Annotated in this window: 51 protein-coding genes (2 of these 51 only partly in view); 25 read left to right on the top strand and 26 right to left on the bottom strand. The window is 59.6% G+C overall.

Annotation, left to right across the window (positions count from 1 at the left end; translation table 11 throughout):
* From RO069_RS13555 to RO069_RS13535, 5 genes are all read left to right on the top strand, one after another.
* A protein-coding gene (locus RO069_RS13555) for a 3-hydroxyacyl-CoA dehydrogenase NAD-binding domain-containing protein (protein ID WP_328188228.1) crosses the window boundary here: on the top strand, window positions 1-1,987 show its 3' portion. The gene continues 107 nt to the left of window position 1, outside the view; the window shows 1,987 of its 2,094 coding nt (coding positions 108-2,094); its start codon lies off the left edge, out of view; the stop codon is at window positions 1,985-1,987.
* A 71-nt stretch (window positions 1,988-2,058) separates the two neighbouring features.
* Entirely contained in the window at window positions 2,059-3,240 is a 1,182-nt protein-coding gene (locus tag RO069_RS13550) for an acetyl-CoA C-acyltransferase (RefSeq protein ID WP_328188226.1), read from the top strand.
* A 157-nt stretch (window positions 3,241-3,397) separates the two neighbouring features.
* Window positions 3,398-4,585: an acyl-CoA dehydrogenase family protein gene (locus tag RO069_RS13545; RefSeq protein ID WP_328188224.1), complete on the top strand. Its 1,188-nt coding sequence runs from the start codon at window positions 3,398-3,400 to the stop codon at window positions 4,583-4,585.
* Between the two features lie 10 nt (window positions 4,586-4,595).
* A complete protein-coding gene (locus tag RO069_RS13540; RefSeq protein ID WP_328188223.1) occupies window positions 4,596-5,744 on the top strand; it encodes an acyl-CoA dehydrogenase family protein in 1,149 nt (382 codons plus the stop codon).
* A 58-nt stretch (window positions 5,745-5,802) separates the two neighbouring features.
* Entirely contained in the window at window positions 5,803-6,576 is a 774-nt protein-coding gene (locus RO069_RS13535) for an SDR family oxidoreductase (RefSeq protein ID WP_328188221.1), read from the top strand.
* A 374-nt stretch (window positions 6,577-6,950) separates the two neighbouring features.
* On the opposite strand, the gene RO069_RS13530 is transcribed toward RO069_RS13535, so the two are convergent.
* The gene (locus tag RO069_RS13530) at window positions 6,951-7,961 is read right to left on the bottom strand and encodes a nucleotidyl transferase AbiEii/AbiGii toxin family protein (protein WP_328188219.1); all 1,011 of its coding nucleotides are present in this window, start codon (window positions 7,959-7,961) and stop codon (window positions 6,951-6,953) included.
* Window positions 7,846-8,397, bottom strand: coding sequence for a type IV toxin-antitoxin system AbiEi family antitoxin (abiEi, locus tag RO069_RS22135; RefSeq protein WP_442915372.1), 552 nt, complete (start codon window positions 8,395-8,397; stop codon window positions 7,846-7,848). The genes RO069_RS13530 and abiEi overlap by 116 nt, the downstream gene beginning before the upstream one ends.
* A gap of 265 nt (window positions 8,398-8,662) precedes the next feature.
* Between abiEi and RO069_RS13520 the strand changes: the two genes are divergently transcribed.
* Window positions 8,663-9,208, top strand: coding sequence for a DUF6624 domain-containing protein (locus RO069_RS13520; RefSeq protein ID WP_328188215.1), 546 nt, complete (start codon window positions 8,663-8,665; stop codon window positions 9,206-9,208).
* A gap of 109 nt (window positions 9,209-9,317) precedes the next feature.
* Window positions 9,318-10,877 carry a hypothetical protein gene (locus tag RO069_RS13515; RefSeq protein ID WP_328188213.1) on the top strand — a complete coding sequence of 520 codons (1,560 nt, stop codon included), beginning with the start codon at window positions 9,318-9,320 and terminating at the stop codon, window positions 10,875-10,877.
* Between the two features lie 74 nt (window positions 10,878-10,951).
* Here RO069_RS13515 and RO069_RS13510 read toward each other — a convergent pair whose 3' ends face one another.
* Window positions 10,952-12,430 carry a WD40 repeat domain-containing protein gene (locus RO069_RS13510; protein WP_328188211.1) on the bottom strand — a complete coding sequence of 493 codons (1,479 nt, stop codon included), beginning with the start codon at window positions 12,428-12,430 and terminating at the stop codon, window positions 10,952-10,954.
* A 192-nt stretch (window positions 12,431-12,622) separates the two neighbouring features.
* On the opposite strand from RO069_RS13510, the gene RO069_RS13505 reads away from it, so the two are divergent.
* Window positions 12,623-13,024, top strand: a complete 402-nt coding sequence (locus RO069_RS13505) for a VOC family protein (RefSeq protein ID WP_328188210.1) — start codon at window positions 12,623-12,625, stop codon at window positions 13,022-13,024.
* A gap of 215 nt (window positions 13,025-13,239) precedes the next feature.
* Complete coding sequence (locus RO069_RS13500) at window positions 13,240-13,701, top strand: RDD family protein (RefSeq protein ID WP_328188208.1); 462 nt, start codon at window positions 13,240-13,242, stop codon at window positions 13,699-13,701.
* 14 nt (window positions 13,702-13,715) lie between these two features.
* Here the strand turns inward: RO069_RS13500 and RO069_RS13495 are convergent, their stop codons facing one another.
* Entirely contained in the window at window positions 13,716-14,159 is a 444-nt protein-coding gene (locus RO069_RS13495; RefSeq protein WP_328188206.1) for a DUF4124 domain-containing protein, read from the bottom strand.
* Between the two features lie 201 nt (window positions 14,160-14,360).
* Here RO069_RS13495 and RO069_RS13490 point away from each other — a divergent pair, with 201 nt between their 5' ends.
* The 4 genes from RO069_RS13490 to RO069_RS13475 all read left to right on the top strand — a co-directional run bounded on the left by RO069_RS13490 (window position 14,361) and on the right by RO069_RS13475 (window position 17,417).
* A complete protein-coding gene (locus tag RO069_RS13490) occupies window positions 14,361-15,275 on the top strand; it encodes a haloalkane dehalogenase (protein WP_328188204.1) in 915 nt (304 codons plus the stop codon).
* Window positions 15,276-15,353: 78 nt separating this feature from the next.
* Window positions 15,354-15,719 carry an MmcQ/YjbR family DNA-binding protein gene (locus RO069_RS13485; protein WP_328188202.1) on the top strand — a complete coding sequence of 122 codons (366 nt, stop codon included), beginning with the start codon at window positions 15,354-15,356 and terminating at the stop codon, window positions 15,717-15,719.
* A 16-nt stretch (window positions 15,720-15,735) separates the two neighbouring features.
* A complete protein-coding gene (locus RO069_RS13480) occupies window positions 15,736-16,068 on the top strand; it encodes an SMR family transporter (RefSeq protein ID WP_328188201.1) in 333 nt (110 codons plus the stop codon).
* Between the two features lie 128 nt (window positions 16,069-16,196).
* On the top strand, window positions 16,197-17,417 hold the full coding sequence (locus RO069_RS13475) for an esterase/lipase family protein (protein WP_328188200.1): 1,221 nt from the start codon (window positions 16,197-16,199) through the stop codon (window positions 17,415-17,417).
* A 7-nt stretch (window positions 17,418-17,424) separates the two neighbouring features.
* On the opposite strand, the gene RO069_RS13470 is transcribed toward RO069_RS13475, so the two are convergent.
* The 5 genes from RO069_RS13470 to RO069_RS13450 all read right to left on the bottom strand — a co-directional run bounded on the left by RO069_RS13470 (window position 17,425) and on the right by RO069_RS13450 (window position 20,450).
* Window positions 17,425-18,012 (bottom strand): sigma-70 family RNA polymerase sigma factor, encoded by a 588-nt coding sequence (locus RO069_RS13470; RefSeq protein ID WP_328188198.1) that lies wholly within the window; start codon window positions 18,010-18,012, stop codon window positions 17,425-17,427.
* Window positions 18,005-18,472 (bottom strand): ArsI/CadI family heavy metal resistance metalloenzyme, encoded by a 468-nt coding sequence (locus RO069_RS13465; protein ID WP_328188197.1) that lies wholly within the window; start codon window positions 18,470-18,472, stop codon window positions 18,005-18,007. Before RO069_RS13465 ends, RO069_RS13470 begins: the two co-directional genes overlap by 8 nt.
* Window positions 18,473-18,571: 99 nt before the next feature.
* Window positions 18,572-19,009, bottom strand: a complete 438-nt coding sequence (locus tag RO069_RS13460; protein ID WP_328188195.1) for a nucleoside deaminase — start codon at window positions 19,007-19,009, stop codon at window positions 18,572-18,574.
* A gap of 94 nt (window positions 19,010-19,103) precedes the next feature.
* Window positions 19,104-19,433 (bottom strand): hypothetical protein, encoded by a 330-nt coding sequence (locus RO069_RS13455; RefSeq protein WP_328188194.1) that lies wholly within the window; start codon window positions 19,431-19,433, stop codon window positions 19,104-19,106.
* Between the two features lie 255 nt (window positions 19,434-19,688).
* Window positions 19,689-20,450, bottom strand: coding sequence for a helix-turn-helix domain-containing protein (locus RO069_RS13450; protein ID WP_328188192.1), 762 nt, complete (start codon window positions 20,448-20,450; stop codon window positions 19,689-19,691).
* Window positions 20,451-20,685: 235 nt separating this feature from the next.
* On the opposite strand from RO069_RS13450, the gene RO069_RS13445 reads away from it, so the two are divergent.
* A complete protein-coding gene (locus RO069_RS13445) occupies window positions 20,686-21,390 on the top strand; it encodes a PspA/IM30 family protein (RefSeq protein WP_328188190.1) in 705 nt (234 codons plus the stop codon).
* A 44-nt stretch (window positions 21,391-21,434) separates the two neighbouring features.
* Here the strand turns inward: RO069_RS13445 and RO069_RS13440 are convergent, their stop codons facing one another.
* Entirely contained in the window at window positions 21,435-21,716 is a 282-nt protein-coding gene (locus RO069_RS13440) for a YebG family protein (protein WP_328188188.1), read from the bottom strand.
* 139 nt (window positions 21,717-21,855) lie between these two features.
* Between RO069_RS13440 and RO069_RS13435 the strand changes: the two genes are divergently transcribed.
* From RO069_RS13435 to RO069_RS13410, 6 genes are all read left to right on the top strand, one after another.
* The gene (locus RO069_RS13435; RefSeq protein WP_328188186.1) at window positions 21,856-23,085 is read left to right on the top strand and encodes an ISL3 family transposase; all 1,230 of its coding nucleotides are present in this window, start codon (window positions 21,856-21,858) and stop codon (window positions 23,083-23,085) included.
* Between the two features lie 203 nt (window positions 23,086-23,288).
* Window positions 23,289-24,308, top strand: a complete 1,020-nt coding sequence (locus tag RO069_RS13430; protein ID WP_328188185.1) for an AraC family transcriptional regulator — start codon at window positions 23,289-23,291, stop codon at window positions 24,306-24,308.
* Between the two features lie 32 nt (window positions 24,309-24,340).
* Complete coding sequence (locus tag RO069_RS13425; protein ID WP_328188183.1) at window positions 24,341-25,654, top strand: amidohydrolase; 1,314 nt, start codon at window positions 24,341-24,343, stop codon at window positions 25,652-25,654.
* 298 nt (window positions 25,655-25,952) lie between these two features.
* Window positions 25,953-26,654, top strand: a complete 702-nt coding sequence (locus RO069_RS13420) for a hypothetical protein (protein ID WP_328188181.1) — start codon at window positions 25,953-25,955, stop codon at window positions 26,652-26,654.
* Between the two features lie 63 nt (window positions 26,655-26,717).
* Window positions 26,718-27,326 (top strand): MSMEG_1061 family FMN-dependent PPOX-type flavoprotein, encoded by a 609-nt coding sequence (locus RO069_RS13415; protein WP_328188179.1) that lies wholly within the window; start codon window positions 26,718-26,720, stop codon window positions 27,324-27,326.
* Window positions 27,327-27,534: 208 nt separating this feature from the next.
* On the top strand, window positions 27,535-27,990 hold the full coding sequence (locus RO069_RS13410; RefSeq protein ID WP_328188178.1) for a hypothetical protein: 456 nt from the start codon (window positions 27,535-27,537) through the stop codon (window positions 27,988-27,990).
* Window positions 27,991-28,190: 200 nt separating this feature from the next.
* Here RO069_RS13410 and RO069_RS13405 read toward each other — a convergent pair whose 3' ends face one another.
* The 4 genes from RO069_RS13405 to RO069_RS13390 all read right to left on the bottom strand — a co-directional run bounded on the left by RO069_RS13405 (window position 28,191) and on the right by RO069_RS13390 (window position 37,037).
* A complete protein-coding gene (locus RO069_RS13405; protein ID WP_328188177.1) occupies window positions 28,191-31,124 on the bottom strand; it encodes a transglutaminase domain-containing protein in 2,934 nt (977 codons plus the stop codon).
* A 16-nt stretch (window positions 31,125-31,140) separates the two neighbouring features.
* On the bottom strand, window positions 31,141-35,679 hold the full coding sequence (locus RO069_RS13400) for a putative Ig domain-containing protein (protein WP_328188176.1): 4,539 nt from the start codon (window positions 35,677-35,679) through the stop codon (window positions 31,141-31,143).
* Between the two features lie 63 nt (window positions 35,680-35,742).
* Entirely contained in the window at window positions 35,743-36,456 is a 714-nt protein-coding gene (locus RO069_RS13395) for a hypothetical protein (protein ID WP_328188175.1), read from the bottom strand.
* Window positions 36,457-36,626: 170 nt separating this feature from the next.
* Window positions 36,627-37,037: a GFA family protein gene (locus tag RO069_RS13390; protein ID WP_328188174.1), complete on the bottom strand. Its 411-nt coding sequence runs from the start codon at window positions 37,035-37,037 to the stop codon at window positions 36,627-36,629.
* A gap of 201 nt (window positions 37,038-37,238) precedes the next feature.
* Here RO069_RS13390 and RO069_RS13385 point away from each other — a divergent pair, with 201 nt between their 5' ends.
* A complete protein-coding gene (locus RO069_RS13385) occupies window positions 37,239-38,948 on the top strand; it encodes a methyl-accepting chemotaxis protein (RefSeq protein WP_328188172.1) in 1,710 nt (569 codons plus the stop codon).
* 28 nt (window positions 38,949-38,976) lie between these two features.
* Here RO069_RS13385 and RO069_RS13380 read toward each other — a convergent pair whose 3' ends face one another.
* From RO069_RS13380 to RO069_RS13360, 5 genes are all read right to left on the bottom strand, one after another.
* The gene (locus RO069_RS13380; RefSeq protein WP_328188170.1) at window positions 38,977-39,645 is read right to left on the bottom strand and encodes a hypothetical protein; all 669 of its coding nucleotides are present in this window, start codon (window positions 39,643-39,645) and stop codon (window positions 38,977-38,979) included.
* Window positions 39,646-39,731: 86 nt separating this feature from the next.
* Entirely contained in the window at window positions 39,732-40,112 is a 381-nt protein-coding gene (locus tag RO069_RS13375; RefSeq protein WP_328188168.1) for a hypothetical protein, read from the bottom strand.
* 45 nt (window positions 40,113-40,157) lie between these two features.
* Window positions 40,158-41,138 carry a hypothetical protein gene (locus RO069_RS13370; protein WP_328188167.1) on the bottom strand — a complete coding sequence of 327 codons (981 nt, stop codon included), beginning with the start codon at window positions 41,136-41,138 and terminating at the stop codon, window positions 40,158-40,160.
* A gap of 21 nt (window positions 41,139-41,159) precedes the next feature.
* Complete coding sequence (locus RO069_RS13365) at window positions 41,160-45,611, bottom strand: PAAR domain-containing protein (protein ID WP_328188166.1); 4,452 nt, start codon at window positions 45,609-45,611, stop codon at window positions 41,160-41,162.
* A 168-nt stretch (window positions 45,612-45,779) separates the two neighbouring features.
* Window positions 45,780-46,364, bottom strand: coding sequence for a gamma-glutamylcyclotransferase (locus RO069_RS13360; RefSeq protein ID WP_328188165.1), 585 nt, complete (start codon window positions 46,362-46,364; stop codon window positions 45,780-45,782).
* Window positions 46,365-46,510: 146 nt separating this feature from the next.
* Between RO069_RS13360 and RO069_RS13355 the strand changes: the two genes are divergently transcribed.
* Window positions 46,511-47,440: a DNA-3-methyladenine glycosylase family protein gene (locus RO069_RS13355; protein ID WP_328188163.1), complete on the top strand. Its 930-nt coding sequence runs from the start codon at window positions 46,511-46,513 to the stop codon at window positions 47,438-47,440.
* A gap of 25 nt (window positions 47,441-47,465) precedes the next feature.
* The gene (locus RO069_RS13350; protein WP_328188161.1) at window positions 47,466-47,966 is read left to right on the top strand and encodes a methylated-DNA--[protein]-cysteine S-methyltransferase; all 501 of its coding nucleotides are present in this window, start codon (window positions 47,466-47,468) and stop codon (window positions 47,964-47,966) included.
* A gap of 10 nt (window positions 47,967-47,976) precedes the next feature.
* Here the strand turns inward: RO069_RS13350 and dkgB are convergent, their stop codons facing one another.
* On the bottom strand, window positions 47,977-48,786 hold the full coding sequence (gene dkgB, locus RO069_RS13345; protein WP_328188160.1) for a 2,5-didehydrogluconate reductase DkgB: 810 nt from the start codon (window positions 48,784-48,786) through the stop codon (window positions 47,977-47,979).
* A 325-nt stretch (window positions 48,787-49,111) separates the two neighbouring features.
* On the opposite strand from dkgB, the gene RO069_RS13340 reads away from it, so the two are divergent.
* Window positions 49,112-49,630 (top strand): hypothetical protein, encoded by a 519-nt coding sequence (locus RO069_RS13340; protein ID WP_328188159.1) that lies wholly within the window; start codon window positions 49,112-49,114, stop codon window positions 49,628-49,630.
* Between the two features lie 69 nt (window positions 49,631-49,699).
* On the opposite strand, the gene RO069_RS13335 is transcribed toward RO069_RS13340, so the two are convergent.
* The 3 genes from RO069_RS13335 to RO069_RS13325 all read right to left on the bottom strand — a co-directional run bounded on the left by RO069_RS13335 (window position 49,700) and on the right by RO069_RS13325 (window position 53,244).
* A complete protein-coding gene (locus tag RO069_RS13335; RefSeq protein WP_328188157.1) occupies window positions 49,700-50,917 on the bottom strand; it encodes a multidrug effflux MFS transporter in 1,218 nt (405 codons plus the stop codon).
* A 66-nt stretch (window positions 50,918-50,983) separates the two neighbouring features.
* Entirely contained in the window at window positions 50,984-52,012 is a 1,029-nt protein-coding gene (locus tag RO069_RS13330; RefSeq protein WP_328188156.1) for a sodium:calcium antiporter, read from the bottom strand.
* A 68-nt stretch (window positions 52,013-52,080) separates the two neighbouring features.
* Window positions 52,081-53,244 carry an MFS transporter gene (locus RO069_RS13325; protein WP_328188154.1) on the bottom strand — a complete coding sequence of 388 codons (1,164 nt, stop codon included), beginning with the start codon at window positions 53,242-53,244 and terminating at the stop codon, window positions 52,081-52,083.
* A 205-nt stretch (window positions 53,245-53,449) separates the two neighbouring features.
* Here RO069_RS13325 and RO069_RS13320 point away from each other — a divergent pair, with 205 nt between their 5' ends.
* Entirely contained in the window at window positions 53,450-54,457 is a 1,008-nt protein-coding gene (locus RO069_RS13320; RefSeq protein ID WP_328188153.1) for an alpha/beta fold hydrolase, read from the top strand.
* A 23-nt stretch (window positions 54,458-54,480) separates the two neighbouring features.
* Here RO069_RS13320 and RO069_RS13315 read toward each other — a convergent pair whose 3' ends face one another.
* The 3 genes from RO069_RS13315 to RO069_RS13305 form a co-directional block, all read right to left on the bottom strand.
* On the bottom strand, window positions 54,481-55,062 hold the full coding sequence (locus tag RO069_RS13315; protein WP_328188151.1) for an exopolysaccharide biosynthesis protein: 582 nt from the start codon (window positions 55,060-55,062) through the stop codon (window positions 54,481-54,483).
* 75 nt (window positions 55,063-55,137) lie between these two features.
* Window positions 55,138-56,553, bottom strand: a complete 1,416-nt coding sequence (locus RO069_RS13310) for an efflux transporter outer membrane subunit (RefSeq protein ID WP_328188150.1) — start codon at window positions 56,551-56,553, stop codon at window positions 55,138-55,140.
* Window positions 56,554-56,561: 8 nt separating this feature from the next.
* Window positions 56,562-57,671, bottom strand: the 3' portion of a protein-coding gene (locus tag RO069_RS13305; RefSeq protein WP_328188149.1) for a MacB family efflux pump subunit. 825 nt of this gene lie beyond the right edge of the window; the window shows 1,110 of its 1,935 coding nt (coding positions 826-1,935); its start codon lies beyond the right edge, outside the window — the gene reads right to left on this strand; it ends in the stop codon at window positions 56,562-56,564.

The raw sequence follows: 57,671 nt of genomic DNA, 5'->3' as shown, positions 1-57,671 counted from the left end.
CATCAGGAAGGCCGAGCAGGACAGCGCCATCGAGGCCATCATCATCACCGGTTCCGACCGGGCCTTCTCCGGCGGCGCCGACATTACCGAGTTCGGTACCCCCGCCGTCATGCAGGAGCCGATCCTCACCACCGCCATCCACTATGTGGAGACCGCGAAGAAGCCGGTCATCGCCGCCATCAGCGGCAACTGCATGGGCGGCGGCCTGGAACTGGCCCTGGGCTGTAACTACCGCGTGTCCACCCCGGACGCCACCCTGGCCCTGCCGGAAGTGAAGCTAGGTATCCTGCCCGGTGCCGGCGGCACCCAGCGACTGCCCCGGGTGATCGGTGTTGAGCACGCCCTGAACATGATCGTGTCTGGCTCCGTGGTCCCCGCCAAACAGTTCCAGGGCACGCCGCTGCTGGACGAGGTGGTGGAAGGTGACCTGATGGAAGCCGCCCTGGCCTTCGCCCGCAAGGTGGTGGCCGAGAAGATGCCGCTGAAGAAAGTCCGCGACCTGAAGGTGAAGCACCCGAATCCGGAAGGCTTCTTCATGTTCGCCCGCAACACCATCGGCGCCATGGCCAAGAACTACCCGGCCCCGCTGAAGTGCCTGGAAGCGGTGGAAGCTTCGGTGAAAAAGCCCTTCGATGAAGGCATGAAGGTGGAGCGTGAAGGCATCAAGCAGCTGATGCAGACACCGGAATCCGCCGCCCTGCGTCATGCCTTTTTCGCCGAGCGCAAGACCAGCAAGATCTCCGATGTGCCCTCCGACACTCCGACCCGCGACATCAATCAGGTGGGCGTGATCGGCGCCGGCACCATGGGTACCGGCATCTCCATCAACTTCCTCAACGCCGGCATTCCGGTGACCATCGTCGAGATGAAACAGGAAGGCCTGGACCGTGGCGTGGAAGCCATCCGCAAGGTCTACGAAGGTCAGGTCAAGAAAGGCCGCATGACCGAGGACAAGGCCAAGGCGAAGATGGACCTGCTGACCCCGTCCCTGAGCTATGACGACCTGAAGGACGTGGACCTCGTGATCGAGGCCGTGTTCGAGGAAATGGGCGTCAAGGAGCAGGTATTCACCAAGCTGGATGAGATCTGCAAGCCCGGCGCCATCCTGGCCTCCAACACCTCCACCTTGGACGTGAACAAGATCGCCAGCTTTACCAAGCGCCCGGAAGACGTGATCGGCCTGCACTTCTTCAGCCCCGCCAACATCATGAAGCTGCTGGAAGTGATCCGTGGCGACAAGACCGCCAAGGATGTGCTGGCCACCGCCATGAAACTGGCCAAGACCATCAAGAAGACCGCCGTGGTCTCCGGTGTCTGCGACGGCTTTATCGGCAACCGCATGATCAACCAGTACTCCCGCGAGGCCCTGACCATGCTGGAGGAAGGCGCCAGCGTGCAGCAGATCGACAAGGCCATCGAGAAGTTCGGCTTCGCCATGGGCCCGCTGCGCATGGCCGACCTGGCCGGCGGCGACATCGGCTGGGCCATCCGCAAGCGCCTGTACGCGGAAAACCCCGGCATGAAGAAGAACCTGATCGCCGACCGCCTGTGCGAAATGGGCCGTTTCGGCCAGAAGACCGGTGCCGGTTTCTACAAGTACGAGCCGGGCAACCGCAAGGCCCTGCACGACCCGGAAGTGGACAAGGTGGTGGACGAGTGCCGTGCCGAAATGGGCATCACCCCGCGCAAGATCAGCAACCAGGAAATCGTCCAGCGTTGCGTCTACGCCCTGGTGAATGAAGGTGCCCGTATCCTCGAGGAAGGCATCGCCCAGCGCGCCTCCGATATCGACATGGTGTACCTGACCGGCTACGGCTTCCCGGTCTTCCGTGGCGGCCCCATGCACTACGCCGAGCAGGTGGGCCTGGCCAACGTGGTCCGCGACATGGAAGCTTTCGACGCCAACCCCAACACCCAGAAAGGCTTCTGGGAACCGGCCGACCTGCTGGCGAAGTGCGCTGCGGAAGGCAAAGGGTTTGACCAGTAAGGCGAGCGTCCCCGGAATCAACGAATTGACCGCCGGGGCCCTCGCGGGCTTCGGCACACAGGAGAAAGATTATGTCCAATGATGTTGTCATCGTATCCACCGCCCGCACGCCCCTGGCCAAGTCCTGGCGCGGCGGCCTGAACATGACCCACGGCGCCACCCTGGCCGGCCATGCCATCCAGCATGCCGTTGAGCGTTCCAAGGTGGACCCGAACGAAATCGAAGACGTGCTGATGGGCTGTGCCCTGCCGGAAGGCTCCACCGGTAACGATGTGGCCCGCATGGGCGCCATCCGTGCCGGCCTGCCGGTATCCGTGGCCGGCGCTACCATCAACCGGTTCTGCTCTTCCGGCCTGCAGGCCATTGCCATGGCCGCCCAACATATCGCCGTGGACAGGGTGCCGGTGATGGTCGCCGGTGGTGTCGAGTCCATCTCCACCGTCCAGGCCACCGTCAACCAGAACTACCTGGCCGAGCCCTGGCTGATGCAGAACAAGCCGGAGCTGTACTGGTCCATGCTGCAGACCGCCGAAACCGTGGCGGATCGTTACAAGATCAGGAAAGAGGACATGGACGAGTACGGCGTACGCAGCCAGACCCTGGCGGCCAAGGCCCGTGAGGAAGGCAAGTTCGACGACGAGATCGTGCCCATCACCACCACCGCCGGTGTCGCCGACAAGAAGACCGGACAGCTGTCCAGCCAGGAAGTGACCGTGTCCCAGGACGAGGGCATCCGTCCGGATACCAACCTGGAAGGCGTCAGCAAGATCAGCTCCGCCATGGAAGGCGGCGTGGTCACCGCCGGTAACGCCAGCCAGTTCTCCGACGGTGCCTCCGCCTGCGTACTGATGGACGGCAAGCTGGCCGAACAGCGCGGCGTGCAGCCCCTGGGCATTTTCCGCGGCTTTGCCGTGGCCGGTTGCGAGCCGGACGAAATGGGCATCGGCCCGGTCTACGCGGTACCCAAGCTGCTCAAGCGTGCCGGCCTGACCGTGGACGACATCGGCCTGTGGGAACTGAACGAAGCCTTCGCCGTGCAGGTGCTGTACTGCCAGCGTGAACTGGGCATCCCCATGGATCGCCTGAACGTGAACGGCGGCGCTATCGCCGTGGGTCACCCCTACGGCACTACCGGCTCACGTCTGGTCGGTCATGCCCTGATCGAAGGCAAACGTCGCGGCGTAAAATACGTCGTGGTCACCATGTGTGTCGGCACCGGCATGGGTGCGGCAGGCCTGTTCGAAGTGGCCTGACCACCAGTGTCCCGGGCGGTTAATTCCCGCGGTAGGTCCGCGAATTAACCGCACGGGACACTCGGTTCGTCCGATTGGACGATTGCGAATCCGACCCCGGGCCCCTGAGAATGCGCAGGGGCCCTTGTCGTAACAGAAGCGAAAGCGAGTATAAGCCATGGACCTGAATTACACCCCGGAACAGGAAGCCTTCCGCCAGGAAGTGCGCCAGTTCCTGAAAGACAAGCTGCCCGCCGACATCCAGGAGCGGGTGCAGAAGCGACTGCGGCCCAACAAGGACATGATCCAGCGCTGGCAGAAGATCCTGTACCAGCAGGGCTGGGGTGCCTCCACCTGGCCCGAGGAGTTCGGCGGCCCGGGCTGGACCGAGGTTGAACAGCTGATTTTCGAGGAAGAATGTGCCCTGGCCGGTGCCCCGCGCCAGCTGGACTTCGGCCTGCGCATGGTGGCGCCGGTGATCATGAAGTTCGGCAACCAGGAACAGAAGGACCGCCACCTGCCGGGCATCATAAGCGGCGACGTCTGGTGGTCCCAGGGCTATTCCGAGCCCGGCTCCGGTTCCGACCTGGCCTCCCTGCGTACCACCGCCGAGCGGGACGGTGACCACTACATCGTCAACGGCCAGAAAACCTGGACTACCCTGGGCCAGCACGGCGACTGGATCTTCTGCCTGGTGCGCACCAACAAGGAAGTGAAATCCCAGGAAGGCATCTCCTTCCTGCTGATCGACATGAAGAGCCCGGGCATCGACGTCAAACCCATCATCATGCTGGACGACGAGCATGAGGTGAACGACGTGTTCTTCGACAACGTCAGGGTGCCGGTGGAAAACCGCATCGGCGAGGAGGACAAGGGCTGGACCTACGCCAAGTACCTGCTGGGCCACGAGCGTACCGGCCTGGCCAACGTCGGCCAGTGGAAAGCCATGATGCGCCGCCTCAAGGAAATCGCCCGCGAGGAGCAGGACGACGGCAGGCCGATCATCGAGAACGCCCGCTTCCGTGACCGTCTGGCGCAACTGGATGCCGAGCTGCGTGCCCTGGAAATCACTGTACTGCGGGTGCTGACTGCCTCCAACGGCCCGGGTCCCGAGGCCTCCATCCTCAAGATCCGTGGCACCGAAATCGGCCAGCGCATGTTCGAACTGGCCATGGAAGCCACCGGCCAGGACGCCATCGCCCATATCCCGGATGCCCTGGAGCCAGACTACGACGGCCCGCTGGTGGGCAGCATGAATGCCGTGCCCGGTGCCGGCGACTACTTCAACATGCGCAAGCTGTCGATCTTCGGCGGATCCAACGAGATCCAGCGCAACATCATTTCCAAGCTGGTTCTGGGCCTGTAAGGAGCGGATCATGAATTTTGAACTGACTGAAGAGCAGCAGATGCTGCAGGACTCGCTGCGCCGCTTCCTGGCCAACGAGTACACCGTTGAGAAACGCCGTGAGATCGTCAAGTCCGGCAAGGGAACCGACGAAACCATCTGGAACGCCCTGGCGGAAATGGGCCTGCTGGCGTTCACCTTCCCCGAGGACTACGACGGCCTCGGCGGCAACGGCATCGACACCATGCTGGTGATGGAATCCTTCGGCCGCGCCCTGGTCACCGAGCCCTACCTGGCCACCGTGGTACTGGCCGGTGGACTGGTGCGCGACGCCGGCTCCGACGCCCAGAAGCAGGCCATCCTGCCGGCCATCGCCAGTGGCCAGAAGCTGATGGCCCTGGCCGCCTACGAGCATGGCGCCCGCTACAATCTGGCCAACGTGAAGACCGTGGCCAAGGGTGACGGCAGCGATTACGTGCTCAACGGCAGCAAGACCGCCGTCATCCACGGTGGCCAGGCCAACCAGCTGATCGTCTCCGCCCGCACCAGCGGCGATGTCCGCGATGAGAGCGGCATCACCCTGTTCCTGGTGGACGCCGATGCCAGCGGCGTGACCGTCACCGACTTCGCCACCCACGACGGTTTCCGCACCGCCGAGGTGAGCCTGAAGGACGTGAAGGTCTCCGCCGATACCATCGTGGGCGAGGCTGACAAGGGCTTCCCGGCCCTGGAAAAGGCCATCGACCAAGGCATCGCCGCCGTCTGCGCGGAAGCCGTGGGCACCATGGACGCCATGACCGAGGCCACCTTGGAGTACACCCAGACCCGCAAGCAGTTCGGGGTACCCATCGCCAAGTTCCAGGTTCTGCAGCATCGCATGGCGGACATGTTCATCCACGCCCAGCAGGGCCGCTCCATGGCCATCCTGGCGGCGGACTACGCCGACTCCGATGACCGGGATGCGCGCCGCGAGGCCATCTCCCAGGCCAAGCTGCTGATCGGCCAGGGCGCCCGGGAAGTGGGCCAGGCCGGCGTCCAGCTGCACGGCGGCATGGGCGTAACCGACGAGATGTTCTCCGCCCACCTGTTCAAGCGGCTGACCCTGATCAACCTGCTGTTCGGGGACGCGGACTACCATCTGGGCCAGGTCAGCGACAACCTGCTGGACAAGACCGCCTAACATCCAATAGCGGTGCCCGGCCCCGGGTCGGGCACAGGACAACAACAGGAGTCCCCCAATGAGCGTAAAACAACTCTTCGACATGACCGGCAAGGTTGCCCTGGTGACCGGCGGCTCCCGCGGCCTGGGCCTGCAGATGGCCGAAGCCCTGGGCGAAATGGGCGCTAAGGTGATCATCAGTGCCCGCAAGCAGCACGAGCTGGATGAAGCCGAAACACATCTGAAGGACATGGGCATTGAGGTGAAAACCATCACCGCCGACATGTCCAACCGTGAGGCCATCGCCTCATTCGTGGACGAGGCCGTTGGCGCCTTCGGCGATATCGACGTGCTGATCAACAACGCCGGCGCCACTTGGGGCGCCCCGGCGGAAGACTACCCGGACGAAGCCTGGGACAAGGTGATGAACCTGAACGTGGACGCCATGTTCTTCCTCACCCGGGAAGTGGCCAAGCGCTGCATGATCCCCCGCAAATCCGGCAAGGTCATCAACATCGCCTCCATCGCCGGCCTGTCCGGCAACCCCGGCGACATGAAGACCATCGCCTACAACACCTCCAAGGGCGCCAACGTCAACTTTACCCGCGCCCTGGCGGCGGAGTGGGGCCACTACAACATCAACGTGAACTCCATCTGCCCCGGCTTCTTCCCATCGAAGATGTCCCAGGGCCTGCTGGACGCCATGGGCGAGAAGATGCTGGAACGCATCCCCCTAAACCGCTTCGGCGGCGAGGAAGACATGAAAGGCCTCACCGTACTGCTGGCCAGCGAAGCCGGTCGCCACATCACCGGCCAGAACATCGCCATCGACGGCGGCACCACCAGCTCTTAAAGAAACCCCCTTCTCGGTTGCACTGGACGCCAGTGCCAGTCCTTGGCCCGACCGCCTTTGGTGGTTCGGGCTTTTTTGTGCTTGGTGCTTGTTTACGGTTGGCGACACAGACTGGGAGTCGGGGTGGTATGCCGTTTTCTAAATGGCATATTGGAAATACGAAATATGGAACGCTCGCGATTACGAGGTCACTTTGTTCGGTTTCGCTAACCCGTTGACTGAACGGCCGTTTACCTTCGATAGAACCCGATGGTTCTCGGAGTTATCTAGCGTTCTCGTTTTTCGCAATAATACCAAACGCAGCCTAATACGCTGTTAGGACAGTGTCTCAAAAGGACTGACAACGGGCTGTCGGGACAGCTATAGGTGGCTCCCTACATCGGAAACTGTGGACCTGCGCCAGCGGGTTGGCCTTTGTCTACTTGTTTCTGCGCCTGGCGCACCTTTTCCGTCACGGTATTGACCAGATAGGGCCAGAACCCCTCCTGCTGAATGGTTCTTTGAAGGCGTTCAGGCGGGATGAATCGCGACATTTCGAACTGGAACTGGCTTTTCTGTTGATCGTCCTCTGCCAGCAACTGCAGGCGTTCGTCCGCCAGCTGAAGAAAAGCCTGCGGATCTTCACCGTGGTCCGCCAGTTTCGCCTCAATCAGTTCAAACGCCGGTTCAATACCCCCTTGCGTCAGCCACGCAATATCCCAGAGGTCACGATACTTCAGCCGCCCTGGCCGCATGGCAAAGGCCACCAGTTTATCGGCGAAGATTTCCTCACGACTTTGGGTGTTGATGATCAGGGATTCAGTACCAAGATTGATGCCGTAGTGATTCCGGAGCGTTCGGGGTTCGATCTGGTAGCTGGGCACCGAGCAGATATCCAGGTGGATCTTCTGGGCTGGCATGTTCCGACGATCCGGCGCCGTGTTCACCTTGAGCTTCCAGGTATCCACGTTACCCTGCTTTTCAGCCCTGGGTTCGGTCACGGTGATGGGTACTTCATACTTCTCTTGCAGGCGGCCCTCAAGGGTGTCCTTGAACTTGTCCAGGTCAGCCTTGGAAAAGTCCGCCCCTCCGGTAAAGTCGAGATCTTCACTCAACCGGTTCGAGCCATAGCACGCTCGCAGACAGGTATCGCCAATAAAGGTCAGCTGCTGCAACAGATCAGCCTGGCTCAGCTCTCGGAGAATATCGTGGTGCAGGATTTCCTTCTCCACTACGGCTCGAAGGGCCCTCAACTCCTGCTGATTGCGGAGCGCTTCGTCTACGAGAGCGTCAAACACTGCCATCGGTTGTCTCCTGTACCAAGTCGAGGGTAGAGCGGTTAAATCGGTGCATGTCGTCCAGGGCCAGCTCATTATCCGCTCTGTAAAGGTGGCGATCGGAATCATAGTGGAGATGCCCTACCACGTCGGACATACGACGCTCCGTATGGATGAACTCTATCGTGCCATACCGGCCGCAGTTCACTTTGGCAGATCGCCCGGTGCTTACCACGGTAATCCAGGACATCGGCATCTGGGAGATAAGGCCCGCTTCACTCAGTGCCGTCTCCAGGCTGATGTAATTGAAATGCCGGGCACGCAGTAGGGCCGCAGCGTGGAAAAGGATGAGGCCGCTTTGGTCTGGGGCACCGGGGTATTGGTAGATACCCTGGCATACCCTTTCAAGCAGTCCTCGCCGCTCGGCGCGGTGGAGCAGGGCACGGTACGCGCCTTGACTCAGATCTGGAACCAACGAGCGGAAAGCGGCAGCAGGATAAAGCCGGCCGCCGGATTCTGTTTGGGAGGAGATAAGCCATCGCTCGAGACGCTGTAGGGGTTGCATGGTCTTGATCCGCGCTTTGTTATGGATAGTATAACAAAACGCTGACTATGCTGCATTGGCAATCAGTTCTGGTCAGCGCTTTAACCGACCCTGATCATCAATCACCTGTACTCTTGTCGGCGGATGGTGAGACTAATGGAGGAAAAACTGGGAAGATGGACTGCATAAGAACAGAAGGGCGTGAAAAGCATTGCGGATGACGTCTTTCTTGAGTCCTGTAGCGAGTGACTGCTCTAGAGTTGCCGTGTTAACCGGGAAGGACCCTATGAATCATAACTTTGCGGATGAGTTGGTCACTATGATGGCAGAAGACCAGCGGTTGTTGCAGCAACTGTTCGATTCCGGAGAGCTACCGTCGGAGTCTTATCATCCCCGGATGAAAGCCCTGCATGTGAACAATGCTTCCCGCCTGAAAACGATCATTGGCAGGTATGGCTGGCCCGGCATTTCGTTAGTCGGGGACGATGGGGCCAAAGCGGCATGGCTGATCGCCCAGCATTCTGTTTCAGAACCCGGGTTCATGGCTGAGTGTGTCAGCCTGCTAGAGGGTGCCGTTGCGAGAGAGGATGTGGCTGGCTGGCAGCTAGCCTTCCTTCAGGATCGGGTGCATACCTTGTCTGGCAAACCTCAGTACTACGGCACCCAGTTTGATGTTGATGAAAACAGCTGGCCGACACCGTTTCCCATTGAAGATGTTGCTACGGTTAATGAACGCCGTGCGCGTCTCGGGCTGAACACCCTTGAGGAGCGTCAGCAACAGATGACTGAGCGGGAGCGGAGGCGTCGTGCCAATATTGAGAAACCCGGCTAACCAAACGCGGCATCCTGCCGCCCTGCTCTCCACTCCGGTGGAGCAAGGTCGCCTGAGAGCTCTGCGTTAAATGGGTCAGACACATGAATCGAGCAAAGGACATGTAGTCATGAAAAGGATGGTCTTCGCCCTTCTGTTATTGCCTTTCCTCGCCGCCTGCTCCAATTCCGAAAAGGAAGCCCGCACTCTGCTCAATCAGGCGATACAGGATTGGGACCGTGGAGAGCTTGAGCAGGCGCTGGGTACACTGGATCGTATCGAGACGCAGTACCTGGATACGGCGGCCGCTACCGAGGCTATCAAGGAACGGGCCGCACGGCTGGACGAGTACCGTGCCAGTTCCAGCTCTGAGTACAATCGCGAGATCAACCAGGGCATTGTTTCCACGGATGTATTCCGGCAGGTGGAGGCTTACAACGACCGCGCCGGGCATTACCCGGAACGGTTGGATGGCGAAAACGGCGCCTATCAGGGCCGCTTCGGCGACTTTGTTGATCAGTGTACTTACCAGAGCCCCCTGCCAGATTACGGCTATCAGCTCGACTGCACCAGGGCCGACCAGGCCTATAGGGTGGACCGGCAGCAACGAATGAGGCAGGCCGCAGAAACGCACCGGGCTCGGCGGTCCGATAGCGACAACGCTCCTACCATTGTCACAGCCGCAGACCTGACTGCCGCCGAGAGCACCTGGGGGGAACACCTGAACCCGACCGGCGATGTGCCGGAAACCGGCTTCCAGGCGTTCTACATCAACACGGGCGAGCCACACAAGGTGATCGCCTCTGAGGCCCTGGAGGACATCGCCATCAGTTATCCCTGGGATGACTTCCACGGGATTGAATCCAGGGATTTCGGTGGCTATTGGGTCGGCAACCTGGCCCTCGAAACCCCGGAGGTGAGGCGGATAGCCGTCAGTCAGAGCCACTCGAAAACCCGCATCCTGATCAACGGCCGGGTGCTGTACGAGGGCGGCTCGGACCAGTCGATTCTGTATCGCTTTGAGCCCGGGACACACAAGATTGAAACAGAATACGTCAACAACTGGCATACCACGGAATTAAGCGTGGATATCAGCCCAGTGGTTGCCTACCTGGAGACGGATGAGATAAAAGCGCAGCTGGAGGCCCAACTTCCCTCAGACTACCAGGTCTACTACGCGGGCGTTTACGAAAGCTCCGCAAGGACCCTGATGACCGAGCTCAACCTGGAAAAAACCGACCGGCCCGTCCTGCTGGTGCTGAGTTCCTACAGTCCGGTGAAGTGGTCCCTGTCGAATCCCTACGATGTTGATGTTCGCGCTATCGTCTATGGCTCGTTCAAGCCCGGCTCCACACTGGGCGGAGACCTTTCAGACTCGGTGTTGCGATTGCCCGCGAAATCACGGATCGGATCCTATGAGGCCAACCCTCAATGCCGATGTGTGGCAGGGCGTTTTCACTGCGAGGGCACCGGAATGATGCCCACCGTCGCGGCCCTGAAGGGTTTAACGGAACAACCGCTGACCGGTTTCGCTGGCGAGTATTCCGCCGCCTCTCTGAAGCTGCCTGAAATCAGCGTTGATGACGCCTATCTGGAGGAACTGAAAACCACGATGAGCAACCTGGAAGCGGAGCGGGCGAAGTGCACATCAGATAACGATCCGGATTTTGAGACGATGTTTGATCAGTAGGCTTGATACCGTGGCCCCCTGAGAAGCCGGGCGCTTCCTGGCTATGCGGGCGTGCCCAACCCTCTGTGAGCCGGTTATTTGGAACCGGGATGTTCCAGTCTGCTCTCCAGGTCCTTCAGGCCCGGTACCCCCAGATCATCAAGCTCTTCGTTAATCGCAATGGCCCGTTCCAGGTTGCGCGCCAGTGTCGCCTGCAGGTCGTCCGACAGGGCGTCAAGCGGATAGGTTTGCAGGTAAGCGCAGCCTTTTTCGGCACACCAGGCCTTCATGCCCCAGGCGTCGTGAATGACTGCACCCGCCGATGGCAGCCCTTCCCGGATCAGGAGGATCGACGCTTCGGCGGCAATCAGGTCTTCCTGGTGTTCCCTGGCTCGACCGAGGATCGCCTCAAGAATCACCGAGAAATTACCACCACTGCCCTCGCCGGATTCCCGGATCATGTCCACGAAATACCGGAGACGGTCCGGGTCCGATGACCTGATCTGCTCGATAAACCCGTCGTTGTGGTAGTAGCCGGCCTTGATGGTGAGGTTGTTGTCGAGTATGAACCGGTCGAAATCCGATACATTCGGACGCTGCCACTCGGTGCCGTCAAAAGGGGAATCGGCCCCCGTTTCCGGGCGCTCAAGGCCTAGCACCAAAGTCATGCCAAGTGCATTTCCGACCACAAGACGGTTGCCATCTTCGGTAAACAACAGACTCTCGAATAACTTCAGGTTCCCGTCGATCTGGTGGCTTGCGACGAGGCTCCCGTCTCGGGTTCGATAGAATCGGATCTGGCTGGTTCGGGTGACGATGGCCAATAGTTGCAAATCCGGACTGACGGCGAGGGGGAAATCCAATTGCCAGCGCTGGTCGTCCATGGCCAGGGTCAAACTTTGCCCCAGGGCGCCATCGTCGGTTCGGACAAAGGTAACTCGGTCTTTGCCGTGCACAACGGCCAGATGGTGATCGCCGGGCAGCATCTTCAGGTTTTCTATCTCATCGCCATCGGTAAAATCGTCGAGTCGCCAGACCGGTTTGCCTGTGGCCGCATCGAAGGCGGTGAGATTCTGTTCATCCGCCACAAAGAAGCGCCTGGCGCTCTGCTGTATGACCTGATAATCGCTGGAATCATTCAGATCGTTTTCAGCCAGTTGATCCCCTGTCTGAACGTCAAAAATATGGTACTGATCACCACTCAGGGCCACCACGGTTGAATCACTCTCGTCGAAGGCCAGCGCCTCCACATACATGAGATTTTCCTGGCACCACAGCAGTTTGCCGGTATCCATATCCCACAGATGCACACCGCCCCAGGAGCCATGCCCACTGGCCACGAAGTTGCCATTGTGAGATACCGCCAACGCCTTGATGTCGTGATGGGTGCCTGCGTGGAAGTTGTGCATGACTTCCAGCGTCGCCGGGTCCCAGACTTTGGTGTGGTGGTCGCCTCCGCCGCTGACGACGTACCCGCGCGGGTGACTGACCATGACGTCGGCGCCATTGAGGGTATAGCGCCCATCCTGGTAAAGGTGCGTTGGTCCTTCTGCTGTGTCCGTTATCCTTAACATGAGTATGGCCTCACCCGGGTTGGGGGTATGAAGAATGAGCATACATATCAGAATGCTGCAGCCCTTGCCATCATCGGAAGGCCAGAGTGAGAATCTTACACCGGGTCATGGTAGAGAGTGACCAGATCCAACTTCGCCGTTATAACCCATCGTCTGGCGCCACCCCACGCCTGGCTCAAATGGAGACGCCAAATGACTACCGCCCGCCCCTTCCTCATGTTTCAGCAAGGCAATGCCCAGGCCGCACTGGAGCTGTATTTCGACACCTTCCCCGATTCCCGCATGGTGCACGTGGAACACTGGGAGCCGGGTGAGCCCGGCCCCGCTGGCACGATCAAGGTGGCCACCTTTACCCTTTGCGGTCGTGAGTACCTGTGTTCGGACAGCCCGATGACCCATGACTTTGACTTCACGCCATCCATATCCATCTATGTGGATATGGATTCACTGGCGGAGCTGGAGCGGGTGTTTGGCATCCTGTCAGAGGGTGGCGAGGTTCTGATGCCATTGGATGACTATGGCTTCAGCCAGCGATTCGGCTGGGTCAATGACCGGTTTGGTGTGTCCTGGCAACTGAACCTTCCGGCCGGGTGATGCCAGGTAAAGGCCAGAGCCGTTGATCCAGGTCATGCCCGCCTGGTATGTCGCAAACTAAACATGTGAAGATCGTTCGATACGGCCCCAGACCGCTCTGTTAACCTCAAACAATGGTTCGGGATTCGAATGCACTGTGGCGCCCGGAACCGACTTCGCAGACAACCGGATCCGCCTTGATACTCAGGGCGCCCCTATCACCGCAGGAGTACGAGATGTCAGCAGATGAACTGGAATATGTAGGATTCTGGGCCAGGGTCGGCGCATCGCTGATTGATACGCTCCTGATCGGCATCATCATATGGCCGTTCCTGATCTGGTTCTATGGTGATGCCTACTGGACGGGCGGAAGCTTTATCAAGGGCCCGGTGGATTTCCTGGTGTCCTGGGTACTCCCCGCCATTGCGGTGATCCTGTTCTGGATGGCAAGGCAGGCCACACCGGGTAAAATGGCACTCGCCATGAAAATCGTGGATGCGGGAACCGGCCAGGCTCCAAGCACCGGCCAACTGATCGGGCGTTACTTTGCATACTATCTGTCAGCAATACCGCTTTGCCTCGGGTTCCTGTGGGTGGCCTTCGATAATCGCAAGCAGGGGTGGCACGATAAACTGGCGGGAACGGTGGTGGTACGGAAGAAAAACCGTGGTCCGGCGCCAGTGACGTTCAATAGTTAGTGACGACTGCCGAATCAGCCACCACACTCATTTTCGACCCGGGCGCGGAATTCGCGGCGCAACCGCTCGTTTTCCTCATCATCCACGAAGACGCGTTCGCCCTCATTGTTGACCCGGTAAATGCGGGACACGCTCTTCAGGTATTTCAGGCGCCCCCGCAAGGCGTCGCACCGGGCTTCACGCTCGGCTGACAGGGCCTCTGCCCGGGCCTCCCTCTCGTTGCGCTCGGTGCGCTCCTGCTGGCTCTGCTCCAGGAATTCGTTCATCCGCTGCTGGCGCTCACGGGCTGCTGCATCCGGCTCTGCGGGGGTTGTGTCCAGGTCAACTTCATCGGAGGTTGCGTTCGCCGGTGGACGGTCACCAAAGTGAGTCTGACCGTTCTCGTCGACCCATCGGTAGGTACCAGCCAGGGCAAGGGGAGTGGCAAGAAGGCAAAGCAGTAGCAGGAGATTTCTCATCGGTCATCTATCCTTGACGTTATCGATCCTTTCACAGGGATTCTACCCCGACTGGTTTCTGTCTGATAGGGCTACAGTAAAGGTTTATTTATCCGAAACATAAGTGTTGAAATGCAATACGCCTTACGCTTAAAAATGACGTACGCAGAATCACCCGCACCAAGCCTGTCTTTTCAAACAACAACATAAGAGGACCGTTCAATGAAAGCCTTGCGAACCCCCGATAGCCGTTTCCAGAACCTCGCCGGTTTCGATTACCAGCCCCACTACCTGAACGTGGACGACTTCGAAGGCGGCGAATTGCGCATGCACTACCTGGACGAAGGTCCCCGGGACGGCCCGATCGTCCTGCTGATGCATGGCGAACCGTCCTGGTGTTACCTGTACCGCAGGATGATCCCGATCATCACTGCCGCCGGCTACCGGATCATCGCGCCGGACCTGATCGGTTTTGGCCGTTCCGACAAGCCGGCTGACCGCAAGGATTACACCTATGCCCGCCACATGGGCTGGATGCAGTCCTTCCTGGATCAACTGGACCTGCGGGCTATCCATCTGGTCTGCCAGGACTGGGGCGGCCTGCTGGGCCTTCGACTGGTGGCAGAGAATCCCGACCGCTTCGCCTCGGTGGTCGCCGCCAATACCTTCCTGCCCACCGGTGACCGGGACCCGGGCCCGGCGTTCGAGAAATGGCGACGCTTCTCCCAGGAGACACCGGAGTTCCACATCGCCGGTGTCATCAAGGGCGGTACGGTGACTCCGTTGTCCCAGGACGTGATCGACGCCTACAACGCCCCGTTCCCGGATGAGACCTACAAGGAAGGCGCCCGCCAGTTTCCCATGCTGGTACCGGCCACGCCGGACGACCCCGCCGCCGAGCCCAACCGGCAGGCCTGGAAGGTACTCAATCAGTGGCGGAAGCCTTTCCTGACTGCGTTCAGTGATTCAGATCCCGTGACCCGGGGTGCGGACAGGTATTTCCAGAAAGCCATCCCCGGAGCCCAGGGACAGGATCACGTTACGATCAAGCAGGGTGGCCACTTCCTGCAGGAGGACCAGGGCGAAACCCTGGCTGAAGTCGTGGTGAGTTTCCTCAACAAACAGGGGGCGCAGTAGCCTTCCCGCCGCCACGGCCAGATGGTTAACTTTCACAAATGGGCCGGATGCCCGCAGGCCCGGAACAGGGAACACCCCATGACTTATGACGAATTCAACGACTATTGCCGCGCCCTTCCCGCCACCACCCATGTCGTGCAATGGGGCAATTCCGACGTCTGGAAAGTCGGCGGCAAGGTGTTTGCCATCGGCGGCTGGCAGAAGGACGAGCAGCCAGCATTCACCTTCAAGACCTGCGACCTGGACTTCGAGATCCTGAAGGACCAGCCGGGCTTCCGGCCCGCACCTTACCTGGCGTCGCGGGGCATGATGTGGATTCAACAGTACGGGGCCACTGACACCGGCGACGATGACCTGCGATACTACCTGCGTGAATCCCACCGCCTGGTTTCACTGGGGCTGACCAAGAAGAAGCAGCGGGAACTGGGACTTAATACGCCGTAACAGGAGAAAGTATCCCGTGAAGAACTGGCTGTTCCTGGGCGCCGCGATTGTGGCCGAAGTGGTTGCCACATCCAGCCTCAAGGCCAGCGTCGGCTTTACACGCTTCTGGCCCAGTGTGATTGTCGTGATCGGCTATGCCGTGGCCTTCTACTTTCTGGCATTGACCCTCAAGGCCATTCCGGTGGGTATTGCCTATGCCATATGGGCGGGTCTGGGCATCGTACTGATCACCCTGATTGGCTGGCTGGTGTTCGGCCAGAAACTGGACCCGGCCGGATTGCTTGGCATGGGACTGATTGTTGCGGGTGTGGTGGTGATCAACCTGTTTTCGAAAGGGAACGTGCATTAGCAACGCACTCACACCCTACTCAGTGAGAATTCCGGGAACTCCCGACGAATCCCGTGCTATTGTGAACTCACATTCTCTGCCCGTTCACGTTTCCGGCCAGAGCCACCCGGCCCCCAGGACGCATTGCCGTGAGTGCACACCATGGACATGACGGCCCCGCTGACGCCCCGACTACCCAGGCGGCATCGGACCTAATCGGCACCAGCCGCCTGGTTTTTGCCGGTTTTGATGGCGTAACCGATGTTGTAGAAGGCATGCACCGTAATATTTCCGGACTGGCACCGCTTGTGGGGACCTCCCGCGCCGGGCCCACGCGGGGTATTACCGGCCTGGTCTACCGCAACATCCGCCGGGTCTCCACGCTGGTTGGCTGGGGGCTGGATACAGGCCTGGACCGGTTGTCACCACTGCTGCCCGTTCAGGAACCTTCCCCGCAACGGGAGGCGGCCCGCTCGGTGGTCAATGGCGTACTGGGTGATTATCTGGTGCGGTCGGGCAACCCACTGGCCATTCCCACCCGCTTTCGGTCCGATGGACGGCCTGTCGACCTGGAGCGCGGGGCACTGGAGTCGCGCTTTCCGGAGCCATCGAGCCGACTGCTGATCCTGGTCCATGGCCTCTGCATGAACGACCGCCAGTGGCAGCGACAGGAACACGATCATGGTGTGGCGCTCGCACACGATCTTGGCTACACCCCCCTGTACCTGCATTACAACAGCGGTCTCCGGGTGACGGAAAACGGCCGGGACTTCGCCGGCCTGCTGGAGGATCTGGTCAGCCAATGGCCCGTCCCGGTTGAGGAACTGGTTATCCTGGGACACAGCATGGGCGGGCTGGTATCCCGCAGCGCCTGCCGATGGGGGCAGGAGTACGGGCACCACTGGCCGACGCGTCTGAAGAAGATCATTTTCCTTGGCACTCCGCACCATGGAGCGACACTGGAACGCCTGGGCTCCGGCCTGGATTACCTGCTGGGCATCAGCCCCTACAGCGCTCCCATCAGTCGAATTGGCAAGATTCGAAGCGCGGGTATCCGGGACCTTCGCGAGGGCAACATTGGTGATACGGCGTATGACAGGAATGGAGCACCCGAACGCTTTCTGCCCGGAACCCAATATTACACCGTAGCTGCGACAACCCAGTCGTCCCCCGTGGCTTTCTCCACTCTGGAACGGGGTGATGGCCTGGTTCCCCTTAAGAGTGCCCTGGGTCAGCACCGGGACAATGCTCTTTGCCTGCCAATCCCGCCAGAACGGCAGGCCATCTTCCATGGCCTGAACCACTTTGACCTGCTGAACAACCGGCAGGTCTACGAGCGCCTGTTACATTGGCTCGGCTGCAGCCAGTAGAAGCAGACTACTGGCGCCGATGGTAGTCCAGCACTTCTCCCGTCCGGGCCACCTCCACGTGACAGCAATCCAGGACCTTTTCCCGAAGCATCGCCCTGCCACGGCTGACGCGACTTTTGGCGGCGGAAGGCGACAACCCGGTATCCCGGGCCCATTCCGCCACACTCCGACCCTCGATGGCCGTGGCCAGCAACGCCTCCCGGTACTTCTCGGGCAGTTCGTTGATAAACGGCTTCAGGCACAGCGCCAGGGTCTGCTCCGGAGGCAGTGAAAAGGGCGCCCCGGCCTCCAGGTTTTCAGGGACCTCCGCCGTGGGGCGTTCACGGCGATGATGGTCAATCAGGGTGTTGCGGGCGACCCGATAGAGCCAGGCGGAGAGGTTGGCGGGCCGCTCCCCCTGATCAAGCGCCCGGGTAGCCTTCACGAACACCTCGTGCAGCAGGTCTTCCGCCAGGGACGGCTCATGGACATTGGCGCGAAGAAAGCCCAGCAAGCCTTTGCGCAAGGCGCGATAGGCACCATCCACTTCCGCCTCAGGCCGATGGGCCGTCCCGCTATCGAAGCTGTCCTTTGCCAGCGCGGTTTGCCTACCCACAACAGGCGTTTCCCATTCCATGATCTGACGTCCTTTCCTTTGCATTCGATGTTCCTGCCCCAGGGCTATCCGACAAAGCGGGTGCTGCCCCGAAATGGCGTATCTCTCCCATGGTGACAAAATGCTCCCAGGGCAGGCCCTGCGGATCCATCAGCCAGTGCTTGTTGCTCTTTGCATAACAGCACTGGGTCGTGCCTTCATCAAGGATGGCCGTGTCCGCCTCCCGGGCACGCTCCCGCAACTGCCCAAGCTCTTCGTCATCATCCATCTGGAATCCGAAATGATCCAGTCCCGACGAGGCACCGCGGGTTGAAATGGCGAAGTTGATGCGGGGATCATCCAGCATCCATTTGGCGTAGTCGCCCTCCTGTCGACTGGGCGCCTGGCCGAACAGGGTGGAGTAGAATCGGATATTCGGTTCCAGGTCCTGAACCGACAGGTGAACGTGAAAGCGTTTCATCAGGTATCTCCGTCTCTGGTTGTGCGTTTGTGATATCGCTATACCTAAGACGCAGCTTTACCCGAATGGTCGCAAAGTTTTTTCGGAGGCCTCCTTACCTCACACCCCGATATCCTCATGCCACAGCTCCGGCTTGTCCCGGATAAAGCGCTCCATCATCTCGATGCAGGCCTTGTCGTCGAGTATTTCCAGGTCAACGCCCCGGCTTCGGAGCAGATCCTCCTCACCCCGGAAGGTTCTGTTCTCGCCGATGACGACGTGGGGAATGCCATACAACAGGATGGCGCCGGAGCACATGGCGCAAGGTGACAGCGTGGTATAGAGGGTCGAGCGGGCGTAGACGTCGGCGGGATGACGCCCGGCATTTTCCAGGGCATCCATTTCGCCATGGCGGATGGCACTGCCGTACTGAACCCGCTGGTTACGGCCGGAACCCAGCACCTTGCCATCGCACACCAGCACGGAGCCGATGGGAATGCCCCCTTCCGCCAGGCCCTTCTCGGCCTCTGCCATTGCCAGTTCCATAAACCGGTCCATAATGCCTCCGTAACGGACGGGGTTTATATCGAACATAGCACAGGACGCCCGCTTTCGGGTGCCCCTTACGGGCGTACCGCGCGGGCTCCCGGGATCAACGGGCTACGTGGCTGAGCCCCGCACTCTCACTGTAGGCATACAGACGCCCCTGATGGATGGCATCGGCCAGGTCGTCCACCAGGGCGTTCAGGTTCGGTGGACGGGTCCAGGGTTTGCCGTGGACCAGTTGCCAGGCGTCATAGAGGGCGTAGTTGAACGGGTCGCGGCGGGTGTTGCGGGCGATGCGCCGCAGGGTTTCCAGGGCGTAGGCGCGATCATGGGGAAAGGCTTCCGAGCCGGATTGGGCACCGTACCTGGGCAGGCAGGTGAGTTCGTAAACCTGGTTAAGAATATCGTGGACCAGAACCGGATCCTTGCTGATCATCCCTGACTCCTTTCATCGTTGCGTCAATGCCTTTGACTGCCTGGCTCGATGTGGTTTTGTTTGACATGGCCCTTTCCTGGGCCGGATGACGCTATTCGACCACGGGACTGGTTGTTTTTCAAGCGCTTCTTACCGTATATCCTGAGACGATCGTAATTCCCTATCCTTCCAGGCGCAGCGGGAGGCACGCGCCAGGGACAACCTGATACGTGCCAGCGAACAACTGATCAAAAGGTAGTATGGCTGTCTGGAGGCTTACTTCTTGCCGGGATAGGGCTTGCGCGCCTCGGGGCGGCGATACTTGGCAAATACCTCCATTTCCCATGGGCGCATGGCCACCACCAGGCTGACCCCGAACCGCTGTCCCAGGGGGAGCGCCTGGTCTTCCTGGTGACAGTGCAGGAACTCCTGGGCCAGGCGCCGCATTTTCTGGTGAACCGAGTCCGTGGAGTGGGTGGAGAGCATGCCGTTCAGGAACAGTCGGAACTCGCCCGGACCGTTGAAATCACAGTTGAAGAAATCCGGCTGCACCTTGGTTTCGATAAAGCGCTGGAGCGGACCATTCTTGATCCAGGAAAAGTCATGACCCACCAGCGGCTTGGTGCGGTTACCCGGCAACAGCTCCAGCAAGCCCATGCGGTCAAGCCGCGCCACGTAGCCAATAACTTCCGTCTCGGTGAGATCGTAGTTGGCGTGTATCTCGGACACCTGCCAGCGGTTCAGGCTGCACATGGCCACCAGCACCAGCCGGTCGTCGGAGACCAGTTCCTGCTCCTGTTCCAGGGTCAGTTGCTGGATCCTTGGTTCCGGCTTTAATTCCCGCACCAGCTCGCTGATTTCCAGGCCCATCAGGCCGCAGACCTGATCCAGGCGCCGAAGTGAAAACTGCCGTTCGGCAAACAGCCGCTTCACGCTGGCCTCGGACAGGTCCAGGGCCTCCGCCACCTGGGCGTAGGTCAGCCCGTGTTCCTTCAAACGTCGTTTCAGCACTTCCACAATGGCGGCGGTTTGTGCCATTGGGCGATCCTCCTGCCTTCTTTTATCCCAAAAGTACCATTATCCGATACTGCCAGCCCAACAGGGCGCGACTTTTTCGATTTTGCTCGTCTGCCCTGGAAAGCCCCGGCACAGTGAAGCCATCGTCAGGCATCAATAACAAGACGTGAGGAAACGACGATGGAAAACGAACTGAAGAGCAGTTCCGCCTCCCGGATATTCTTCGTCAACGTGTCATTCGCCTCGGAATAACGCCATGAGCCTATGGACCAAAGTCAACACGCTGCTCCGGACATCCACCGAGGAACCCGTTGCCAAACGGGTGGACGCCGATGCCGTCCGCATCTTCGAGCAGGAACTGCGGGACGCCGAGCAGGCCATGGGCCGCTCCAGGCGACAACTGGCCTGCCTGATGGCGGAGAAGAAGTTCCTGCAACGGGACAACGACTCACTCCAGTTGGGCATTCGCCAGCGGGAAGACCAGGCGGCGGAGGCCCTGACAAAGGGTCATCAGGACCTGGCCGTCGAGCTGGCTGCCATCATCGCCGAGGACGAGAACCTGCTGACCCGGCAACAACAGCACCTGGACCGCCTCCAGCAACAGGAGACCCGGCTGCGCCGCCAGCTCAGGGACATTGCCCGGGCCCGGCGCCACTACCAGTCGGAGCTGCGAACTGCCCGCGCCACCCGGTCCGAAGGGCGGGTCACCGTGGAGCTCCGGGGCTACCGGGACGGGATGAGCGACCAACTGGCGTCCATGGACCAGTCCATCGCCCGCATCCGCGCCCGGCAGGAACACCTCCACGCCATGGACGATGCCCTGACGGAACCGGACCATAACCTTGGTAACCAATCCCTGGACGACAGGCTTCGCGCCGCCGGCATCGACACCGGCGACCAGCGTGCCTCGCGGGTACTGGAACGCATCCGGTCCCGTGGAGAACCGGGACTGGTCAGTTAATCAGTTAAGGCTCGGAGCACTCACACTCCGCCCTCCTGTGAACCCTACTCCTCCGTGGATTCCGACTCGTTGAGCAGATGAGGTTTCTTCAGGGCCTTCTGGAACAGGTCCTTGTTCTCGGCAATAGCCAGGGCACACCGGTCCGCCGTCTCCTCGTCCAGTCCTTCCACCTTACGGGTCAGGAATTCGCGGATTTCCTCGGACAACTCCAGCACCTTGTCCCGGGCATCCGCCTCGGACTTGTTGGAGAACAGCAGGGTTTCCGGATGCTTCAATGCCATGTCCAGCCCATCCTTATCGGAGAAGTAGACTGCTTGTACCGCCATGGTAGTGCCTCGCAGTGTTGGTCGTTAAAATACTGGTCAAACGTGGGTCTTCACTTCTTTTGGTGGGTAACCCTTTATTTCCCTGCCGTTTTTGGTCACTGTTACTTCATCCGATTAACCAGATGGATGGTGACCAACGTTGGATCAGTGCACCCTCTACGAACAGATACTGGGGCTCTCCTCGCCCTGGTTTGTCTCAGGCGTCGAACTGGATAAGGGCCAGGGAGAAGTGGTAGTCCAGGTCGATCTGGACCGAAGTGCTGTGCTTCTCTGCCCTCGCTGTGGCCACTCCTGTCCTGGCTACGACTCCCGGGAACGTCGCTGGCGTCACCTCGATACCTGTCAGTTCCGAACGCAGGTGGTTGCTCACGTCCCTCGTGTACAGTGTCCGGAGCATGGCTGCCTGACGATCGCTGTGCCCTGGGCTGAGCAGAACAGCCGGTACACGCTGCTGTTTGAAGCCTTCGTCATTAGCTGGCTCAGGGCAGCCTCGATCTCTGCGGTCAGCAAGCAGCTGCGCCTGAGTTGGACTGCTATCGACAACATCATGGAACGGGCTGTGCGTCGGGGCCTGGCCAACGCGCCCGACCGCGATACAACACGGCTGGCTGTTGACGAGACTGCATTTCGTAAGGGGCACGATTACGTGACGATCGTTTCCAATGCCCAGGGCCAGGTTCTGGCGGTGGAAGACGGCCGGTCCTCAGACAGCCTCGGTCGCTTTTATGACAGCCTGGAGGCGCCTCGTAAGCAGTCGATCATCTCGATATCCATGGATATGAGTCCGGCGTATCAGAAAGCGACGTTTGCCCACATCGAGAAAGCCCACCGGAAGATCGCCTTCGATCACTTCCATGTTGCACAGATGCTGACCCGGACGCTGGATGCCACTCGCAAGGCTGACATGGCGCGGGCGGATCACTCGATGCGTCAGGAGATCCACCGAAGCCGATACACCTGGTTACGCCATCGCAAGAGCCTTGAGGGGCAGCAGATTCAGCAAATCCGGGCCTTGTCGGAGGCTCTCAAAGACACCGGCCTGGTGTGGTACCTCAAAGAAAAGGCACGGGACATCTGGCAGGGCTATCGTGTCAAAGGCGCCCGTGCGGCCTGGCAGGAATGGATTCACATGGCCCGGCAGACAGAAGTTCGGGCTTTGGCCTCAGCGGCCAACCAGATCGAAACCAAGCTGTTTGGCATTCTCAATGCCATGCGATTTAGGGCCTCCAATGGACTAGCGGAGGCTATCAACGGCCAGGTTCGAACTTTGAAAGTCAGGGCCAGAGGATTTCGGAGCAAGGACAGATTTAAACGGGCAATCCTGTTCCATTATGGCGGGCTTCCTATGGCTCCTGACCCACACGGATAAGTGAAGAGCCTCAAACGTACAGTATATTTGCCGGCACCTCAAGGTGAAGGTTCCAGTGAATGCGAGGTACCCGGTGCCGATTTGGCGCCGATTGCACTTGTGCGGGCGAGACCCAAGCCTGTAATTTCGATGGACAGGATCACAGGTAAAGGGCTCACCTGTGACCAAGGTCCGATCCTCCATGACAAGACAACAATAACGCCATGCCGCAAACCAATCCCGTTGCGTCGATGTCCACCGAACACTACCTGACCACCCTCAAGGGGCTGGGCCGGGTGGTTGAAACCCCGGTGCTGGAGCAGGCCCTGGCGCGGTTGCCGAGGTTGTCCGGCCCTTCCGCCAATACCCGGATTCCCCTGCACCACCTGCTGGAACTCCACGAAGGCATCAGTGACCGCTGCGCCGATCCGCTGCTGCTGGTGCGGGCCTACCAGACCCTTAACTATGAGCCCCGGTTCCTGGCGCGGACCTTCCTGGCCGGGGCCATAAGCCCGGGGGATGCCCTCTCACTGGTCAGCCGTTACGCCAAGGTGGGCTCCGATCTGTGCTCCATCGAGCTGATGGCCGGACAGCAGACCGCCACCCTGCGGGTCCTGCCCGCCCCTGGCTTCTCCGGTGCCCGGGAGCCGCTGGATGCGATCACTTACGGCTTCGCAAGGATACTTCCGTCCCTGGGCATACCCAGTATGGATGTCATCAGGCTGGACCATGTGCCATCAGGGCCGGTGCAGGCCCACTACCGGCAACTGTTTCCGGCCAACCTGGTGTTCGGGTGCCAGGAAAGGACCATCGAATTTCCGGCGGAGTATCTTTCCCGCCCGCTGGACTGGCACGCCATCCCCGCCGAGAAACTGGCCCGTCGTGAACGGCGGCTGAACCAGTTGCAGGAACAGCCCCAATGGCGGGAGTCGGTTGCCACTCTCCTGCCCCTGCTGTACCGGCTCGGTGAAGCCAATATCGACGAGTGCGCCCGTTTGCTGGCGGTAAGCCGCCGGTCCCTGCAGCGCCGCATCCGGGCGGAGGGCTACAGCTTCCGGGAGCTGCTGGACGAGAACCGTCGCAAGCTTGCCGCCAATTACCTGCTGCGGGGGTATTCCAACGACAGGACGGCGTCGCTGCTGGGTTACCGCCAGCCAGCCCAGTTCTATCGAAGCTTCCGTGAATGGTACCGCTGTTCCCCCTCGGAGTATCGGGAGACTATCCAGACGGGCCTCTACCAATAATCCCCAAACGAAAACACAACAAGGAGAACACCATGCGACACCTCTTGCTGGGTACCACCCTGGCCTGCACCGCCTTTGCCTCCCCCACCCTCCTGGCCGACCAGTCACTGACCGACCAGGTTATTGACGGTGCCGCCGGCGTGCACGAGAAAGCCATCGAATGGCGGCACGATATCCACCAGCATCCGGAGTTGGGCAACCAGGAACACCGCACCGCCGAACTGATTGCCGAGCACCTGCGTAGCCTGGGCATGGAGGTTGAGACCGACGTCGGCACCACCGGCGTGGTAGGTGTGCTCAAGGGCGGCAAACCGGGACCGGTGGTCGGCCTGCGGGCCGACATGGACGCCCTGCCGGTGAAGGAAGCCACCGGTCTGCCCTACGCCTCCGACGTGATCCAGGAATACCAGGGCAAGGAAACACCGGTGATGCACGCCTGTGGCCACGATGCCCATGTCGCCATCCTGATGGCCGTGGCGGAGAACCTCGCCAGCGTGCAGGACCAGTTGCCGGGCACCGTGAAGTTCATCTTCCAGCCCGCCGAGGAAGGCCCCAGCGACTATGTCTATCAGGGTAAGCGTCACTTTGGTGGTCGCCTGCTAGTGGAGGAAGGCGTCCTGAAGAACCCGGATGTGGACGCTATCTTCGGGCTCCACGTCACTTCCAAGGCGCCCACCGGCATCATCAGCTACCGTAGCGGCCCCACCATGGCCAGCAGTTCCGACCTGTACATCACCGTCAACGGTGAACAGACCCACGGCGCCCAGCCCTGGGATGGCGTGGATCCCATTGTCGCCAGCGCCCAGATCATCAACGGCCTGCAGACCGTGGTCAGTCGCCGCACCAACATCATGCCGGCCCCGGCAGTGGTGACCATCGGTACCATTGAAGGTGGCTCCCGCCACAACATCATCCCCGGGTCCGTGGAGATGAGCGGCACCATCCGCACCTTTGATGACGAGGTGCAGGCCCATGTGAACGAACAGATCACAAAGACAGCGGAACATATCGCGATGGCCTCCGGCGCGGAAGCCGAGGTCAATATCGTTAACAACTACGCCACCACCGTGAACAACCCGGCCCTGACCGAACAGATGCTGCCGACTCTGAAGAAGGTGGCTCCCAGCCGGGTCTTTGAAGCCCCGTTGGTCACCGGCTCCGAGGACTTCTCCTACTACGCGAAGGAAGTGCCCGGGCTGTACTTCTTCCTGGGGGTCACTCCCATGGAGAAGATGAAGGGCGCCGCACCCAACCATTCGCCGGAATTCTTCGTGGATGACAAGGCGCTGGTGACCGGCATCCAGGCACTTTCCGCACTGGCCACCGACTATCTGGCCAATCAGTAAATCCGAAACCATGCCCGGTCCCTGAACGTAAGGGGCCGGGCCCCTACTAGGCTGCCGTTCCCCCCGCCAATCCAGCGATTCCGTCCCGAACCTTCGTTTTCAGCCTTGGCCTGGCCATGAGCGGATGGTAATGTTGACCGGACTTGCAGGAAGCAACCAACGGTCACGCCAGAATGGACTCCGGCCCGAAAGCTCCGCCGATTTCCCCTTCCCGTCGCTGTTTACCGTGCGTCCTGCACAATGAAGTAGGGTTCCGTTCCCATGGCGGACCCAGGGACCGAAACGAAAGGAAACTCCGATGAAAAAGCTGTTGCCCTCCCTTGCCCTCATCCTGCTGATGAGCACCCAGGCCCTGGCGATTGAACGCAAGCCGCTGGCAGACGTCCCCACTGATCAACTGACCGAAGATACGCAAGTCATGCCCAAGGGGGCCGGCGACGATCATGCCGCGGTGGTGTGGTGGATTCCCACCGAATTCTGGCAGGCCATCCTGTCCCGGGACACCTTCTCCAGCGAAGCGGACAAGCAGGCCACCATCGATGCCGTCAGCGGTGTCTCCATCCTGGCGGTGGTGCAGGCGGACATTACCCAGATGGGGGCGTTCAAGTTCTACCCCAAGCAGGAAATCGAAGACACCATGCGGGTGACCTTCACGCCGGAAGGGGATGACCCCGTCGTCCTGAAGCCCATGAAGGAACTGGACCCCGACCTGGAAATGATGCTGAGCGCCTTCCGCCCGATCCTGGCCGGCGCCATCGGCAACCTGGGAAGCAATCTCCAGTTCTTCGTCTATGACGACAAGCAAGCGGACTCCGACCGGCTGCTGGATCCCTACAGCACCGGCACCCTGGCCGTCGACCTGACCAAGCGCAACGGCGACGCGATGGAGGGCACCATCGAGCTGCCCCTCAACTCCCTGTTCGTCCCCCGCAAATGCCCCAACGGCAGGGATGCGCATATTTCCTGGGATTACTGCCCCTGGTCCGGGGAGAGGCTCTGATTCCTCTTCACCGGGGCCACTGAAATCCAGGCGGCCCTCAAACGCTATTCGGAAGTTATAACGATGAACCTTTCCAGTGTTGATCAAGTACGCGAGATCCTGGGCGAACCGGGCCCCATGGCCGCAGGCAAGATCTACGATCACCTGAACGAGCGCATGGTGCATTTTACCCGGCTTTCGCCGCTGGTTATGGTCTCCACCGTTGATGGCGATGGCTTCCCCACCATATCGCCCAAAGGGGACGACCCAGGCTTTGTGCACGTGGAGGACGCCGGGCACCTATTGGTCCCCGAACGCAAGGGCAACAAACTTGCCTTTTCGTTCCAGAATATTCTTGAGGGTTCGAAGGTGGGATTGCTGTTTATGGTGCCGGGTACCACCGAGGTGCTGAGAGTCCATGGCACCCCGACGCTGGTGCACGACAACAGCCTGAACCAGCAACTGACGTCCAAGACCCAACAGGCCTTACTGGTGATGCGCCTACAGGTAGTGAACGCCTACTTTCATTGCGGCAAGGCGCTGATTCGTAGTGGCATCTGGAATCCGGACACCCCCAGGCAGCGGGTGAAAGTGTCTTTCGGGCAGGAGATTGCGGAGAACCGGAGTCTTACCGAGATAGAAGCAGAGCAAATTGATGAGGGGGTTCGGGAGCGGTACCAGACAGATATCTGATGCCGCTCCCAATGTTCAAATCCAGCCTAATTTGCCTGCCAAAATCATCAACCCAAAAAAGATCGTGGCAATGACAACAACCGTCATTTGAGACTGGATGAAGTCAAATCCCTCAGACTCTCCTTTCTTTGAGAACCACAGTTTCTGCTCATCTTAGTATCGGTCCATCAGGGCCTGGTCAAGCCACCTCAAAAGTATCGGCCACCTGATGTTAGAACCAACCCTTTTCCATAGCCATGAGGATCAGGGCAAGAACCAGACCACCGCCGAACCCCCATCGTATTTGGATCCAGAATTGCTTATCCCGGTTGTCACTATTATTACTGATCCATGGCTTCCTCTTTCTGGCGCCTTTAAAACTCATTTGCTAAGTCTCCCGGATTGCTGCCACCTCTGTCGGGGCAGATCTGCGTTGGCAGGCACTGAAAATATTATCATTCGTGATCAACTAATTGCCTTCCAAATGCCGCCTACGATTGATACCCCCACCAAAATCAGTATTGTTTGCTGCAAGATAAATGACAAAGGCGCGTCCCTGAAACGCACTGAATTTTCTGACCAGGGCGTAAATCGCCCTGTAATCAGCGAACTGACAATCAAAAGCCACAAGCCTGTAGCAACGGTTCCCGCAGCAAGAAAGAGCAAAGTCATAGGTGACTACTAAAAAACCAGGATAGCGCAGCTAACAGGAAGTAACCGATGATTCCAGCGTAGAAATTCGCACGGCCATCACAACGATAGACCATCCGGCTTCCAAAAAATATTCGACCACTTACCAGGCCCCATAGGCCAGCAGCCAAGAACGCTATCGATATATAGAATACAACCTGCTTCATTCGTCTAGCCTTGCAAAAGCCGTTTGATCTATTCACATATTGGGTTATTACTATTTATTGCCCCGGATATCGCACCTGCAGCCAGAAAAGCAATATAGCTCAAGAGAAAGAACGCACCTAAACCGCCGAACAGAAATCCGAGAGCAAATACTCCAAGTGCCAGTCCTACATAAAGCTCTGCTGCCCCGCTGTTCTCGCACTGGGTTCCACTTAAATCAGAAGTAATGTCCAGGAAACGGTCAGCAATCAATGCAAGTGATATTGCTGTGGATAAGATTACAATGATTGGTGCCGCAATAAAAACACCCGCTAGGCCCAAACCGAGGCCGATTGCAAATAGCCAATTCGACTGCTCAGAGGTCAAGAATCCACCACTAGTTCCCCCACTAATCTTATAAGCCCCAACCCCATGCTCGGGATCAATAATGGAGTAACCGCTGCCCTCCCAGCCATTCACATTGATCGGCTGTTCATGGACGGTCACCTCAAAGCCCCGCTGGAGGGCGGTCTGGATCTCTGACCGGGCCTCGGAATCGATGGTGAGCAGGGAAAGACTGGCGGCGTTATCCTGCGTCAGGATGTAGACCTTCTGGCCCTGAGCCACGGCGAGTGTCAGAGCCTTGGCGGTAGACACGCCCTCCGCCGATTCTTCCTCAGTGGAGAACAGGCGCTCCGGAATCAGGTGCTCATAGGCGCTGCTGCGCATGCCAGAGCTGCGGTTGAAGGCTACCCAGTCTTCGTAGCAGTTGTCTACGGATTCCGTATTGGATGAGACCTGGTCCACATCCATCACCACCCCACTGAAAAGCACATTCCGGGGCATACCAAACAGGTAGGACACGTTCATCTCGGTGGAGAAGGTGCCGTAACTTGGGCTGCGATGATAGACAATATCGGTGGCGTGCGCGGCAAGCTTGTCCATGGCGTAGGTCTCCGCCAGGTAACCCTGGATGCCGGCCTGCAGGATGCCGCCCACCAGGTCATGCTTGGTTAGGCCCTGGTAGTCTTCCGCATCCAGTTGATCTTTAACCTGCTCCAGTTTCTGCTGCAGCGTCTCCAGCTGTTCCGGGCTGATACCCTGCATATCGATGCCCACCGCCTGGTACTTGCCCGCGACCAGGTTGTTTTCGCTGAAGCGCCACCCGTGTTGCGGTGAGTCATACCCCAAGCGCACCATCAACGCCTGGCCCAGGGTCACGGTTGGGGTGCTGTCGATGACCTCGCCATCAACCGTGAGTTCGCCAATCATCCGAATGGTGTTGGCGGGAAGCTGGCTCGGCAGATCCTCCACTGACTGCGGGTTCTCAGGCAGGTAGCTCGCCAAAGTCTGCTCGTCGGCCTCAGTGGCCGGACGGAAGCTGATTGCGATGGACTTGCCCACCAGTTCCGGCGTCAGCTTATCGAGCTCGGCGGCGACACCGGCCCATTGCACCGGCATGCCAAAGCTGCCACCCGTGGTTGATCCCACCTGCAGTTTGAAACGGTAGTAAAGCGATTCCGGCAGGTTGGGAACAACAGCGCTGACATCAACACGCTCGTAGGGAAGCGTAACGTCTTCAATATGGGCCGTTTCATCAGGAACGATCTGCTGTGTGCCCAACACATCCCCCAGGGTGGCGTTGCTATCCTGGGCATCGATATAGGCTTCCACCTGGGTTTGGTAGTCATCCAGCCGGGACTGGACCATGCCGGCATCCAGGCCCTGAACCCAGCCTTCCGCCTCATTGACGGTCGCCGACGCCTGCAGGTCCGACAGGAAGCCCTGTGCGTCCAGGGGGACCGCCGTCTCAATGTCCATTCCCTCGTCAAAGGTATGCTGCTTGAAACTGGGGTCCAGGGCAATCCACTGCCCGTTAATCCAGGCTTCAACCCAGACGTGCTCGAACTCCACTTCCTCGGCAGCACCACCATAGGAGAGCTTCTGCTGAGGAATCCCACCCTGGCTCAGGATGTTTGTGGCGGCATTCAGATTGGTGACACCTCCGACCCAGTTCTGGACGGCTTCTGCCGGCATGGCGACGGTACCGTATCGATACCGGGCGGGAATGCCAGCTTCCCGATACGCCGAGATCAAGGAGCTGGAGATGTCAAAGGCGTTGCCCTGCTGACTTTCAAGCGTGTATTCGGCACCCTGCATCAGGCCGTAGCTGGGGATAAATCGGATCGAATCCTTGATCGACTGATAGATGGCCAGAGGATCTGTACCTGTATCACTCAGAAGCTGCTGGACCTGATCCCCGGCAGTGGTGGCTGCGTCGGTTTCCAGGTAGGCCGTCATTGACCAGTTGGGCGTACCGCTGACGTCCAGTAAACCGTTTATCTGGGACTGATTGGTATACAGCGGGCGGGGCGGGGGCGTAACAAAATCCAGATCGTTGCTATAGCTCTGCTGGGGGTCGCGCACTTTATCGCCCACCAGTCCCTTCAGTTCCTCAAGGTAATTCTCCAGCGCTGCATAGTCCGCGTGGTCCTCAAGAGACCAGCTTTTCAGGTGATCCAGGGTGGCGTTGATTGCTTCAACATGCTCAAGGTAGTTCTGCTCGAAGTCGTCATGCCTCTGACGAACCTGATCCGACAGCTGGGCACGATCAATGGCCGCTGCTTCGAACGACAGTTGCTCACGGACCATCAGGTCCCGTTCGCTGAACGTGTCTCTCATCGCCTCCAGGCGTTCGAGCTGACGCTCCACCCGCTGGCGGCTGTCGCTGATTTTTTGATCAAGGCCGTTCAGGGTCTCGCTGATCCTGACAACCTGCTCGTGCATCGATTCCAGTGTCTGCCCCAGCGGATTGATATATTCCAACGTGTTCCTGGGCACCTGGTTCTTACGCTCGAATTCGCTGAAGGCGGCCTGCACGGCCGGCGAATAGAACGTGAACGAGAAGAAGAAAAGCACCAGGGCACTGGCGATTCGCTTGAAGCGCTGCGAGAACATGGCGTCGGTCGTAAATTCGCAATACATGGTTTCTCTCCCTGAATTAGCCTTGGCCACCACATGCACCGGACTGCGCGGAGCACTGGATTCGGTTCAGTTTCCTGGGGGCCGCCAATACCCGGATATCCCAGCTTTCCTGCGCTGTTTGGCCGTACTGGTCCGTCAGTAACAACGTGACTTGCTTGGTACAATCGCCCTCTTCCGGCACCCACGTGATCGTCGGTATGCCGTTTTCCTCTGCCATTGTCATGCCCGCCGGAGCGTCCATCAGGCTGACGTCGGCGGTGTAGCCCTCGGCGTCTACTGCCAGCACCCGGTACTGATAGGTCTTGCCGATTTCCGCCGTGGACGTCGGGGTATTGTGCAAACGTGGCGGGGGTAAATCGCCGGTCACCTGGACGGTGAACGACTGGCCAACGGATCCTCCCCGACCATCGCGCACCAGCACCGCGACAGTGTGGCCGCCCACCTGGGACTGATCAGGAGTCCAACTGACCATGCCGGACTCAGTGATGGACATGCCTGCGGGCCCTGTGATCAATTCCCAACTCAACGGATCGCCGTCCGGATCCGTTGCCGTCGCCGCATACTGCCAAGCCACATCAGGACGCGCGGAGGTCACCGGCTCGCTGTCGATGGTGGGCGCCTGGTTTTCCTCGGTCACTTCAACCATGAAGCCCTGGGTTGTGAATGCTCCCTCGGGATCCTCGACTCGTACGACCACCTGGTGGCTTCCTTGCTGACTTGTTCCCGGCGTCCAGGTAATCAGACCACCGACTGGATCAATACTCATACCCGCTGGCGCTGTCTCCAGGGAATATCCCAGGGGCTCGCCCTCGGGGTCCGTCGCTACGACCTGGTACTGATAAGCCTCTTCAAGTGTGGCCACCGTCAGCGGAGCACTGGTAATCGACGGTGCTGCGTTGTCCACACTCAGGTTCAGGGTAAAGGACTGGGATACAGCGCCGCCCTTGCCATCGGTCACCTCGATAGTCACGGGGAAGCTGCCCTCAAGATCCTCTGCAGGAGACCAACTGACCAGACCACTACCACTTATGGCCATCCCCGGGGGATTGCTGGTCAGGTGGTAGGACAATGCATCACCGTCCGGATCGCTGGCGACCACCTGGTATGACCAGGTCTGGCCTGATCGGGCCGATCCTGTCGGCAAACTGGTGATCAACGGATTGCGGTTGCCGGAGTTCACACTCAGGGTATAGCTTTGAGTAACCGACGCCCCTTCCTCATCAGTAACCCGAACGGCAACGTTGAAGTTACCTGCCTGGTCGTCTGGCGGGGTCCAGCTAATAAGGCCTGCGGCGGTCATCGACATACCGGTCGGCCCCGCAACCAGGGAATATTCCAGAGGATTTTCACCGTCATCGGTTGCTACGACCTGATACTGGTACGGCTCGCCTGCCGTAGCGACCTGGGATGGCGTTGAGGTAATGGTTGGCGGAAGATTGCCTTCGGCCACGACCACGGTGAATACCTGCTCAGTCGTCGCGCCAGCGTCATCTTCGGCCAGCAACCTCACTCCGTGGCTGCCTACCTGTTCAGGTGTCGGCGTCCACTGCAGCAATCCGCTTGCACTATCCAGGCTCATACCCGCTGGTCCCTCGGCAAGCGTCAGTGAGACCAAGTCTTCATTATCCGGGTCCGTGAGCTGAACACGGTACAGGTAGGGCTGTTCCGGAACGGCGTTCACCGACGGTTCGGACACAATACGCGGTGGCAAGTTAACGCTAACCACCTGCAGAGCGAAGGTCACTTCGTCGTAAAGTCCGGCACTATCGGTCACCCGTACCCGTATCTGATGGGGACCCACCTGGGTGGATACCGGCAACCAGGCAATCTCACCGGTCTGCGAGTCCATCTGCATGTTGTCGGGCGCTTCTGTGAGGGAGAACGTCAGCGTGTCATCCGCGTTGTCATCGGCAGCAACTATCGCAACGCTGTAACTCTGGTCCTCCTTGGCGTCTGGCAACACCTGGGTAGTGATCTTCGGCGCAAACGCTTCCCCAGCGACATCAACCGTGAACTGCTGGGAGGTTGAGCCGCCGCGGTCATCCGAAACCACCACCGTTACTTCATGCTGCCCTTCCTGGCCGGTCTGGGGAGTCCAACGTATTTCGCCGCTTTCAGGCCCTATTTCCATGCCATCCGGAAAGGTCCCAAGCGCATAGGTCAGAGGGTCACCGGCGTTCTGGTCAGTGGCCTGGACGTCGTAACCATACTCATGGCCAACCATTGCCTGTGTCAGCGGCTCACTGGCAATGCTGGGCAGGTAGTTCTGTTCCGCTGTCACTACCTCAAAAGACTGGATATCGGATTCGCCCTCGCTGTCGGTAACACGCAGTGTGACGCTCCAGGCTCCAGCCTGACCGCTTTCAGGCGTCCAGGTGATTACTCCAGAACCGGGATCCACGGACATGTCCGCAGGGCTGCTTTCCAGTGCCCAGGTGAGCTGGTCCCCGGAATCAGGGTCCACAGCGTTGGGCTCATATCGATAGGTCTCCAGTTCCGTCGCTTCCGTGGGCGGCGCACTGACGATGGACGGGGCCTGGTTCACGTTAGCAACCAGTACAGTGAAGACCTGCTCAGCGAACTCTCCCTGGCTGTCGGACACCCGGACAATCACCGTCTGTTCACCCGCATGCACGTTCAGCGGCACCCACTCGATAGCCCCGGTGGTGCTATCAATCGTCATGCCCTGGGGCGCTACCTGCAGGCTATACTCAATGCGATCCCTGCGATCGGGGTCACTGGCTTCCACGGAGTATTCGTAGGGAACACCTTCCGTCGCCTCAGTGACCGGGACTGATTCAATCACCGGTGCCCGGTTGGATTCATTGACGCGACGGGCCCGGGGTGTCACCGCCACTTCGCGGGAGCGGCAAGTGGGACGGCCATCGGTACCCAGTTCGCTCACCACGTAGTAATAGGTGTTATCCAGCTCAAGCCCCATATCCAGATAGGTGGAGTAACGGTTGTCCGTCGTGGCCACCTGTGTGTAGGGGCCACCCTGCTGGTCGCTACGGTGAATGGCATAACGATGCGCTCCGGAATCCGTCCACGTGAGCTGCACCTTGGTGAAGTTCGCTCTCGCCGCCACATCGGTCAGGCAGTTACATGCGGTATCCGCCGCATCCCGGATGCTCACTTGCGACACCATGGTATCGGTGAGGTCCGGCTGGCCACTGCTAGGAAATGCGTTGGTTGTGTTATCCGTCACTCGCAGGCGAACCAGGTGATCGCCGGTTCCAAGACCATCCAATTGGCTGGTTACGTCTACAAGCTCACCGCTGGCATCATCGAAGGAAAGATCGTTGTCCAGATCCCATTCCCAGGCGGTGATCCGGTCCTCCGGTTGACCTTCCTCACTGAGACCGTCATCCGGATTGGCGGAACGGGACCCATCCAGGAACCAGGGCTGGTTCTGTGGACAGAAAAGATAGGGGCCACCGGCATTCGCCGTAGGCTCAAGGGGCGGCGTGTCGACGTTGACGACTACCGTTGCCTCTTCAACCAGGGGCGTATCACCGTCATCCGTGACCTTCAACGTCACGGGATACTCACCCAGCTCAGGGAAGGACGTTTGCACCACTGGCCCTTCAGCGTCGAAGGCACCGTCGTCATTCAGGTCCCATTGCCAGCGAACGATGGTGCGATCATCTTTCTGGTGGAACGATCCGGCCCCATCCAGCGTAACCTGTTCGCCAGCGACAGCGGGATTCGGCGTGGCCTGGACAACGGCAACCAGGTCGCCTGTTGGCCGCTGCCCCAGGATTTCCTCAACCTTGATGTCCAGGAGCGCGCGGGTAAAGGATTCTGCGTTCAAGCCACCGGAGCGCAGTACATTCAGATCCCAGGCCGCCCCCCCATTTTCCATGGCGAGATCAACGTAGTGTGGAATAGTCCGCCCGGACCCGCCGCTGGCATAGGCACCCTCACAGGTCGTAAAGCCTCCACTTCCGTCAGCGATATAGCCCGTTCCAAGGCTATCCATGCCCAATGCCCGGGAGCCATCACCACAATAGATACGGGCGTTTACGACCGCATTCAGCAGCGCCCGCTGATCACCCAGCTTGTCCCGAACCGTTTCATAGGTAATGGAGCCTCGGGTATTGTCCCTGTCTTCATCAGTGGCCAGAATAATGTTGACTGCCGCCCCGTTTCGACGGGGATACTCATCCAGGGCGTACTCAATGCCTCGCCACCCGTCTTCGGTTCCACCGCTGGTTACCAGCCTATTGGACGCTTCCGCCATTTGCTGCGCGCTCCCGAGAGGGGAACCGTCCATGGTCAACATTCTGGGAACCACGCTAGAGCTCCCATAGCCGACCAGACCGTATTGGTTGGGTTGCGCCTCGCTCCCAATGCCATACTGCTTCAGGTTCTCTTCCAGCAACGGCACCATGTCACCAAGCCAACGCTGCTCGCCAGACATCGACCCCGATTCATCGATCACTACAATGACATCGGCTGCCACGGGCGCCTGCTGCGCACTGGCATGGGGTACGGACAGAAAACCGGTAGAAACGAGGCCGCCCAGCAGGGCAGCAAGGAAGTTCCTTTTCATGACAATCCCTTTGGTAATGCGGTTTCAGCAATCAGCGTATAAGTGGAACGGGGCTGACCGTTCTCAACAGCGAGCGGTCCTTGGCAAAGACGCTCGACGGCGCCATACCAGGGTCAGAAGCCCCAGGGAGAGAATGGAAAGAGAGGTGGGCCCAGATACTGGAACCGAGCCGCCGGTAATCGTCAGATCACCCCAGAAGTACAGGGACGACTGCTCATCAAAGCCTGCCCCCATCTCCGGGTCGGAATGGGAGAGATAAAAGTCAGCGTCCGGTTCCTGCTCGCCAATAACCAACGACAGGAGGGCTTCCTCACCCGCTTGCAGTTCGAAATCCCATCCCAGGGCAAGTGATGCGTCTTCCGGGTTGGATTCAGGAATGTAGTTCGTATTAGCCAGTTCACCGGCCAACATATTGTCGTAGATAGTTCCGAATACCAGGCCGGGTTCGTCAATCTGCCAGCTTTGACCGTTACCAGGCGTCCCCTGTGCCTCGCCATACTCGTTGAAAAACGTATTATGGCCAGCGGCAAACTCGTGGTTGAAAAAGGCAATCAGGGAATGGGTGCCCGGTGACGAGAACTGGAACTCAAGGGTTCCAAGACCGGTCAGGTTGTCGAAGCTTCCGGATCCTGGCATCGGGTCGCCGGCAAAGAAATCGTAGACTGCCCCATCAACATTGAAAGCCCAGTCATTCAAACGAATCTCGCCCGCCCAGGAAGGGATAGACAAGCTTGTGAGAACGAACAACGCGACCGTACGTCTAAAGAAGGGGAACATCCTGTACTCCTGTCATCCATGTATGATCTTTGGACAGGATGCTACCAATCAACAAAAAGTAATTAAATGTTAATGTTTGTAACCGTGAAACCCGTCACATTGAAGCGGGAGACCAGAGTAGCCGTTGGTACGAAAAGGGCTTCAGTACACCTCTTTCACAAATCACTGGCCTAATTGCCAGGACGCCCCGCCTCCCACTGCGGCAAATCATCAACTATAGGCCACCAACTAGCCTTCGAGCCCACAAAGGCATGACCTGAAAGTGTCAGCGGCGGCTTCCCATCCAGCGTCCCGGCACGGACCCGCACCACATTCGGAAGGCTCTCCAGCCGGCTGATAATTGGCGACCCACACCGGCTGCAGAATACCCTCTGCTTGCCCGGGGAGGATTCATAGGCCGTGAGCAGATCTTCACCCTGAATAATCGAAAACTGCTCGGTAGACACAGGAATGTTGGTGACCAGAGCGGCACCCTGAGCCTTGCGGCACTGCTGGCAGTGGCAAATCTGCACCGGTTCCAAATCACCATTGATTTCGTACTGGATGCCCCCGCAAAGGCAGCTACCTGTGTAATGATCCATATTTACGATTCCCTTTTTTTCAATCGGTTAGCCAATCGTGCCAAAGAGGCTACCAGGCCACAACAGCCAAAAGACCATCGCCTCAGGTTACATATAGAAACGGATAAAGGCCCCGGTCAGGACTAGACTCTTTGTTTCGCTTCCATAAGAACAAGTGTCGCCTTGCCGGCGACCCGTTTTCCCCATACAAGGTAATGAGTCATGTCGTCCGAGTCGACCACCACTTCCACGGCGCCCGTTGCTTCGGAACCTTTCAGCGGAGCGGGCCCGAACCTCAGTTGGGACCACCTGATCTGGGCGGGCCTGCAGGTGATCACCGCCATCGTCCTGTTCACCCAGGCAGAGGGCTGGTTCCGCTGGCTCGCCGTCGCCCTGGGCGCGGCCGGTATTGCCATGCTGCTTGTCCAGTTCAGCCGCAGTGCCGGTGGTGGGCGCCAGGCATTGGTCACCGTGCTTAAAGGCATCAACGAGGATCAGGGCGACCTGTCCCGCGAAGTGCCAGTTGGCCAGGGCACGGATAAAACCGCCGACCAGTTCAACCAGTTTGTCGAGCGCCTGCGCCAGACCCTGGAGGATCTTCGTACCCAGACCATCAAGGTCACCCTATCCGCCGCCCACAGCCGCAAGCTGGCGGAAGAGACCGCGAAGGATGCCACCCGGCAGGAATCCTATTCCGAGACCATCTTCAGTTCCAGTGAGGAGTCCTCCTCCGCTATCGACGAACTGGCGCGGCGCACCACCACCATCGCCGAGATGAACTCCCGCAACCTGGAGATCGGACGAGAGTCGGCCACCGAACTGACGGAAGCCGCCCGGCTGATCACCCAGGTCAGCGAGATGATGGGCGAGTTCCAGGGCACGGTGGGTGAGCTGCAGGGAACCTCCAGCAGTATCCAGACCATCCTGCGCACGGTGCAGGAATTTTCCGAGCAGACCAATATGCTGGCTCTCAACGCCGCCATCGAGGCTGCCCGGGCCGGCGAACAGGGCCGGGGGTTCGCGGTGGTAGCCGATGAAGTCCGTACCCTGGCCGTCAAGGTCGGCGGCGCGGCGGACCAGATCAACGACCTGGTCGCCAAGATGGGCAAGGTGGTCGAGCGCACCTCCAGCGAAACCGAGGCCATGATGGACCAGGCTGGCCGGGTTCAGCACTCGGTTGGTTCCTCGTCCGAGCACTTCGAGAGAATGATTGGCGACTTCGAGAGTTCCCACAATGACCTGCTGCAGATCAGCTCGGCGGTGGAGGAACTGTCGGTGGTCAACCGGGACGTACACGGCCGCAGCACGGAAATCCGCGAGCTGGGCCAACGCATCCGCGAGAGCATGCAGCACTCCGATGACCGCACCAGCGAGCTGGTGGACGCCGCGGATGAAACCCTCCACAGGCTATGCCAGTTCCGTATCGGCCGCGGGCGGCTGGAGGAAACCCTGGAAAAAGTGGAAGCCCGCCGCGATCGGATCCAGGCGGAGATCGCGAAGCTGGTGGCCGATGGCGTCAACATGTTCGACCGCAACCACCAGCCCATTGCCAACACCAACCCGCAGAAATTCGATGTCAGCTATGCACGGGCCTTCCAAAAAGCCTGCCAGTACCTGATTGACGAGTGGGCGAAGGAAAGCGACGGTGCGCTCTACTGTCTGCCCCTGGACAGCAAGGGCTACGTGGCCATCCACCGCAGCGAACTGTCCCACGAGCCCACCGGCGACCCGGACGTGGACCTGCAGAAGAGCCGACACATGCGATTCTTCCAGAGCCGGGATATTCCCCATATGGGGCGCTTCAAGCTGCAGAGCTACATCCGTGACACCGGGGAAGTCATGTTCAACCTGTCAGTGCCCATTGAGCCGGACGGGCGCTATTGGGGTGGGCTGTTTATTGGGTTGCCGGCTTCTGTGCTTGGGATTGAGTGAAAGTGGACTCCCTCACCGGCTAGCTAAGTCACGCTTTCATCGTATCCTGCTCGGCGAACTCCTCGCTAACCTGCGAGAAGATCTCCGTAATAAGCCGTTGTGGCGATGCCTTTTGTAGCTCCCTTACACGGGCGCTCTGCTTAACCCAGTCTTTGCTGGGCCTGCCCCACTGACTTTTGGGCAGCGGCTCCGACCATTCCGCCATCTGCTCCGGTACGGCGCGGTGGGTCAGGGTCCTGATCTTCCTGGCCTCCCACTCCACCAACCGGTTGGGTATGGTCCAGAAGGTCATCACATGGTACAGGTACCAGCCGGCGAAATAGAAGATGCCGGCCTCGCCGTCCCGGTACTGCTGATGCAGACGTGCGCGGGCGTTGCGGAATACATGAACCCCTTCCCAGGGCGGGTCGGGCGGGTCGTCCGGGCCCTGGAGGTCCAGCGGGTCCTGTATTTCCTTGAGGGTGTGCACCTCGTATTCCATATAGGCCCGGATCGCCTCCCAGTTGCTGATGGCCTGGGCCAGGCCGTAGGTCTCGTACTCCAGGGTGTACTTATCGACGGTGTCCGGGCGGTAGAACCCGAAGCCAAAGCCGTACTGGCGCTGCACGCCGTACTCCGTCACGCCCCGGGCCTCGGTGACCCAGGCCACCATATCTTCCCAGGGCAGCACGATGGGCTCCTTCTCCCCTTTGGCCACAAAGCAGGCTTCCCGGCGCTGACGGTGGAAGCGGGTGGGGACCTTGCAGATCAGGTGGCCATGGGCCTGCCAGCGGGGCAGGTACGCTAGAAATAATCCTCCAAGTCCACCAGCAACAGCGATCCACCAGCCGTATCAAACAGATCCACGAGTACTGCAACAGCTTGGGTGGCGCCGTAGCCTTGAAGCAACGTTAAGCCTGCGGCAATGAGGGGGGCAATAAAGGCCACCATAATGAACACACCAAACGGTATGCCTAAAGTTGCCTGCCAACTAAAAGCCGACGGCACCCCGGTACCAAATTCCAGGTAGGCATCGTTCACCTCGCCGATGGCGTGGACATGGTCCACGGGGGGTAAACCGGTGGGCAAGGGCCTTGGCGAAAGAAACATCAACTTCCCCCTGGGGAACGGCTCCGTCCGGCCCGCCCGGGGCGGGATTTCCTTTGCATCATTGTGGTTGCTCATAGGCTATCGAGAATCACTACAGGCATGCCACCGGATAGGGTGGCACTACACCTCACCCCGATAGGACATAACTTCTTCAAACTGCTCGCGTTTCTTCTGCTTGAACGTTTCATCGTCCATATCACGCCAATAGCGCTCCGGGCGATTTGTTTTCTGGTCGTATTCGGCCGTTACCGGGTCCAGGTGTCGATACTCCTCAAGGGCCGGGATATCGGGGAGCGGCTTGGTGACATCCATGTAGTTCTGTAGGAACTGCCAGTAGGCATAGCACATGACAGGGTGCTTCTGGGGTGCAAGAGCGTCACCAACGAACGCCTCAAGATCCTTCTCGCGATGGAAGAATTCGAAGCGATAGAGTGCCCCATGCCGGTCCCCGGATATCCCGATCCAGGGAGTAAACGCCGTAAAAGGCTCTTCGATGATCTCGGGTTTGCCCCGCTTGACGAACGGAATTCTTCTTGGATACTTCCAGATCTTGACCATTCCAGTACGTCGGTTGATTTCCCATTCCGGGCCTCTTCCGGATCGGATGAAGAACTTGGGGAAAGCCGTAATCAATATATCAGTACCTTTCCATACTAGAAAAGGCACACCAACGATTATAAAAAAGAACTCAATCACCTCTCGAAGGGGAGCCGAACCCCCATCTTGAAAAAAGAAGTAAACCATGAATTCGTTCAATATAAACATTGGAACCATAGCATAAAATCCAACCTTAGCAATTATATTGACAAAATTAACAATTGAACTAAACACTGAAAGTCTGGCAAACCTCAAGCAGGACTGATCGAAACAACCCTCATACCCAATATCATCTGAAATATCGCCTTCTTTCTCGTACCTTCTCAAAGTTTTAGGGGTATTCTTTGTAAATATAGTAGGTGGAACAATATCTTTCGCATCACCCCAATCAAGTCGTTGCCTGGATATCTTCCTAACTGTAGAAAGATCTCCACCTGAATCATTACCAAGCTCAGGCGGAGAGCGGTATGCGCTCTCTGAATAAAATTCATCCTTGACAATCATAATTTGCCCCAAACTTATAACCTACACACTTTTGTAATACCAGAAATCTTGATCTTCATTATCAAAATCCACGACAGAATGCTTCTCCACATCATCCTTAAACTCAAGACTATCCTCAGGCTTAGGCGCTGGAAAAACCAGGTCTCGGTCAACCTCCAAAGACTTTGCCACTATCTGGAGCTTTACATCCCAGCCGAACGAAACCCGAAAACGCCTCGGATCATACCCATCAACATGATCCTCAATATAGTTATCAGGCAGCTTCACATATATCTTCAGGCCATCCAAATTGCGCTCTCTACCAACCACAAAAGGCATTTCATGAACAAGCTTCTCGAGAGACACAAACTTGGAAAAATCTTCTTCATATACCTGATGGTTTATCGATACAGATGAAATATAAGATTTTTCGTTAACATCGGCCCTCAACCGTGCCTCTGCCTTAATCATCGTGTTATGAGCATCACCGAGTATCGATATGACAGGACTGCCAATTCTAAGAACGGCATTAGCAGAATACAGATCTCTATGCAGTTGGCCTCTCGTGGCAACATCGTCAGAGAGGTCTTCCAGGTATACCGTGGGGCTGCTGATCAGGCTCACCAAACGATAGTATGCTTCATTAGCATCCTTGAGGTGGCTAAGGGATTCAATGTTTCCACGCGCCCCCCTGCCTCTTCCTGTAGAAAGACTATTGCCACCTTTACCAAATGGGCCATGCCTCATCCAGATTTCCAGTGGATTATCGCTATTACGCCATATCAACCAGGCCCCGGCACCGATAAAAGCCAAGGCAAGAACAGCCCAACCTATCGGCCCCAATATCAGCAGCCCACCTTTACCAGCAATTCCGGCTATGCCCATAAGCAGGGTACCGGTGCCCAGTAACCCATGACCTATCGCTACCGCCGTATTACCCATTTGGTAGGCATGAGCAGCGTCTGAAAAGCAGATACCCGCAGCCAGGAAACTTGCGAAAATCCCGAGAACGCCGCTAACCAATAAAGGCCCTCCAAAAAGATGCTTTGCCAGAAGACCTATCCTACCTCCGATTTCATACATTAAACCGGTAGCCAGAGGATGAACGATTCGGGATGCCAAACCTGCATTGTAGCCAAGTCTTGCCGCAACTGTTGCACCAGTTAATATTATGTCAAAGGTTGCACTAATACTTCCCGCCCTTGCCCTAATAGTGCCACGTTGACGCTGCATTTCATTATATCCAGATGCAACAGCCTTAACGTTTAAGCCCTCGATCAAAAGAACAGCAATTGGGAAAACAGGTCCATTAAGTGCACGGTATCCAGGATTCTTCATTTTTCTGACTTTGTTATCCAGGGACTCACCATCCGAGTTCACGGCATCAATGCCACCCTCAGCATTTCTGGCCGCACGTTCCATGTCAGTGACCTCTGAGGAACTATAAGGCATCTGAGAAGCATTCACCTGGACTTCTGCAAACTGATAGCTATTTTCCTTAGTCAGGTACTGTGTCTGCGCACGGGAGATCGCTTCGGCTCGCTTTATAAACTCTTTCGTCCTTGGCACCACAAGTACATTGACGTCTATCGCGTTCTTACTCTGAATATTTTTCTTTTCTGCTCTATTCTTATTAGTTGATGCAACAACATCATCCCCGACATTTATATCGCCGTAAAACCTCTTACCAAGCTCCTCTTTATATTCTTCCGAAAACCCAACTATTAGATAATCACTCTCCAATGCCTTGGACAAACGCATCATATGCATTTGCCCCATATTCTCTGGCAGAGAAGCTCGCAACGAAGCAAGGGGCTTGGAATATATCCGCATATTCGTCGTGATCGCCTCTCTTTCCAGGGAAGCAACTTCCTGGCGAATACTATTTTCCTGAAGATCAAGCTCAGTCCGGAGTTTTCTTAGGCGGTCCTGCTCCTGCTCTATTTCTGATTGAGCCACGTCATTCAATCTTTGGGCTTCTTTTAAGTTTCTTCGCTCCTCAGCCAGTTTAGCTATCAGGTCCTGTTTTTTGTTCTCTAGCTCCTCAAGTTGCCGCTTTGCTTTCGTAAGACTTGGTTTTTGAAGTCCTGCCTTTTCGGTTGCTTCATATATTTGCCCCCAAATGCTTCCATGAATGGTCATCAGGGCTTGGGCCCCTGCACGCAGACTGGTAGTGATAACGGTTTCCATCGCTTTCCGTTTCGCAAGAGCCACTACCTGCAATCCATCCAGGGTTCTTAAGGATGAGAGGTCGGGAAGATCAGCATTCTCCAGTGAGGCGAGTTCCGGTCCCCGAAAACGACCGGTCCCCGGGCGATAGTTGGCGCCTTCTTGCTCTTCGTACGGATTTTCCAGATCGATGTCTTCGTTCAAGGGGAACAAGGCGAAATAGAGCCCCGACATTCCTGCACCGTGCATCAGGTTGTTAAGCCACCTCTTGCCATGATTCGGGAGTTCACTGTCCTCTACAGTCGCCAGCGCATCACACTCCAGCGGATCCTTGGTTAGTTGCTGGAATAGATTACTTGCGAAATAAAATGCTCCGGCATAATCGAAACCACAGTGGGTGAACAGGTCCTCAATTGGTCGGTCTGCCACCGAGCTATTCAGTAGCATCAGCAGGTCGTTCTGCACATCTCTCAGGTACTGTATGGCCAGGCGTCTTTCTGAACTGGCAATACTTTTTGCCAGCAAGCCCTTTCCCTCGTCATCCATTTCTGAGAGGTGCTCATGCAGGGGATTGGTTTTGCCACCCACGCCTTCCGGAACAAACACCCGGTTAACCAAAATGGCCGATTTAAAGTGTTCCTGCGCTTTCGCTCTCTGTACTGCCGCCCCTGCGTACCAGGACCCCACCACGTATCTCAGTTGCAGATAGCGGATCCTGTACAAGGGATCGTCAACCCGGATAACGCCAATCTTCCTGCTTCTCAGTTCTTTCGTACTATCGCTGGATGCTTCGGGCTTCTCCCAATCAAATTCATGGGCATCCGGCGTTTCCGGATCAACCTCATTCAACGTTTTGAACAAACAACTTGAGAGCGCGGCCATTTCCGGTCGTTCGCCTTCACTTACGGGGTCGTCAGCGCCCTGATCTTCCTGTCGCTGGTGGACATCCGTCGCCGCCTTCATAGCCTCGTCAAAGTAGGCCCCGGAGGTGTCAAAGATGAACTTCTCCGGACGATCAAAACGCGACTCCTCAATAAAGTTTCGCGGACGTTGAGGCTTCAGGATTGAGGCAGCCAGGATATGGCTTTCACGACGATGGCGGTTTGACGTACTGCCATTCTCGATGTCAGGGTCTTGTAACTTTAAACGGACATGGGTAGACCGGTCTTCGCGTGCTCTTGCGTGACCCTGATAGTAGTTAATCCTCTCACCCGGCCATTGCGACTCGCTGTATGCCGCACCAATAGTCTGCCAGGCGCCATGAAGTCGCGCCGGAATCCAGATTTCCTCCAGTGGAACACCAGTGGGGTCACGATAGCCGTGCTCGAATTCCCCGTCGGAATTACGGAACGACTGCAGGGGTACATCTCGGTAACATGTCTTGCCGTCTCCCCCTACCTCTATTTCCAGCTCCCGCCACAGTTCGTCACCTTTGAACAGATACAGGTAGCCACTACGGCACAGAACATGATGGCGTGGATTTTCCTGTTGGAACGACACTCCGGATATCAATGTCGACGGTACAACCGGAAAGATCACATGCTTCTGACGTCCAGTTTGTTCTTCGACAGCAGAAACCTGATTAATCGCCGGCAGTCGGATGGGGGCTCCTGACTCTGTTTCAATTTCGAGCCAGATATTGTGTCTTTGCTGATCGGTCCAGTCCCATTTATGAAGGACTGACTCGTCGCGCTCATCCAATTGAACCTGCTTCTCAAGCCCTTCTTTCTGGATGTTGTCGGATTCATCAAAAATGCGGAAAAGGTGGCCTTTTGGGTGTTCCTTACCCATGACTTCGATGATCAGCTCTTTCTTTTCTTTTGGCTGATCAACCATTTCAGAAATTGACTGACTTTCTGTTCCTTCGACTTCCTGGCCACTGGAAACAGGAGGAGGTTCGGTATTAGGGTTGTCGAAATCTGTGGAAAGCGAGTCGTATTCAGTCTTACCTGAGGAAGCCGTTTCCTTCTCCGGATTATCAAGCCCCTCGTGCAACACCAAGGCCGATTCTTCACTAACAGATCCGGCAGAAGAGTAATCACCAACGCTGACCGTAGGGTTTCCCTCAACAATCGTGCCGGCATGGGTTGTCATGCTGCCAATACGAGTAACGGGCTGCCCCTCGATCAGGATGTTCGGAACACCCTCTAACAGGCAATCCATACAGTGCCTGCAGGCGACTTTATCTCCGACTCGCGCAACAGGAATTCCACCGACCTTGACGGAAGATGCCCCTTCCATCACACGGCCACCCACATGGGGTTTCTTTCCGTACTTATCGGGACATTGGTGATAACAGCCCAGATGGGCCATGGGCTTGCCCATAGTCACTACTCCTTGTGCCTATATTTAACATTCCATGTCGGGCCAGTTGGCAGGGATTCGCCTGTCCGACGACCTCAAGATTCTAGCATGGATTAAAAGTTTGTCTGAACCTTAACCTCATAACCACCCCCAAGCGTGACATCGCTATCAGATCCGACAAATAACCCATCAGTCAGTAAGCGTTATTTCTGAGATAATAGTCGCTACCCGCCGCGCCAACCCGGCCACATGCTCATCCATCGCCCCCAGATCTTCCAATGCCCTGGCCAGGTGCAACAGGTACTCCGAATTGGTCCCACTGGGCCCGTGGGAACGGGCAATATGCTCTGCCATCTCGTCCAGCGGTGCGGGCCCAAGGAAGGCGGCGTTGTCGGGGCCGGCAACGTACACCAGGCCTTCGGCGTGGCCGCCGTCGGCGAAGGTCATGGGGGTGAAAAAGCGCAGGTAGCCATTCTTTTCCCGGTGGTCCAGGTGCTCGAAGGTGTCCGGTGATACCCGATAGGCCATGCCCACGCAGGTTTCGCCCGGGGCCTCCACCAGGGTGGCGACGCGACCGGGGGATGCCGGGGTGCCCCGGTGGTCGTGGGAACCCTGCCAGAATCGGCGGGCCCAGCCCTGGATGCTGGCTACCCGGCGTTCCAGGTAGGGGAAGTCCACCTTGTAGATCAGCGAGCCATAGCCGAACAGCCAGACGTCATCGAGGTGGTCCAGCCGGTGGTTTTGTCGGTTCAGTGCGGTGGTATCGAGTGCCATGGTGTCTCGTGTCGGATCCCGGAAGTCGTGATGCCTACTTGCGGCCTGGTGTCCCGTCCATTCTCTTTGCCATGGCCCCATCCGTCCAGCAGGTTAATGTCCGAAAATCACCAGACATGGCCACCGGACGGCGTTATGCTTTTGCCATGACATTCTCAGATGATCTGGGTCCGTTCAACCAGGCGTTCCGTCAGGTCCATGGCCTGACGCCGCCGAGTCTGCGGCTGGGCTTTCGGCCACCACTGGCCTGGGACGCCCTGACGGCATTCCTGGTGTCCCGCTCCGACGGCCACAGCCAGGGCCTGGTGGACGGCCACTATGTGCGCACCCTGCGGGTGGGTGAGGTTACCGGCTGGCTCGCAGCGCGACCGGTGGCGGACAATGTGCTGCAGGTGCAGCTGGCCCCTTCCCTGCGCCATTGCCTGCCGGCCCTCCAGCAACCGCTGCGGCGGCTGTTCGACCTGGATGCGGACCCCGTCGCCATTGCCACCTGCCTGGAATCCGACCGCCAACTGGCCCCATTGAGTCAGCAGACCCCGGGGCTGCGGCTGCCGGGCACCCTGGACGGGTTTGAACTGGCGATGCGGGCCGTGTTGGGCCAGCAGATCTCCGTCAAGGCGGCCACCACCCTGTTCCGGCGGATCGTGGAGCGGTTCGGGGAGTCGTTGGAAACGCCGTTCGAGGGGCTGGACCGGTTACCACCCACGGCAGCGCGTATCGCCGGGCTGACCCGGGAGGACCTGCTGCCCTGCGGGCTTACCCGCCGGCGAGCGGACACCCTGCTGGCCCTGGCGCGGGAGGTCCGTGACCACTCACTGCGCCTCGACACCACCGCCGATCCGCAGGCCACCCGGCAGCAACTGCTGGCCCTGCCGGGTATCGGCCCCTGGACCACGGAATACATCGCCATGCGTGCCCTGGGCGATCCGGATGCATTTCCCCGGTCAGACCTGGGACTGCTCAAGGGTGCCGGTGTCACCAGACCAGCGGAACTGGAAGCCCGCTCGCAACACTGGCGCCCTTGGCGTGCCTACGCCGCCTTCCACCTCTGGCACAGCCTGGGTCAGGGTGGATAATCGGAGCTATCGGGAGGACATTGCCATGCCATCACTACAAGCCACCGCCTACTACACCGAGCTGGAATCTCCCATCGGCACCCTGCTGATCACCGGCGATGGAGAGGCCATTACCGGATTGCATATGGAGCAGCAGGCATCCCGGCCCGTCATCGGTGAGCACTGGCATCGTGACGACCAGCGTTTCCGGGACGCCCGGGAGCAGCTCATGGCCTACTTTGAGGGCAGGCTGCACCGGTTCGACCTGCCGCTGGCAGGGGCCGGAACCGAATTCCAGCAAACCGTCTGGAAGGCGCTGCGGGAGATTCCCTACGGAGAGACAGTAACCTATGGGCAACTGGCCGAACGTATCGGCAACCGCAAAGCCTCCCGGGCGGTGGGTCTGGCCAATGGTCGCAATCCCATCGGCATTATCGTGCCCTGTCACCGGGTGATCGGCGCCAACGGGTCACTCACCGGATACGCTGGCGGCATCGAGCGCAAACAGTGGCTACTGGCCCATGAGCGGGCGCACATGGGCCAGTAACCGGTAGCGGTCAGTCCCACTCCGGCGCGAAGTCCGGATTGGCGATACGCTCGTTGCGGTCTAGGGCGTCGATGGACCGGATCTCGTCGGATGTCAGCTCGATCTTCAGGGCATCCAGGTTCTGGGTCTGGTGCTTGGGCCGGGTGGACGAGGGAATGGGGACCACGCCCCGGGACAGGCACCAGGCAATCGCGATCTGGGCGGGGGTGGCGTGATGGGACTTTGCGATCTCCCGCAGGATGTCATCCTCCATCACCTTACCCACCGCCAGCGGCATATAGCCCGTCACGGGGATACCCAGCTTCTGGGCGTGGTCCACCACCTTGCGGTTGGCCAGGAACGGATGCACCTCCACCTGGTTGGTGAAGATCGGGGTGTCCCCCAGGATCTGCTTCGCCTGGTCCATCTGCGCACAGGTAAAGTTGGACAGGCCGATGTGGTCGGTCAGGCCTTCCCGCTGTGCATCCCTCAATGCGGTCAGGTACTCTTCCATCGGCACCTCGTCCCCCGGCGACGGCCAGTGGATCAGTGCCAGGTCCACATGGTCGGTCTTGAGCTGCTGAACACTGGTCTGGAGGCTGTTGATCAGGTCACTGCGACGGAGCCGGTCAAACCAGACCTTGGTGGTGATGAAAATCTCACGGCGGGGGATGCCGCTGGTGGTAATGCCGTCGCCGACGGCTGCCTCATTCTCATAGATCTGCGCCGTGTCAACGTGGCGATATCCCAGGGACAGGGCGCTGCGGACCGCTTCCCGGACATCGTCACCCTTCAGGCGAAACGTGCCCATACCGATGGGGGGTAATGCATCAAAAGCCATGATGTCCTCCTGTCGCTGAAACCGGTGTATTCCAAAGGTTCCCGCAGAACCGCTGGACGACTGAAACCCTTGGAACCTACGATGGGGCTGACAGAACGGTTCTGCAAGGCCAGCCTGTCAGGACACGTCGACAATCCTGGAAGATCCGTTGAACAGGGTTGTTGGGCAAGACTGCAGGAACAAACAGCAGATCCATGTATCATCGCACCAGGCAGGACAGATTGCACGGATTCGGCAGGGCGTCACGACAATCCACCCGGCACCGTGCTATCCATAACAACGGTATTCAGAACAACGGAACCCTCAGCAGGTAATGACGACAGACATGAAATCCGGACTGATCCGTGCCGTGATGGCCTGTGCCCTCACCCTGGCCGCACAGGGCTGCGCCACCAGCGAAGACGAGGAGACGGCAAAGGCTGAGGCCGCCAGCAAGGATGCGGACAAAGCCATCGCCTGTAATGTGGTCTTCCACTGCCCGGCGGACCCCACCGACGTGAAGATCTGCCGCGACCAGGATCAGCTACGGGTGCTCTGGCAGACCCCCGGCATCGATGCCTACCGCCTCACCGGCACCCTGGGCCAGACTTTCAAGGTGGACTACAGCCAGCGCCACCAGGTGATCGAGAACACCCTTGCCTGGCAGCACATGGGTATCCGCTACCGGGCCTTCCACTACCTGGATGAAAGCCGGCCGGAGACCCTGGAGGAAATCGGCATCACCCTGGAAACCCGGGGCGAGAGCCGAACCATCTCCTGTAATGGCAACGCCGTCAGCCGCATCGCCTGGTTGCATCACCCCGCCCCGGTTGAGGAAGAAACCACACCTGATACCGGGGAGTGACAGACCCTTCTTAAAGGCCGGATTCTCACCATGACAGCGAAACCGTCACCGCTCCGGATCGGGTGTTAGTCACCCGTTCCCCGTTGCTCCCGCTTCCGCCTCGCGGGCCAGTTCACGGCGCATGGCCGCCGGTGCTCCCTGCACCAGCACCACCGCCAGTGCCGAACAGACCGCCATCACCAGCACGATCGGCGTCAGGGTGTGGTCGCTGAGCAGCGTCGACACGGCGCTGACCATCCCGGAGATGGTGAACTGGGCCGCCCCCAGCAGGGCCGCCGCCGTACCACCCAGGGTGGGAAAGAACTCCAGGGTATTGGCGATGTTGTTGGGTGCAATCGCCCCCATACACCCTACCCCGATGATGATACAGGCCGCCACGGCCCACACCGGCGCCCCCGTCAGGGCACAGGCCACCAGGGCGGCGACGGCACAGGCCTGAACCATCACGGCAATCCGTAGCAACACCGCGGATGGATGACGCAGCAGCAGCTTCCGGTTCGCCAGATTGACAACGGCCATCACCGCCACGTTGGCGGCAAACAACAGGGAAAAAGTGCCGGACGACAACCCGAACCAGTCCTGGTAGATGAACGATGCGTGGGTGATAAACACCAGCATGGTACTGAAGGCCAGCGTCTGCAGGCCGATAAAGCGCATGGCCACCGGGTGACGCAGCACCATGCCGTAGTTGGTCAGCAGGGTGGACAGCGGTGTTCTGGCCCGGGGTTTGGGTGGCAGGCGACGGAACAGGAAAGTATGCAACAGAATCCCCACCAGCACCGCATAGCCCCCCAGGAAGACAAAGATCGCCGGCCAGTCACTGATGGCCAGGAACAGGGTGCCGATGGACGGAGCGGCCGCCGGTGCCACGAACATGATCAGGCCGATCAGGCCAAACAGCCGGGCGGCTTCCGCGCCCCGGAACTGGTCGCGGACGATGGCCGGCACCGACACCGCGCAGAAGGCGCCGCCAATGCCCTGCACCACCCGCCAGGCCATCATTTCCTCCAGGCTGCCCGATTGCCCCACCATCAGGGCGGCAACGGCAAACACAGTGAGACCGCTCAGCAGGATCAGTTGCCGGCCATAGCGGTCCGACAGCGGGCCGCCCACCAGTTGGGCCAGCCCCAGGGCACCCACATAAACGCTGAGGGTCAGACCCACATCCCCGTGGGGTACGCCAAGGTCACCGGAGATACCGGGAAAGGCGGGCAGGTAGGCATCCAGCGCCAGGGGGCCCAGGGCGACCGTCATACCAAGGAGCAGGGCGAGCTGGAACTGTGGCAAGGGACCTCCTACGCAGGATGGGATTCGGGTTAACTATTTCGCTAGCTAACTATACACCCCGGCCTGTCAGTAGAACATCAGTAAAACCCCGGCGATGTACAACACCAGGATGGCCATGCTTTCGGCGCCGATCCGTCCAATGCCCTCCCGCTCGCGACGGATCAGGCCCATAACCAGGATACCGGACATCAGCAGCGTCAGCGCCACCCAGAACCGGGAATCCTCACTCATGGCATGATAGATGGACCCCTTGCGGTAGGCGATGTCCGAGGCCGCCGTGAACAGGGTATCAAAGGCGTTGCCGCCGATAATGCCGCCCACCGCCAGGGTCAGGGCGCCACGGCGTACCGCTGCCACCGAGGTCACCAGTTCCGGGATCGACGTGCTGATCGCCGTCAGCAGCACCCCCACCGCCGTCAGGCCAAGGCCGGTTTCCTTCGCGATGGTTGTGGCCGAGGGCTCCAGCGTCCAGCCCGCCACGCCCAGGATGGCCATCAGAGTCAGGAATTCGCCCCAGAGGCGGGCCATGGATGGCATGGCGGTGGTGTCGTCCGGCACATCCTCGCGGGTCTCCCGGGTCTGGAAGGGGCGCCACATGGGGGATTCCGAGGTCAGTCGGACCAGGTAGATGCCATAGATATAGAAGCCGAACAGGACCGGGGTCACCGGATGCACCCCCAGAACGGTCACGTCAGGCAGCATCGGCGCCAGCATGATGACCGCCAGCAGGCAGATCAGCAGGCCGTTCTGCATCAGGTTGGGTACCGAGGCGGCGGCGTGTTCCAGGTTGGCCCGCCGGTAGACCATGTCCGCCACCGCCAGGAAGAAAGTCTGCACGGCAATGCCCCCCAGGGCGTTACTGACGGCCAGTTCCGGGTGATTGTTCCAGGCGGCGGTCACCGACAGCACCGATCCACCAAGGGAGGTGGCCGCCCCCAGCAGGACAGCCCCGGCAGCAGCCTCGCCAATACCGGTGCGGTCCGCGAGCTGGTCGACCACACGAGTGATCCGAGTGCCCGCCGCAGCGATTACGGCGGCACAGAGGCCAAAGGCAATCAGGGCCTGGGTCAGGCCCCAGGTGGCCGGATCCAACACAAACGCACTCCCTTACCTGGGTGAAAGGATCTCACATCCTGCAACGCCACCCGCATTCTGGCAACCGCTCATGCACGGCGACACAGGGGCCACAGGGAAATCAGCCCCAGTACCGGGCCAATTACCAGCAGCCAGGTCACACCGGTGCCCAGGTCCAGCCAGAAGCCGGCGGTCAGTTCGATGGCAAATACCGTCAGCAGGAAACCAACACTGTTCATGATGGCCAGGGAACTGCCCACGGATTCGCCGGGGGCGGCCTCCGCCGCCAGGGCAGAGAACTGGGGCGAGTCGGCGACCACCGCCATACCCCAGACCAGCAGGAGCACCAGGGACAGCCAGCCAGGCAGTGCCGACAGCCAGGGCCAGAACAGGCACATCAGTCCGGAGACCGCCAGCGCCACAAAGGCCACCCGGGCACTGCCGATGCGCCGACTGATCATGCCACCGACGACACAGCCAACGGTCCCGGCGGCGATAAAGGCAAAACTGGCGGCCGGTACCAGGGGCGAATCCACCGGGATATCCCCCAGACTCCGGGCCACCAGCAAGGGCGCCAGCGCCCACACCGCATAGAGTTCCCACATGTGGCCGAAGTACCCCAGGGCCGCCGCCCGGAACCGGGGCTGCCCGAACGCCCGCAGCCCCCCTCCCCAGTTGAAGCGCCCGGTGGAAGGCAGGCCGGGGCCGTCGCCAAGGATCGCAATCATCACCCCCGCCAGCACCGCCAGTACCGACGACGCCAGTACCACCGGCTGCCACTCCCAGCCCGGGCTGAGCGCCCGCATCAGGTGGGGGAACGCCGTGCCCAGGGCCAGCATGCCCACCAGCCAGCCCAGGGCAAAGCCCTTGCGATCCGGTGCCCAGCTGGCCACCAGTTTCATGCCCACGGGGTAGACACCGGCCAGGCAGAGGCCGGTTACGAACCGCCACACCATGGCGGTGTCAGGCCCCTCCGACAGGATGAACAGGCCATTGGCCATGGCACCCAGCAGGGCGCTGGTAAGGAAGATGCGACTGGCACGCCAGCGATCCGCCAGGCCAGTAACAGCGAACACCAAGGTGCCCAGGATGAACCCCAGCTGCACCGCACTGGTCAGCCGGGCCACCTCTTCCGGACCCACCGACCAGGCCGCCATCAGCTCCGGCACCACGGCATTCGGGGTAAACCAGAGGGATGTCCCCATAAACTGGGACAGTACGATGACGGTTAAGGCGGCCCGATGGCGGTTCACGATAGTGGTTCCCTCATGATGGCCTCACTATTGGCATGGCGGCTCCGGATGTCAATTTCTGTCCAGAGTCGCGATGGGTTCTGCCAAGGGAGCATGATCGGAGGTCGGGGATTACGGCGCTGAACGATATTCCGGCTAGACTGTCCGGCAGGTACCGACTCCGGATGAACCACATTACCGCCACCACCAGCCAGAAGGACCGTCTATGGCCACGAACTATCAAGTCGACGACATTCAACTGGATCACTTTACCATTGACGGCATTACCACACGGGTGGCGACACTGGGGGCCGGCCCGGCCGTGCTGCTGATCCACGGCTGGCCGGAATGCTGGTATTCCTGGCGCCAGCAAATAGTCGCCCTGGCGGAGGCCGGCTACCAGGCGGTCGCCCCGGATATGCCCGGTTTCGGCGAAACGGATCCGCTACCGACCATGGAGGACTACAACGCGCGGCGCATCGGACAGTTCCTGCTGGCACTCTGCAATCGCTTTGGCGGCACTCCGGCCACGATCATTGCCCATGACTGGGGCGCCACCAACACCTGGAATTTTGCGTTGCAGTATCCGGACGCGGTTGCGCGGCTGGTGATCCTCAGTGTCCCGTTGCGCCCCCCGACCGAGGTTCCGCCGACCGAAGCCTACAGACGCCACTTCGGTGAACGCTTCTTCTACCAGCTTTACTTCCAGGCGCCGGGTAAGGCGGAAGCCGCCTTCGACGAAAATCCCCGAGAAATCCTGGAAAAACTCTTCTGCTCTCCGGACACGCCCCGTGAGGCGCCCCGCCTCGGCAAGACCCTGGACGGTGGCGGCGGCTGGCTGGAGCGCCTGGGCAAGCCCCGGGAACAGCCAGACTGGCTGACCGACGCTGACCTGGATTACGTCGAGCAGGCCTACCGGCACAGCGGCTTTGAAGGCGGGTTGAACTACTACCGCAATATCGACCGGAACTGGGAGCTGATGGCGCCCTTCGCCGACCGGTCCATCGACTGCCCGACCCTGTTCATCGCGGGCACGCGGGACAATGTCCTGGCCCGGGCCGGCCATGGTGAGCTGGACGCCATGATGACACCCCGGATACCACGGCTCAGCATCCGGCTTCTGGAGGGTTACGGCCACTGGATCCAGCAGGAGGCGCCGGACGCCGTCAACGACGCGATTGTCGGCTTCCTGTCAGAAACAGATCCGCGAGCCAACGAGGCGGCCTTCCAGTGATCTGATCAGGTCCAGGCAACCTGCTAAAGCAGGTTGACGCCAATCAGGGTGGCAATGGCGACAGTGAACAGCAGGCCCAGCAATGCCAGCAGGCCATCAAGTGAAATCATGGCCAGCCCGAACACCGCCAACGCGAAACCGGCGGCGGTGGCGGAGAAAGGCACGATTTCCATCAGCGGCATGGCGCAGGCAATGATCACGCAAACGCCGCCCACCAGGTAGCTGCCAGGGCCGCGCACCACAGCCACCAGCCGGGGATGCAGGCGGGCGTCTATGAAGTCGGCAACCGGCTCAATAAAGCGAATGCCCTTTAGCAGCTTGTCGCTGGGCAGGTGGCGATCCATGATCCAGGCGGGCAGCCAGAAGCCCTCGTCGCGGATCAGGATCTGCACGGCGATGAACAGGATCAGCAGGCCGCTGAGGGTGGGCACGCCGGGAATGCCGCTGAGGGGAGACAGCAGCAGGATACCGACGATCATCAGGATGGGGCCAAACGAACGGCTGCCCACGGTGTCGACGATATCGCCGAAGGTCACCCGACGATGGCTGACAGCGGTCCGGCTGATCCGGTCCAGCACCTGTTGCAGGTTGGCGGGATCACTCATGGGACTGGTACTTCAAAAATCCGAACATTCATTAGAGGTTACGATACCGATACCGTCCGAACGGTGAACAGTGAATCATTGGTCATCTGCCACCGGCACTTCCGGTGCCTGCCAGCCACCGCCCAGGGCCTTGTACAGATCCACCGTGGCCAGTAGCCGTTGCAACCGCAGGCTGACGAGCTGGTCCCGGGTCTGGAACAGGGTCTGCTGGGCATCCAGCAGGGTGAGCAGGTCGTCGCTGCCTTCCCGGTACCGCAGTTCGGTCAGCTCCAGGGTGCGCTCGGCCCGGTCCCTCACCGTCTGCTGGAGGGACTCCCGGTGACGGGTGGTCTGCACCCGATCCAGGGCATCGTCGGTTTCCTGCAGGGCGGTGAGTATGGCGCCACGATAGCCTTCCACCAGCTCCACCCGCTGTGACTCGCTGATGGCCTGCTCAGCCTCCCGGCGGCCACCGTCAAACAGCGTCTGGGCCAGGGACAGGGTCCAGTTGGCGGTTTCCACCGGGTCCGCCAGGCTCAGCAGGTTGCTGCTACTGGCGCCGGCACCCAGCCCCAGGGACACCGTCGGCAGGAAGGCAGTCCGGGCCTGCTCCACATTGGCATCCGCCGCCCGCAGGCGGGCTTCCTCCCGGGCCAGGTCCGGGCGCCGGGCCAGCAGGTCCGACGGTACCCCGGCGTCGATGGCCGGCAGGGTCATGGCCAGCAGGCTGTCCGGTGCCACCGCCACTTCGAAGCCCAGGGGGGACTCTCCCACCAGCACCGCCAGGGCGGCCCGGGTCTGGCGATATTCCAGCTGGATGGGTACCAGGCTGGCCCGCTGGTTCAGCACCTCGGTCTGCTGGCGGAGCAGTTCCGCCCGGCTGGCAGCGCCGTTGCGGTAGCGGGCGTCGACGATCTCCTCGGTGCGCTCGGCAATCCGCAGGTTCTCCTGGGCCACCTGCAACTGCTCCTCCAACGCCAGCAGCTGGAACCAGGTGGTGGCCACACTACTGGCCAGGGTCAGCCGGGCGCTGTCGTAGTCGAACACCGTGGCCTGGTAGCTTGCTTCGGCCTCGTCCCGCGTGGCGGCCAGGCTCCCCCACAGATCCACCTCGTAGCTGACGTTCAGGGTAGCTGAACTGGAATCACTTTGCTGGCTGTCCGTGGTCCGCTGGCCCGTACTGGCCCCCAGGCCCAGCGACGGCGACAGGCTGCTGCCCGCCACCCGCACCTGCTGCTCCGCCTGGAACACCCGCTCGGCGGTGGCCGCCAGGTCCGGGCTGCCGGCGAAGGCCCGTCGGATCAGATCGTCCAGTACCGGGGAGTCGAACTGTTGCCACCATTCCGGGTCCGGTGGGATGGCCTGGTCGGCAACGGCCACCGGCGCATTCCAGTCCACCTGTTCCGTTACCCGGGGGCGCTCCACCGGTGTGGTGGTGGCACACCCGGCCAGCCACAGCAGGCTCGATAACATCAGCAGCGCCTTAGTGACGTCATGAATACGGGATGACATGCGCTCTCCTATTCCGTGGCCAGGGCCACAACCGGATCCAGCCCCGCGGCCTTGCGGGCGGGCAGGAAACCAAACAGCAGGCCGGTGCCGAAGGCACAACCAAAGGCCAGCAGAACCGGCAGCAGGGAATAGCTCACCGGCGTGCCCAGATAGCCCACCAGGGCGGCGGCCCCCAAACCGAGACCGACGCCGATCAGGCCTCCCAGGGCGGACACCGCCACCGCTTCCAGCAGGAACTGCTGCAGGATGTGCCGGGTACGGGCGCCGGTGGCCATGCGGATGCCGATCTCACGGGTACGCTCGGTGACGCTCACCAGCATGATGTTCATCACGCCGATGCCCCCCACCAGCAGGGAAATGGCCGCCACCGATCCCAGCAGCCAGGTAAAGGTGTCCTGGGTGGAAGACACGGTATCGATCAGCGAGGCCATGTTATGGATGCGGAAGTCCTCCACCCCATGGCGCTGCAACAGGAGCTGGTGCACCTGGTCCTGCACCCCGTCCATCAGGCTGGTGTCATCCACGGCGATGGTCACGTTACGCAGGTGTCGTTGGCCGAACAGGCGCATGCTGCCCGTGGTGTAGGGCACCAGCACCACATCGTCCTGGTCCTGCCCCATGGGCGAGGCACCCCGCTCGCTCATTACGCCGATCACCTGGAACAGCACGTTGTTCATGAGGATGTACTCGCCGATTGGGTCCCGGTCGCCGAACAGCGAATCCCTGACGGTCTGGCCCAGCACCGCCACCGGGGCGTACTGGCCCTCATCCGCCTCGGTAAAGAAACTGCCCTCCTCCACCGACCATTGCCGGGCCAGGGGGAACTGCCAGGAGGTGGCGTTGATTTCGGTCTGATGGTCGGCGTTGTCGTAACGCAGGGTCTGGCTGCCGGTCAGCTCCGGGATGGCGGCAGTAATGTTGGGCAGGGTATTGATGGCCGCCACGTCCTCCGGCACCAGGGTGGTGATGTTCCAGCCACCCCGGCCCTGTCCCGGCACCCCGGGGCGTACCAGCAGCAGGTTGCTGCCCATGGCGCTGATGCGGTCCACCACTTCTTCCCGGGCGCCGTCGCCGATGGCCAGCATGGTGATCACCGAGGCCACGCCAATCACGATGCC

Source organism: Marinobacter sp. OP 3.4 (assembly GCF_036224885.1).
Classification (GTDB): domain Bacteria; phylum Pseudomonadota; class Gammaproteobacteria; order Pseudomonadales; family Oleiphilaceae; genus Marinobacter.
This window is presented reverse-complemented; position numbering and strand designations above follow the sequence as displayed.

Excerpts from the sequence above, each read along its gene's own strand:
- RO069_RS13375 (WP_328188168.1), bottom strand. The coding sequence starts at position 40,112 with ATGAGCAACCACAATGATGCAAAGGAAATCCCGCCCCGGGCGGGCCGG.
- RO069_RS13400 (WP_328188176.1), bottom strand. The coding sequence starts at position 35,679 with ATGAAAAGGAACTTCCTTGCTGCCCTGCTGGGCGGCCTCGTTTCTACC.
- RO069_RS13455 (WP_328188194.1), bottom strand. The coding sequence starts at position 19,433 with ATGATCAGCAAGGATCCGGTTCTGGTCCACGATATTCTTAACCAGGTT.
- RO069_RS13405 (WP_328188177.1), bottom strand. The coding sequence starts at position 31,124 with ATGTATTGCGAATTTACGACCGACGCCATGTTCTCGCAGCGCTTCAAG.
- abiEi (WP_442915372.1), bottom strand. The coding sequence starts at position 8,397 with ATGCAACCCCTACAGCGTCTCGAGCGATGGCTTATCTCCTCCCAAACA.
- RO069_RS13390 (WP_328188174.1), bottom strand. The coding sequence starts at position 37,037 with ATGGATCATTACACAGGTAGCTGCCTTTGCGGGGGCATCCAGTACGAA.
- RO069_RS13365 (WP_328188166.1), bottom strand. The coding sequence starts at position 45,611 with ATGGGCAAGCCCATGGCCCATCTGGGCTGTTATCACCAATGTCCCGAT.
- RO069_RS13350 (WP_328188161.1), top strand. The coding sequence starts at position 47,466 with ATGCCATCACTACAAGCCACCGCCTACTACACCGAGCTGGAATCTCCC.
- RO069_RS13370 (WP_328188167.1), bottom strand. The coding sequence starts at position 41,138 with ATGATTGTCAAGGATGAATTTTATTCAGAGAGCGCATACCGCTCTCCG.
- RO069_RS13440 (WP_328188188.1), bottom strand. The coding sequence starts at position 21,716 with ATGGCGGTACAAGCAGTCTACTTCTCCGATAAGGATGGGCTGGACATG.
- RO069_RS13465 (WP_328188197.1), bottom strand. The coding sequence starts at position 18,472 with ATGAAACGCTTTCACGTTCACCTGTCGGTTCAGGACCTGGAACCGAAT.
- RO069_RS13395 (WP_328188175.1), bottom strand. The coding sequence starts at position 36,456 with ATGTTCCCCTTCTTTAGACGTACGGTCGCGTTGTTCGTTCTCACAAGC.
- RO069_RS13385 (WP_328188172.1), top strand. The coding sequence starts at position 37,239 with ATGTCGTCCGAGTCGACCACCACTTCCACGGCGCCCGTTGCTTCGGAA.
- RO069_RS13310 (WP_328188150.1), bottom strand. The coding sequence starts at position 56,553 with ATGTCATCCCGTATTCATGACGTCACTAAGGCGCTGCTGATGTTATCG.
- RO069_RS13535 (WP_328188221.1), top strand. The coding sequence starts at position 5,803 with ATGAGCGTAAAACAACTCTTCGACATGACCGGCAAGGTTGCCCTGGTG.
- RO069_RS13450 (WP_328188192.1), bottom strand. The coding sequence starts at position 20,450 with ATGGCACAAACCGCCGCCATTGTGGAAGTGCTGAAACGACGTTTGAAG.
- RO069_RS13445 (WP_328188190.1), top strand. The coding sequence starts at position 20,686 with ATGAGCCTATGGACCAAAGTCAACACGCTGCTCCGGACATCCACCGAG.
- RO069_RS13425 (WP_328188183.1), top strand. The coding sequence starts at position 24,341 with ATGCGACACCTCTTGCTGGGTACCACCCTGGCCTGCACCGCCTTTGCC.
- RO069_RS13415 (WP_328188179.1), top strand. The coding sequence starts at position 26,718 with ATGAACCTTTCCAGTGTTGATCAAGTACGCGAGATCCTGGGCGAACCG.
- RO069_RS13520 (WP_328188215.1), top strand. The coding sequence starts at position 8,663 with ATGAATCATAACTTTGCGGATGAGTTGGTCACTATGATGGCAGAAGAC.
- RO069_RS13460 (WP_328188195.1), bottom strand. The coding sequence starts at position 19,009 with ATGGACCGGTTTATGGAACTGGCAATGGCAGAGGCCGAGAAGGGCCTG.
- RO069_RS13505 (WP_328188210.1), top strand. The coding sequence starts at position 12,623 with ATGACTACCGCCCGCCCCTTCCTCATGTTTCAGCAAGGCAATGCCCAG.
- RO069_RS13550 (WP_328188226.1), top strand. The coding sequence starts at position 2,059 with ATGTCCAATGATGTTGTCATCGTATCCACCGCCCGCACGCCCCTGGCC.
- RO069_RS13340 (WP_328188159.1), top strand. The coding sequence starts at position 49,112 with ATGAAATCCGGACTGATCCGTGCCGTGATGGCCTGTGCCCTCACCCTG.
- RO069_RS13430 (WP_328188185.1), top strand. The coding sequence starts at position 23,289 with ATGCCGCAAACCAATCCCGTTGCGTCGATGTCCACCGAACACTACCTG.
- RO069_RS13540 (WP_328188223.1), top strand. The coding sequence starts at position 4,596 with ATGAATTTTGAACTGACTGAAGAGCAGCAGATGCTGCAGGACTCGCTG.
- RO069_RS13510 (WP_328188211.1), bottom strand. The coding sequence starts at position 12,430 with ATGTTAAGGATAACGGACACAGCAGAAGGACCAACGCACCTTTACCAG.
- RO069_RS13355 (WP_328188163.1), top strand. The coding sequence starts at position 46,511 with ATGACATTCTCAGATGATCTGGGTCCGTTCAACCAGGCGTTCCGTCAG.
- RO069_RS13530 (WP_328188219.1), bottom strand. The coding sequence starts at position 7,961 with ATGATTCCGATCGCCACCTTTACAGAGCGGATAATGAGCTGGCCCTGG.
- RO069_RS13315 (WP_328188151.1), bottom strand. The coding sequence starts at position 55,062 with ATGAGTGATCCCGCCAACCTGCAACAGGTGCTGGACCGGATCAGCCGG.
- dkgB (WP_328188160.1), bottom strand. The coding sequence starts at position 48,786 with ATGGCTTTTGATGCATTACCCCCCATCGGTATGGGCACGTTTCGCCTG.
- RO069_RS13495 (WP_328188206.1), bottom strand. The coding sequence starts at position 14,159 with ATGAGAAATCTCCTGCTACTGCTTTGCCTTCTTGCCACTCCCCTTGCC.
- RO069_RS13360 (WP_328188165.1), bottom strand. The coding sequence starts at position 46,364 with ATGGCACTCGATACCACCGCACTGAACCGACAAAACCACCGGCTGGAC.
- RO069_RS13485 (WP_328188202.1), top strand. The coding sequence starts at position 15,354 with ATGACTTATGACGAATTCAACGACTATTGCCGCGCCCTTCCCGCCACC.
- RO069_RS13320 (WP_328188153.1), top strand. The coding sequence starts at position 53,450 with ATGGCCACGAACTATCAAGTCGACGACATTCAACTGGATCACTTTACC.
- RO069_RS13420 (WP_328188181.1), top strand. The coding sequence starts at position 25,953 with ATGAAAAAGCTGTTGCCCTCCCTTGCCCTCATCCTGCTGATGAGCACC.
- RO069_RS13500 (WP_328188208.1), top strand. The coding sequence starts at position 13,240 with ATGTCAGCAGATGAACTGGAATATGTAGGATTCTGGGCCAGGGTCGGC.
- RO069_RS13410 (WP_328188178.1), top strand. The coding sequence starts at position 27,535 with ATGTTAGAACCAACCCTTTTCCATAGCCATGAGGATCAGGGCAAGAAC.
- RO069_RS13490 (WP_328188204.1), top strand. The coding sequence starts at position 14,361 with ATGAAAGCCTTGCGAACCCCCGATAGCCGTTTCCAGAACCTCGCCGGT.
- RO069_RS13545 (WP_328188224.1), top strand. The coding sequence starts at position 3,398 with ATGGACCTGAATTACACCCCGGAACAGGAAGCCTTCCGCCAGGAAGTG.
- RO069_RS13515 (WP_328188213.1), top strand. The coding sequence starts at position 9,318 with ATGAAAAGGATGGTCTTCGCCCTTCTGTTATTGCCTTTCCTCGCCGCC.